At 69.5% G+C, this 54,062-nt stretch carries 57 protein-coding genes, 2 tRNA genes and 1 pseudogene (1 of these 60 running past the window's edge); 21 read left to right on the top strand and 39 right to left on the bottom strand.

Annotated features, from left to right (window positions below; translation table 11 throughout):
- The 13 genes from ACTIF1_RS18830 to gpW all read right to left on the bottom strand — a co-directional run.
- Positions 1-1,861, bottom strand: partial view of a hypothetical protein gene (locus ACTIF1_RS18830; protein WP_439597995.1) — the 5' portion only. 113 nt of this gene lie to the left of the window's left edge; the window shows 1,861 of its 1,974 coding nt (coding positions 1-1,861); the start codon lies at positions 1,859-1,861; the stop codon falls past the left edge of the window.
- 102 nt (positions 1,862-1,963) lie between these two features.
- A complete protein-coding gene (locus ACTIF1_RS18825; RefSeq protein ID WP_439597994.1) occupies positions 1,964-2,275 on the bottom strand; it encodes a phage tail assembly protein in 312 nt (103 codons plus the stop codon).
- 1 nt (position 2,276) lies between these two features.
- Positions 2,277-2,645: a phage tail tube protein gene (locus ACTIF1_RS18820; protein ID WP_439597993.1), complete on the bottom strand. Its 369-nt coding sequence runs from the start codon at positions 2,643-2,645 to the stop codon at positions 2,277-2,279.
- A 1-nt stretch (position 2,646) separates the two neighbouring features.
- Positions 2,647-4,128 carry a phage tail sheath subtilisin-like domain-containing protein gene (locus ACTIF1_RS18815; protein WP_439597992.1) on the bottom strand — a complete coding sequence of 494 codons (1,482 nt, stop codon included), beginning with the start codon at positions 4,126-4,128 and terminating at the stop codon, positions 2,647-2,649.
- Complete coding sequence (locus tag ACTIF1_RS18810) at positions 4,128-4,304, bottom strand: DUF2635 domain-containing protein (RefSeq protein WP_439597991.1); 177 nt, start codon at positions 4,302-4,304, stop codon at positions 4,128-4,130. The genes ACTIF1_RS18815 and ACTIF1_RS18810 overlap by 1 nt, the downstream gene beginning before the upstream one ends.
- 10 nt (positions 4,305-4,314) lie before the next feature.
- Positions 4,315-4,845 carry a hypothetical protein gene (locus ACTIF1_RS18805; RefSeq protein WP_439597990.1) on the bottom strand — a complete coding sequence of 177 codons (531 nt, stop codon included), beginning with the start codon at positions 4,843-4,845 and terminating at the stop codon, positions 4,315-4,317.
- Entirely contained in the window at positions 4,842-5,171 is a 330-nt protein-coding gene (locus tag ACTIF1_RS18800; RefSeq protein ID WP_439597989.1) for a head-tail joining protein, read from the bottom strand. The genes ACTIF1_RS18805 and ACTIF1_RS18800 overlap by 4 nt, the downstream gene beginning before the upstream one ends.
- Before the next feature lie 7 nt (positions 5,172-5,178).
- Positions 5,179-6,210, bottom strand: coding sequence for a major capsid protein (locus ACTIF1_RS18795; RefSeq protein WP_439597988.1), 1,032 nt, complete (start codon positions 6,208-6,210; stop codon positions 5,179-5,181).
- Between the two features lie 39 nt (positions 6,211-6,249).
- A complete protein-coding gene (locus ACTIF1_RS18790) occupies positions 6,250-6,636 on the bottom strand; it encodes a head decoration protein (RefSeq protein ID WP_439597987.1) in 387 nt (128 codons plus the stop codon).
- A gap of 12 nt (positions 6,637-6,648) precedes the next feature.
- A complete protein-coding gene (locus ACTIF1_RS18785; RefSeq protein ID WP_439597986.1) occupies positions 6,649-7,305 on the bottom strand; it encodes a hypothetical protein in 657 nt (218 codons plus the stop codon).
- A gap of 33 nt (positions 7,306-7,338) precedes the next feature.
- Entirely contained in the window at positions 7,339-8,220 is an 882-nt protein-coding gene (locus tag ACTIF1_RS18780) for a S49 family peptidase (RefSeq protein WP_439597985.1), read from the bottom strand.
- 73 nt (positions 8,221-8,293) lie between these two features.
- Positions 8,294-9,907 carry a phage portal protein gene (locus ACTIF1_RS18775; protein ID WP_439597984.1) on the bottom strand — a complete coding sequence of 538 codons (1,614 nt, stop codon included), beginning with the start codon at positions 9,905-9,907 and terminating at the stop codon, positions 8,294-8,296.
- Complete coding sequence (gene gpW / locus ACTIF1_RS18770) at positions 9,904-10,164, bottom strand: gpW family head-tail joining protein (protein ID WP_439597983.1); 261 nt, start codon at positions 10,162-10,164, stop codon at positions 9,904-9,906. Before gpW ends, ACTIF1_RS18775 begins: the two co-directional genes overlap by 4 nt.
- 260 nt (positions 10,165-10,424) lie before the next feature.
- Here gpW and ACTIF1_RS18765 point away from each other — a divergent pair, with 260 nt between their 5' ends.
- Both ACTIF1_RS18765 and ACTIF1_RS18760 read left to right on the top strand, forming a co-directional pair.
- Positions 10,425-16,907: an AAA family ATPase gene (locus tag ACTIF1_RS18765; protein ID WP_439597982.1), complete on the top strand. Its 6,483-nt coding sequence runs from the start codon at positions 10,425-10,427 to the stop codon at positions 16,905-16,907.
- Positions 16,873-17,652 carry a hypothetical protein gene (locus ACTIF1_RS18760; RefSeq protein WP_439597981.1) on the top strand — a complete coding sequence of 260 codons (780 nt, stop codon included), beginning with the start codon at positions 16,873-16,875 and terminating at the stop codon, positions 17,650-17,652. The genes ACTIF1_RS18765 and ACTIF1_RS18760 overlap by 35 nt, the downstream gene beginning before the upstream one ends.
- A gap of 313 nt (positions 17,653-17,965) precedes the next feature.
- Here the strand turns inward: ACTIF1_RS18760 and ACTIF1_RS18755 are convergent, their stop codons facing one another.
- Together ACTIF1_RS18755 and ACTIF1_RS18750 are read right to left on the bottom strand one after the other, a co-directional pair.
- Positions 17,966-19,942 carry a phage terminase large subunit family protein gene (locus ACTIF1_RS18755; RefSeq protein WP_439597980.1) on the bottom strand — a complete coding sequence of 659 codons (1,977 nt, stop codon included), beginning with the start codon at positions 19,940-19,942 and terminating at the stop codon, positions 17,966-17,968.
- A 52-nt stretch (positions 19,943-19,994) separates the two neighbouring features.
- Positions 19,995-20,687 (bottom strand): hypothetical protein, encoded by a 693-nt coding sequence (locus ACTIF1_RS18750; RefSeq protein ID WP_439597979.1) that lies wholly within the window; start codon positions 20,685-20,687, stop codon positions 19,995-19,997.
- 219 nt (positions 20,688-20,906) lie between these two features.
- Between ACTIF1_RS18750 and ACTIF1_RS18745 the strand changes: the two genes are divergently transcribed.
- Positions 20,907-21,227 carry a hypothetical protein gene (locus ACTIF1_RS18745; RefSeq protein WP_439597978.1) on the top strand — a complete coding sequence of 107 codons (321 nt, stop codon included), beginning with the start codon at positions 20,907-20,909 and terminating at the stop codon, positions 21,225-21,227.
- A gap of 4 nt (positions 21,228-21,231) precedes the next feature.
- Here the strand turns inward: ACTIF1_RS18745 and ACTIF1_RS18740 are convergent, their stop codons facing one another.
- The 5 genes from ACTIF1_RS18740 to ACTIF1_RS18720 form a co-directional block, all read right to left on the bottom strand.
- Positions 21,232-21,855 carry a hypothetical protein gene (locus ACTIF1_RS18740; protein ID WP_439597977.1) on the bottom strand — a complete coding sequence of 208 codons (624 nt, stop codon included), beginning with the start codon at positions 21,853-21,855 and terminating at the stop codon, positions 21,232-21,234.
- A gap of 6 nt (positions 21,856-21,861) precedes the next feature.
- Positions 21,862-22,209, bottom strand: coding sequence for a hypothetical protein (locus ACTIF1_RS18735; RefSeq protein ID WP_439597976.1), 348 nt, complete (start codon positions 22,207-22,209; stop codon positions 21,862-21,864).
- On the bottom strand, positions 22,209-22,955 hold the full coding sequence (locus ACTIF1_RS18730; RefSeq protein ID WP_439597975.1) for a recombinase family protein: 747 nt from the start codon (positions 22,953-22,955) through the stop codon (positions 22,209-22,211). The genes ACTIF1_RS18735 and ACTIF1_RS18730 overlap by 1 nt, the downstream gene beginning before the upstream one ends.
- Positions 22,956-23,173: 218 nt before the next feature.
- Positions 23,174-23,689 carry a hypothetical protein gene (locus tag ACTIF1_RS18725; RefSeq protein WP_439597974.1) on the bottom strand — a complete coding sequence of 172 codons (516 nt, stop codon included), beginning with the start codon at positions 23,687-23,689 and terminating at the stop codon, positions 23,174-23,176.
- A 146-nt stretch (positions 23,690-23,835) separates the two neighbouring features.
- Positions 23,836-24,222 carry a hypothetical protein gene (locus ACTIF1_RS18720; protein WP_439597973.1) on the bottom strand — a complete coding sequence of 129 codons (387 nt, stop codon included), beginning with the start codon at positions 24,220-24,222 and terminating at the stop codon, positions 23,836-23,838.
- Positions 24,223-24,330: 108 nt separating this feature from the next.
- Here ACTIF1_RS18720 and ACTIF1_RS18715 point away from each other — a divergent pair, with 108 nt between their 5' ends.
- Both ACTIF1_RS18715 and ACTIF1_RS18710 read left to right on the top strand, forming a co-directional pair.
- Positions 24,331-25,191: an MltR family transcriptional regulator gene (locus ACTIF1_RS18715; protein ID WP_439597972.1), complete on the top strand. Its 861-nt coding sequence runs from the start codon at positions 24,331-24,333 to the stop codon at positions 25,189-25,191.
- Entirely contained in the window at positions 25,163-26,305 is a 1,143-nt protein-coding gene (locus ACTIF1_RS18710) for a DUF4917 family protein (RefSeq protein WP_439597971.1), read from the top strand. The genes ACTIF1_RS18715 and ACTIF1_RS18710 overlap by 29 nt, the downstream gene beginning before the upstream one ends.
- A 26-nt stretch (positions 26,306-26,331) precedes the next feature.
- Here the strand turns inward: ACTIF1_RS18710 and ACTIF1_RS18705 are convergent, their stop codons facing one another.
- From ACTIF1_RS18705 to ACTIF1_RS18685, 5 genes are all read right to left on the bottom strand, one after another.
- Positions 26,332-26,883 carry a DUF6362 family protein gene (locus tag ACTIF1_RS18705; RefSeq protein ID WP_439597970.1) on the bottom strand — a complete coding sequence of 184 codons (552 nt, stop codon included), beginning with the start codon at positions 26,881-26,883 and terminating at the stop codon, positions 26,332-26,334.
- A gap of 685 nt (positions 26,884-27,568) precedes the next feature.
- Positions 27,569-30,139: a DUF927 domain-containing protein gene (locus ACTIF1_RS18700; RefSeq protein ID WP_439597969.1), complete on the bottom strand. Its 2,571-nt coding sequence runs from the start codon at positions 30,137-30,139 to the stop codon at positions 27,569-27,571.
- The gene (locus ACTIF1_RS18695) at positions 30,132-30,473 is read right to left on the bottom strand and encodes a hypothetical protein (protein ID WP_439597968.1); all 342 of its coding nucleotides are present in this window, start codon (positions 30,471-30,473) and stop codon (positions 30,132-30,134) included. Before ACTIF1_RS18695 ends, ACTIF1_RS18700 begins: the two co-directional genes overlap by 8 nt.
- Positions 30,470-31,030 (bottom strand): hypothetical protein, encoded by a 561-nt coding sequence (locus ACTIF1_RS18690; RefSeq protein WP_439597967.1) that lies wholly within the window; start codon positions 31,028-31,030, stop codon positions 30,470-30,472. The genes ACTIF1_RS18695 and ACTIF1_RS18690 overlap by 4 nt, the downstream gene beginning before the upstream one ends.
- Positions 31,027-31,302: a transcriptional regulator gene (locus tag ACTIF1_RS18685; protein WP_439597966.1), complete on the bottom strand. Its 276-nt coding sequence runs from the start codon at positions 31,300-31,302 to the stop codon at positions 31,027-31,029. The genes ACTIF1_RS18690 and ACTIF1_RS18685 overlap by 4 nt, the downstream gene beginning before the upstream one ends.
- Positions 31,303-31,395: 93 nt before the next feature.
- Here ACTIF1_RS18685 and ACTIF1_RS18680 point away from each other — a divergent pair, with 93 nt between their 5' ends.
- The 8 genes from ACTIF1_RS18680 to ACTIF1_RS18645 all read left to right on the top strand — a co-directional run bounded on the left by ACTIF1_RS18680 (position 31,396) and on the right by ACTIF1_RS18645 (position 34,211).
- Entirely contained in the window at positions 31,396-31,716 is a 321-nt protein-coding gene (locus ACTIF1_RS18680; protein ID WP_439597965.1) for a helix-turn-helix domain-containing protein, read from the top strand.
- Between the two features lie 254 nt (positions 31,717-31,970).
- Positions 31,971-32,282 carry a hypothetical protein gene (locus ACTIF1_RS18675; protein WP_439597964.1) on the top strand — a complete coding sequence of 104 codons (312 nt, stop codon included), beginning with the start codon at positions 31,971-31,973 and terminating at the stop codon, positions 32,280-32,282.
- Positions 32,270-32,692 (top strand): hypothetical protein, encoded by a 423-nt coding sequence (locus ACTIF1_RS18670; RefSeq protein ID WP_439597963.1) that lies wholly within the window; start codon positions 32,270-32,272, stop codon positions 32,690-32,692. The genes ACTIF1_RS18675 and ACTIF1_RS18670 overlap by 13 nt, the downstream gene beginning before the upstream one ends.
- Positions 32,689-32,976: a hypothetical protein gene (locus ACTIF1_RS18665; RefSeq protein ID WP_439597962.1), complete on the top strand. Its 288-nt coding sequence runs from the start codon at positions 32,689-32,691 to the stop codon at positions 32,974-32,976. The genes ACTIF1_RS18670 and ACTIF1_RS18665 overlap by 4 nt, the downstream gene beginning before the upstream one ends.
- Positions 32,960-33,292 carry a hypothetical protein gene (locus ACTIF1_RS18660; RefSeq protein WP_439597961.1) on the top strand — a complete coding sequence of 111 codons (333 nt, stop codon included), beginning with the start codon at positions 32,960-32,962 and terminating at the stop codon, positions 33,290-33,292. The genes ACTIF1_RS18665 and ACTIF1_RS18660 overlap by 17 nt, the downstream gene beginning before the upstream one ends.
- The gene (locus ACTIF1_RS18655; protein ID WP_439597960.1) at positions 33,285-33,566 is read left to right on the top strand and encodes a hypothetical protein; all 282 of its coding nucleotides are present in this window, start codon (positions 33,285-33,287) and stop codon (positions 33,564-33,566) included. Before ACTIF1_RS18660 ends, ACTIF1_RS18655 begins: the two co-directional genes overlap by 8 nt.
- Positions 33,563-33,898: a hypothetical protein gene (locus ACTIF1_RS18650; protein WP_439597959.1), complete on the top strand. Its 336-nt coding sequence runs from the start codon at positions 33,563-33,565 to the stop codon at positions 33,896-33,898. Before ACTIF1_RS18655 ends, ACTIF1_RS18650 begins: the two co-directional genes overlap by 4 nt.
- On the top strand, positions 33,810-34,211 hold the full coding sequence (locus ACTIF1_RS18645; RefSeq protein ID WP_439597958.1) for a helix-turn-helix transcriptional regulator: 402 nt from the start codon (positions 33,810-33,812) through the stop codon (positions 34,209-34,211). Before ACTIF1_RS18650 ends, ACTIF1_RS18645 begins: the two co-directional genes overlap by 89 nt.
- Here the strand turns inward: ACTIF1_RS18645 and ACTIF1_RS18640 are convergent.
- Both ACTIF1_RS18640 and ACTIF1_RS18635 read right to left on the bottom strand, forming a co-directional pair.
- Positions 34,138-35,442, bottom strand: a complete 1,305-nt coding sequence (locus tag ACTIF1_RS18640) for a tyrosine-type recombinase/integrase (protein ID WP_439597957.1) — start codon at positions 35,440-35,442, stop codon at positions 34,138-34,140. The genes ACTIF1_RS18645 and ACTIF1_RS18640 overlap by 74 nt on opposite strands.
- Positions 35,443-35,619: 177 nt before the next feature.
- Positions 35,620-35,709: transfer RNA gene (locus ACTIF1_RS18635), tRNA-Ser, on the bottom strand.
- 152 nt (positions 35,710-35,861) lie between these two features.
- Between ACTIF1_RS18635 and ACTIF1_RS18630 the strand changes: the two genes are divergently transcribed.
- A complete protein-coding gene (locus tag ACTIF1_RS18630; protein WP_439597956.1) occupies positions 35,862-36,185 on the top strand; it encodes a hypothetical protein in 324 nt (107 codons plus the stop codon).
- 65 nt (positions 36,186-36,250) lie between these two features.
- Positions 36,251-36,499 carry a DUF3126 family protein gene (locus ACTIF1_RS18625; RefSeq protein ID WP_439597955.1) on the top strand — a complete coding sequence of 83 codons (249 nt, stop codon included), beginning with the start codon at positions 36,251-36,253 and terminating at the stop codon, positions 36,497-36,499.
- Positions 36,500-36,513: 14 nt separating this feature from the next.
- Here the strand turns inward: ACTIF1_RS18625 and ACTIF1_RS18620 are convergent, their stop codons facing one another.
- The 3 genes from ACTIF1_RS18620 to ACTIF1_RS18610 are packed head-to-tail and all read right to left on the bottom strand — an operon-like array spanning position 36,514 to position 40,040.
- Positions 36,514-36,882, bottom strand: a complete 369-nt coding sequence (locus ACTIF1_RS18620; RefSeq protein WP_439597954.1) for a hypothetical protein — start codon at positions 36,880-36,882, stop codon at positions 36,514-36,516.
- A 52-nt stretch (positions 36,883-36,934) separates the two neighbouring features.
- The gene (locus ACTIF1_RS18615; protein WP_439597953.1) at positions 36,935-39,004 is read right to left on the bottom strand and encodes a protein-disulfide reductase DsbD family protein; all 2,070 of its coding nucleotides are present in this window, start codon (positions 39,002-39,004) and stop codon (positions 36,935-36,937) included.
- Positions 39,005-39,050: 46 nt separating this feature from the next.
- Entirely contained in the window at positions 39,051-40,040 is a 990-nt protein-coding gene (locus ACTIF1_RS18610; protein WP_439597952.1) for an alpha/beta fold hydrolase, read from the bottom strand.
- 422 nt (positions 40,041-40,462) lie between these two features.
- Here ACTIF1_RS18610 and ACTIF1_RS18605 point away from each other — a divergent pair.
- Both ACTIF1_RS18605 and ACTIF1_RS18600 read left to right on the top strand, forming a co-directional pair.
- Positions 40,463-40,539: transfer RNA gene (locus ACTIF1_RS18605), tRNA-Pro, on the top strand.
- A 227-nt stretch (positions 40,540-40,766) separates the two neighbouring features.
- Positions 40,767-41,546, top strand: coding sequence for a TorF family putative porin (locus ACTIF1_RS18600; protein WP_439597951.1), 780 nt, complete (start codon positions 40,767-40,769; stop codon positions 41,544-41,546).
- Positions 41,547-41,609: 63 nt separating this feature from the next.
- Here ACTIF1_RS18600 and ACTIF1_RS18595 read toward each other — a convergent pair whose 3' ends face one another.
- Positions 41,610-41,804: a DUF2842 domain-containing protein gene (locus ACTIF1_RS18595; RefSeq protein ID WP_439597950.1), complete on the bottom strand. Its 195-nt coding sequence runs from the start codon at positions 41,802-41,804 to the stop codon at positions 41,610-41,612.
- 209 nt (positions 41,805-42,013) lie between these two features.
- Between ACTIF1_RS18595 and ACTIF1_RS18590 the strand changes: the two genes are divergently transcribed.
- Both ACTIF1_RS18590 and ACTIF1_RS18585 read left to right on the top strand, forming a co-directional pair.
- Positions 42,014-42,529: an adenine phosphoribosyltransferase gene (locus tag ACTIF1_RS18590; RefSeq protein WP_439598022.1), complete on the top strand. Its 516-nt coding sequence runs from the start codon at positions 42,014-42,016 to the stop codon at positions 42,527-42,529.
- Positions 42,530-42,611: 82 nt separating this feature from the next.
- Complete coding sequence (locus ACTIF1_RS18585) at positions 42,612-43,637, top strand: hypothetical protein (protein ID WP_439597949.1); 1,026 nt, start codon at positions 42,612-42,614, stop codon at positions 43,635-43,637.
- 3 nt (positions 43,638-43,640) lie between these two features.
- Here ACTIF1_RS18585 and ACTIF1_RS18580 read toward each other — a convergent pair whose 3' ends face one another.
- Positions 43,641-44,645, bottom strand: a complete 1,005-nt coding sequence (locus ACTIF1_RS18580) for an AbrB family transcriptional regulator (RefSeq protein ID WP_439597948.1) — start codon at positions 44,643-44,645, stop codon at positions 43,641-43,643.
- Positions 44,646-44,879: 234 nt separating this feature from the next.
- Here ACTIF1_RS18580 and ACTIF1_RS18575 point away from each other — a divergent pair, with 234 nt between their 5' ends.
- Positions 44,880-45,140 carry a hypothetical protein gene (locus ACTIF1_RS18575; RefSeq protein ID WP_439597947.1) on the top strand — a complete coding sequence of 87 codons (261 nt, stop codon included), beginning with the start codon at positions 44,880-44,882 and terminating at the stop codon, positions 45,138-45,140.
- 99 nt (positions 45,141-45,239) lie between these two features.
- On the opposite strand, the gene ACTIF1_RS18570 is transcribed toward ACTIF1_RS18575, so the two are convergent.
- The 7 genes from ACTIF1_RS18570 to ACTIF1_RS18540 form a co-directional block, all read right to left on the bottom strand.
- Positions 45,240-46,523 (bottom strand): DUF1217 domain-containing protein, encoded by a 1,284-nt coding sequence (locus ACTIF1_RS18570; RefSeq protein ID WP_439597946.1) that lies wholly within the window; start codon positions 46,521-46,523, stop codon positions 45,240-45,242.
- A 1-nt stretch (position 46,524) separates the two neighbouring features.
- Positions 46,525-46,923 carry a flagellar biosynthesis regulator FlaF gene (locus tag ACTIF1_RS18565; protein ID WP_439597945.1) on the bottom strand — a complete coding sequence of 133 codons (399 nt, stop codon included), beginning with the start codon at positions 46,921-46,923 and terminating at the stop codon, positions 46,525-46,527.
- A gap of 65 nt (positions 46,924-46,988) precedes the next feature.
- Complete coding sequence (locus tag ACTIF1_RS18560; protein WP_439597944.1) at positions 46,989-48,179, bottom strand: flagellin N-terminal helical domain-containing protein; 1,191 nt, start codon at positions 48,177-48,179, stop codon at positions 46,989-46,991.
- A 192-nt stretch (positions 48,180-48,371) separates the two neighbouring features.
- Positions 48,372-48,848, bottom strand: coding sequence for a flagellar biosynthesis repressor FlbT (locus tag ACTIF1_RS18555; RefSeq protein ID WP_439597943.1), 477 nt, complete (start codon positions 48,846-48,848; stop codon positions 48,372-48,374).
- A 228-nt stretch (positions 48,849-49,076) separates the two neighbouring features.
- The gene (locus ACTIF1_RS18550) at positions 49,077-50,117 is read right to left on the bottom strand and encodes a flagellin (RefSeq protein ID WP_439597942.1); all 1,041 of its coding nucleotides are present in this window, start codon (positions 50,115-50,117) and stop codon (positions 49,077-49,079) included.
- Positions 50,118-50,184: 67 nt separating this feature from the next.
- A complete protein-coding gene (locus ACTIF1_RS18545; protein WP_439597941.1) occupies positions 50,185-51,714 on the bottom strand; it encodes a flagellar hook-associated protein FlgK in 1,530 nt (509 codons plus the stop codon).
- 59 nt (positions 51,715-51,773) lie between these two features.
- Positions 51,774-53,141 (bottom strand): flagellar hook protein FlgE, encoded by a 1,368-nt coding sequence (locus ACTIF1_RS18540; RefSeq protein WP_439597940.1) that lies wholly within the window; start codon positions 53,139-53,141, stop codon positions 51,774-51,776.
- Positions 53,142-53,394: 253 nt separating this feature from the next.
- Between ACTIF1_RS18540 and ACTIF1_RS18535 the strand changes: the two are divergent.
- Positions 53,395-54,062, top strand: a pseudogene (locus tag ACTIF1_RS18535) (hypothetical protein); the annotation flags it as partial.

Genomic DNA, 54,062 nt, shown 5'->3' with positions numbered 1-54,062 from the left:
AGCGGCTGGCGCCGGCGACGCCGGGCTCGGCACCCGGCGCGCCGGCCGGCGCAGCGCCACCCGGCGGCGGAGCTGCCGCTGCACGCCCGAGCCCCATGGCGACGCCTCGATCGACGACGCCGGCATCCAGCCCGCGGCCATTCTCCTGCACCGCCATGGCCATCACCAGGGACCGGAGCACCGCAGGGTTGTTCATATCCAGGCGCGCATCCGGCGCGAGGCCTGTGGCGCGCGAGACGGCGGCGATATAGGCGGCCGTGTTGTTCTCCCCCGGCGGCGCCCAGCGGGAGACCATGCGCGCCAGGGTGTCGTCGCCGCGCCGCGCGTTCAGCTGCATCTGACGGATCGACTGGGCGATGCCGGCCTCCATGGAGGGGTAGACGCCGAAGCGGCCGTCGGAGGTCAGGCCCGGATTCTCCGCCAGCTGCGCCGGATGCCACATCAGGTTCAGCGGGTTATTGTTGCGCAGCCCGCGCGGCAGGCTGCGGTCGCCCGGTCCGCCGCGATCGCCTGGCAGATCCTGCGCCCGGCGCTGCATCGGGCCCGAGGGAAAGCCTGCGCGGAGATTCGCGCGCAGCACATCCGCCAGCAGCCCCATCGAGCCATCCCGCTGCTGCGCATAGGCCGGGTCGAGTTCGCGCCGCAGCGCCTCCGGGTCCCGTCGCAGGCGATCCAGCTCCTCCGCCTCGCCGCCAAGCACTGGGCTCGGCCGCATGATGAAGGCGCCGGCGGCAAGGCCCCCGGCGCCCGCGCCCAGCAAGCGCATCATCCAGGGGGCGAGGCGAAAGGCTGCGAGCTGGGTCAGCGATGCACCGATGCGCAGCAGCGGGCTCAGCAGCTTGGCGATCAGGGCAATGCCCAGCAGCGTCGCCGCATTCTCCATGCCGCCCATCCAGCCGATAACGGTCGAGAAGCCGCTGCCGACCGCATCCAGCCGCTCCCCCAGCCGCGTCAGCCCGCCGCCATCGACCCAGGCGGTGAAGCGCCCGGCGAGATCCGCGACGATCGCGCCCAGCTGCGGGCCCTGGGTGATCAGCCAGTTCGACAGCCGGTCGAGCAGCGGCACCAGCACCGGCGCGAGCCGGGCCGCCAGGGTGTTCACCAGCCCCTGGCCTGCCAGGTTCAGCCGGGTCTGCGCCATCTCGAACTGGCGGGCCGCCTCAGCGCCCTCCTCGGAGATGGCGCCGGCGCGCCGAGCCTCGCGCTCATAATCGCGCATGCCGGCGGCGCCCTGACGGAGGTAGGGCAGCAGCCCGGCCGGCAGCCGCAGCGCGCCGAGGACGCGCGCCTGCAGCCGCGGATCGGCAATGCGGGCGATGCCGTCGGCGACCTCCGGCAGAACCTCGGATGCCGTGCGAGCCTGGCCGCTGGCGTCGCGCATATTGATGCCGAGCAGCCGGAAATATTGGACGGCGGTGTCGTCCCGCCCGCCCACGGCATCTGACAGGGCATCGCCCAGGCCCTCGAGGCCCTGGCTGATATCCTCGGCCGAAGACCCCGCCAGCTGCGCGGCGCCGCGCATGGCAAAGAGCGCCGAGGCGGCAGTCTGAACCCGGTAGGCGGTGCGGCCGAGCTGGGCGCCGAGCGTGGCCCAACCGCCCGCCAGGCGCAGCACGCCGGCCACGGTGCCGGCGGCGGTCAGGGCGGAGAGCGAGGGCACGATCAGCGCCATGTTGCGCGCCGCGGCACCGGCGACCCGCGAGAGGCGCTCCATCCCCGTGGTGGTTCGGCTGGCGCTGCTGAGGCGGCCGATGCCGGAGACAAGCCGCAGCGCGCCGCTGTTCATGCGGGCGAGCGGCGCCGAGAGCCGGTCGATCGCGGAGATGGTGACGCTCAGCGCGCCGGCGGCAGCCACGGCCATGTCAGGTCCTGGATCTCAGAGCGGCGGCCTGGCGGCCCCACCAGAGCAGCTCGGCCGGTGTCATCGCGAAGGCGGCCCGCGGCCCAAAGCCGCAGGCCAGCGTCACGCCGGCGGCGGCGCGTCCCCAGCCTTCGGCGGGTCGGAGGGCAAAAAACGGGCAAAATACCGGCTCGCCACCTCCAGCACCTTCGGCGAGAGCTTTGCGACCAGCTGCGGCGCGACGCCGGCGCTGCGCTGGATCAGATGCGAGGCCTGGGCGATCTCGTTGCCCTGCTTCTGCGCCGCCATGATCATCTCGATGGTCAGCGGCTGCAGCGTGATCTCGGTGACCGTCGCGCCGTTGTATTCGACGGCCGGAAAGCGGATCACCCGCGGCGGGATCTCCTCGATCACGTCCTCGTCCAGATCATCCATCTCAGCTCTCCTGCACATCCGGACCCTCGAAGCGCACCTCGAAGGTCGCATCGTCGGCATTCACCTCGACGACATTCACGCACCACATGCCGTTGCCGGTGACGCGCTTGCCGCTGATCAGCTCGAGCGAGACGGAGACGCTCTCCATCGCCTCGAAATCCGCCACGCGGGTGCCGACGTTGTCGCGGATCTTGGCCTTGATATAGGGCGCCACCGGCTTGACGCTGAAGCCGTGCACGCCGTTCTGGCCGGTCAGCGTCTCCTTGACGGAGCGGGCGGCTTGCCAGCCGACACTGTCGACGACGTCGTATTCGACGCCGTCGATGTAGAGGTAGGAGGTGCCCGCCAGGGCCCCTGGCTGCAGCGCCATGTCAGATCACCCCTTCGGATTTGCGGAACTGCACCAGGCCGGCGAATTGGCGGAACTGGTCGATCGGGATGATCGGCAGCAGGCCATCGACGCGGCACCGGTTGGAGGCATTGCGCTCGACCACCAGCTCGGCGGCGAAGGCCTCGTAGTCCTGCACCAGCCCCTCCGCCTCCATGCGCCGATACTCGGCGAGGATGCCGTCGCGGATGACGGAGGCGGTGACGATATTGGCGCCCGGCCGGAAGCGCGTGCCGGCGGAGGCCAGCTTGAAGCGCCCAAAAGTGCTGGTGACGTAGTTGCGCAGGCGCCGGATCGCCGCGGCCAGCAGATAAAGCGTCTCGGGGTAGAGGTAGCTGTCGTCGGGCGCGCCCTGCGGGTTCAGCCGATAGGTGGTGACCAGCGTGTCGGTGGTGACCCGCCCATCGGCCGCCACGGTGAAGGCGCAGAGGCCGTTGTTCAGCAGGATGTTGCGATCGCCGATGCCCCAGCGCTTCTCGCGCGGCGGCGCCATGACATCCAGCGGCAGGCCATGCAGCGGCAGGCCGGGATCGGCGCGGAGGCTGGTGGCGCAGGCGCCGGCCAGGTTGGCCGCCCAGATCCAGGACGGGGAGGGCGAGCCATCGGCCGGCAGGCAGACCATGTGGGGGTCGTTGCGGCCGCCGCCGAAGGTGGTGCTGGCGCTGAGCGTGCCGCGGAAGCCGGCAAAGGCGCCGCCATAGAGCATCCGGTCCCAGGACCAACGGGCGGCCAGGTGGTCGCGCAGCGCGTTCAGGCTCGCCGTGTCCGTGTAGGGCATGACGTGGAACTCGAAATCCTCGGCGCCGAGATTGGCCAGCGCCGGCCCCAGATCCGGCGCCGTGGTGCCGCCGGACATGCCGGAGACGCTCACCACCAGGCCCGCGGGCGGCACCTCGCCGCCGGCGGGGCCGAGCAGGTTGCGGCCGAGCACGATGTCATTGCCGGCCAGGCCCCTGTTGCGGGCGGTGACGGTGACGACGCCGGAGACGCTCGCAGCCGTCACGGGCAGGCTGGTGTCCGCATTGATGGCGGCGGCATAGGCGGCGCCGGCGGCGGTCGTCGTCATGGTGCTGGAAAGGCCCACGGTGACGCGGCGGTCGCCGATATAGGCGTAGTCCGTGCCGCTGGCCGTGGGGGCGGTGCCGACCGTGAAGGTGCCCGTCGCGGCGAGGCCGGCGGCGGCATCCGCCAGCGGCAGGACATGCACCTCGCCGCTGCGGTCGCGCCGGCGATAGGCCTCCGCCATCAGCGCCAGCATGGAGCCGCGGCCGGCGCGGCCGCGCAGCCAGTCGAGGCTGTCGAGCAGCGCCGGGACATTCGGCGGCAGGTCGCCGGTGGCCAGCTGCTGGCCGATGACCAGGCTGCGCAGCGCGCCGGCGGTGCCGGAATTGGCGCGCGAATTGTCCAGCTCGGCGAAGAACAGGGTCGAGCGGTTGCTCGCGGGGATCTCGCGGAAGCCCACCATCAGCTGTCACTCCCCTCGGCCGCCGGCGCGGCCGGCGGCAGGGTCTCGATGACGTCGCCGTCGCGCAGGCGGCGCATCCAGTAGGCGTCGCGTGGCACTTCGCGGCCCTCGGCCGGCAGGTGGTCGCGCAGAACCGGGTCCGGGACCTTCAGGTCCTCGGCGGGAATCACGTACATGCGGGGGCTCCTACGCCCGGCGGGGCGCGATGGGGCGGAAGGCGAGGGAGCTGTCCTCGCAGTCCACGGTGGGGTGCGGCGTCTCGAAGACCTCGGTCCAGGCCATGTCGAAGGCGATCAGGGCCGAGCCCAGCGCCACCTCGCTGCTCCTGGTGTCGATGCCGAGCGTGGTCTTCACGCCGTCGATGCGTTCGATCCTGCGGTCGGGCGGCAGCAGCAGCTCGCCGGCGGTCAGCACCGCCTGGCTGACGGCGCCGGCCATCTCCTCGAGCTCGGCTTCCAGTTCCAGGCTGGCGCGGGATCGGGTGTCGAGCCGCAGTTCGACGGCCAGGATGAAGGAGACGTCGTAGAATGACCGGTGGGGCGTGCCGCCGGTGCGCTTCTTTTCCTCCTGCCAACCATAGACCAGCGCGGCCGGCAGATGCTCCTCCGAAAGGGGCCAGGTGCGGGCGCGGAAGACGCGCTTTCGAAGGGCGGGAACGCGCTCGGCCAGCAGGTTAGCGACCGTGGTCCGGACAAGGGCGCGATGTTCCAGGGTCATTCGACGCGGCCCAGCTGCAGCAGGATCCAGCCCGCGGCATCTGGCAGCGCCGCGCCGGTGACGTCGTAGGTGACGTCGCGGATCAAAACGCGATCCAGCGGCTTCGGCGCATAGCCGGGTGGCAGATCCTCCGCGCGGATGGCGAGCGTCGAGCGTGCCACCAGAACGGGCGGCCCGTCGCCCGGGCCCGGCACCTCGACCATGCAGGTGTCGAAGATGCCTGGCACCGCAAAGTCCGGCTCGAAGCGCGGGCCGTAGAGGATCGGCTCGACCTCGCGGAAGGCGCCCATCACCGCCGCATCCAGCCGTGCGAAATCCACCGCCATGGTGGCGTCAGGCGCCCTTGCGCGCGCGCTGCAGCATCCCCGGCCGCGTGCAGATGTGCAGCGGGTAGGAATAGGCCTCGACCGTGAACTCGGCGTTCCGGTCACGGTCGATGATCGGCTGGATGTAGATCGGCTTGCCGGGGGTGTTCACCCAGTCGAAGCTCTCGCCGGGCGCCAGCGCCCGCTCGAAGACGCCCGGCGCGCCGACCGGGAAGAACTTCGCCTTGTCGGCCGGCACGGCGATGGTCGTGTTGTCGTCGGTGCCGCGGTAGTTCATCCAGTCGATGCCGCCGAAGGGCATGGATTGGAAGGCGGTGCCGCCGCGCAGCTCCACCGCGGCGTTCCAGTTGACGTAGGTCTGCACCACGTCGGGATGCGCCACCAGCTCGTCCCAGAAGTCGTCGCCGACGATGGCCTGCACACGGGTGCTCGGCGTCCAGGCGCCCTGCGCCGCGCGCATCATCTGCCGCACCACCTTCGCGCATTTCTTGCGCAGCGTGCCGGCGGTTTGCGTGCCGGTCAGGTCGAAGCCGAGCTCCGCCGGCTGCGCCACGCCGAATTCGGTGAACCAGTTGAACAGCGTGGAGCCGTCCGCATCGAGCAGGATACCCTGCACTGCGCCGAGGCGATGCAGCTCCCAGGTCACCTCCATGTTCATGGTCAGGCCGGTGGGGCCGGAGAGGCGGCGCGCCACCTCCGTCTGCAGCTGCATCAGCACCGTCTCCTGGCCGAATTCGCGCACGTTCTGCAGCTCGGCGGACCGGATGGTGTCGGCATGGGCCAGGCGCGGCACCTCGAAGTAGCGCATCTTGCGCTTCTCGGTCGTGCGCTGCTTGAGGGGCGCGCCGCGATCGGAGGTGGGGATGATGATCAGCTGGCCGTTGCGCTCCTCCACGGCCAGGGCCGTGGTGCGGATCGGCTTGTCCTCGAAGACGCCGAGGCTGCCGAGGCCGGTCGGCGCATAGGGGTAGCGGTCGACATAGGAGGTCAGTTCCAGCGCCGTGAAGGCGTCCGTCCGGAACAGGTTCATGATGGTCATGGTGATGGGGTTCCCAGGCCAGGGCGCGCGGCGCGTGGCTCAGCGGCCGATGATGAAGGCGGCGGCCAGGTCGGCGAGGCCGGCGGTGATGCCGGCGGCGTCGACCGTATCGGCCCAGACCAGCTCGGAGGCGTTCACCTCGGCCAGGCGGGCGATGACGGTGCATTTGCGGGACGCGCCGGCCGGGATCAGCACTGGGTTGAACAGGATGGCGCGGGCCGCTTCGCTGCCGTCGGAGCCGGCATTGTCGTAGGGGACGTAGGAGCTGTCGGCGGTCAGCCGCGCCAGCACCAGGCCGCCCTGCAGCACCAGCTCGCTGCCGCCGCCGTTGTTGATCGTCACCACCTCGCGCGAGAGGTGGCCATTGGCCTCGGAGATCAGGAAGGCGCCGGCGTAGAAGCCTTCATTCAGGACGGGGCTGGGCATCGGGATCCTCGCTTACTTCCGGGCGATGCCGGCGCGCTGCGCGGCCGCATCCCAGGAGCTGGTGATGGCCTGGCGGCCGGAGGGGGCGGGCGCGGTGCCGGTGGGGCGCGGCGCGCCGAGCGTGGCCATGCGCTCGGCCAGGGAGCCGCCGGCGGCGGTGCCGGCGCTCTCGCGCGGCAGGGTCTTCAGAACGGAGATGGCGGCCTTGGCGGACATGCCGGTGTCGAAGGCCAGGCTGCAGGCGGCGGCGACGCGACCGGCGGCGTGCTTCGAGGTGAAGATGGCGCGGCAGCGGGCCCGCTCGGCCTTGGTGGCGGCGCGGGCGGCCTGGCGGGCTGCGGCGGAGGCCTTGGGCTTATCCTCCTCCTCCTCGTCATCCTCGGCCTTGTCGTCGTCCTCCTCGTCCTCGGCGGCGCGGTCCTTGTCGTCGTCGCCCTCGTCATCCTCGGCGGCGCGGTCCTTGTCCTCGTCGTCGTCATCCTCCGCGGCGTCGCGGCGATCCTCGTCCTTGTCGTCGTCGCGCTCATCCTCCTCGGTCCGATTGCCGGAGGCGGTGACGGCGTCGGCGCCGATCAGATGGGCGAAGGGCAGCGCCTCCGCGGCGGCGCGCTTGCGGGGTTTTGTGGCGCGCGCGGGCGGCGCGCCCGCGGGCTTGCGGGAACGGGACATCGAAACCTCGTCGGGGTGGAGGGGTGGGCGGCGCTACAGGCTGCGGAACAGCGCGCCGAAGGCTTGGTCGGGTGACTGCACGGCATCCGCCAGGCCGGCCGCGACGCCGGCGGCGCCGAGGAAGGTCTCGGCCTTGGTGCCGCGGATGGCGGAGGCCTTCAGGCGACGGTTGCGGGCGACGGTCTCGACGAAGAGCTCGCCCATCGTGTCGATATCCGCCTGCATGCGGGCACGCGCCGCTGCCTCGAGCTTCTCGTAGGGGTTGCCCTCGGCCTTGTGCTCGCCGTAGCGGATCATCGTCACGGTAATACCGGACTGCGACAGCGCCTCCGAGAAATCCACATGCATGCCGATGACGCCGATGCTGCCGGTGCCGCCGGTGCGAGGCACGGTGATGCGGTCGCAGGCACAGGCGAGGGCATAGGCGGCGGAGTAGGCGTTCTCGTCGAGAATGGCCCAGAGCGGCTTTTCGCCGCGCAGGCTGTGGATGGTGTCGGCCAGGTCAAAGCAGCCGGCGACCTCGCCGCCCGGGCTGTCGATCAGGAAGGCGATGGCCTGAACCTCTGCATCGCGCAGTGCGGCCAGCAGGTTCAGGCGAATGCCGTCATAGCCGGTCATGCCGGAATAGGGGCGCAGCGTGCCGAGCTTCTGGACGAGGGTGCCGCTGACCTCGATCAGCGCGACGCCGCCGACGATGCGGTAGCCCTTGGCGTCATCCTGGCGCGGGCCGCGCTGCACGGCGGCCTCGTCCTCGTCGAAGGCCTGCGGGCGCAGGGCGACTAGTTGGCCGGCGCTGAATAGGCGGGCGATGCCGAGCCGATCCGCCAGCGCCGCCATCACCACCTCGGCCTTCGCCGGATGTATGGCGATGGGCGTGTTGAAGAGGCGCTGCGACAGGTGGGGGAAGCGGGTCACGGGCGCTCCGGAAACAAGAAGGGCAGCCGCTGGGCTGCCCTTGGGGTGCAGGCGATGGTCGGTCAGGGAGGTGCTACGGCTTCTCCGCCGGGCGGTTCGGCGAACCGGCCGCCCAGGTGGGCAGCGGAATGCCGCGCTCCTGCATCATGCGGATCTCGAGCGCCCGCTGATCCAGGTTCTCCTCGAAGTCGCGGCCTTGCTCGGCCGCCTCGTCCTCGAGGGTGCCCAGCCCAGCCTCCATGCCCAGCACCGCGCCCTGCCGCTCCGCCACCGGGTCCACCCAGCCGCGCCCCGGGCCGATCCAGCGGCAGCGGGCATAGGCCGTGCGCATCTCGGCGAAGGGCGGCGCATTGCGTGGCAGGGGAGCCAGGCCGCGCTCCAACACCTCCTCCAGGAAGGCGCCGTAGATCGGGTTGGCAAAGCCCATCGCGAACCAGTCCCGCCGGCGGATCGCCGTCTTCCACGCCTCCAGCATCGCCGCCCGGGCGCTACTGTAGTTCGTCTTGCTGTAGTCCCAGGTCAGTTGCTCGGCCGACAGGCCCGTGGCGGCCGCGAGGGCGCGCAGCACGGCCGACTGGAAGGCCTCGAAGCCGCTATTCGGGCGCGTGGCGCTCTGGCTCTTCAGCGTCTCGCCTGGCGCCAGGTGCGGCACTTTCACGCCGCCGATCATCAGCGGGTTCGCCGCATGGTGCTCGCCGCGCAGCTGCTGGTAGGCGCCGATCATCTCGTCGCCGGCGGTGGCCAGCGCGAGGTCCTCGCGATCGAGCGGGGATTCGATGACGGTGGCGAAGACCGTCTGCAGCAGCGCCTGCTGCAGCTCCGCCTGGTCGTAGCGGGAGAGCATGCGCATCCGCGCCAGGATCGGCGTCAGGATGCCGGTGCCGCGGTGCTGGCCGGCTCGTTCCCTGTCGAAGTCGTGGACGATGATGGGGCGGCCCCAGTTCGTCTCGCGCGGGAAGTAGTCCCAGCGCATGGACTGCACGGCGCCGAAGACATCGCCCTGATGCGCCTGGCGGATGTGGTAGCCGACCGCGGCCGCCGCGGCGCCATCCAGCTGCACCCCGCCGCGCAGGGTCAGCGTGTCCATCTGGGCGTAGGGGTTGGAGAGGCGGTCGGGGTCGATCAGCTGGACGGAGGTGCTGAAGCGCGCGCCGCCGGCGCCGATGCGCTCCGGCGTCCAGAGCAGGCAGGCGAGGCTGTCGCCGTCGATCACCTTGTGGCGCAGCGCAACCCAGAACATCTGGGTCAGCGTCTGCTGGCGCTCGGCATCGCAGTGCCGGCCGAGGTCGTCGGCGAACATGCGCCACTCCGCCTCGACCACGCGGCCGAAGTCATCGGCCCAGCTGGCGTCGAAGCCGGGGGAGAAGCGTTCTAGCGCGCGGTAGTCGGGCTTCGCCACCAGGCGGAACTGGCTGCCGATGGCGCTGTCGAGGATGCGCGTGACGCCGCCGGTGGCCCAGCCGTCATTGCGGATGAGGTCGCGCGAGCGGGCGACCATGCGGTCGCGGTCGTAGTTGATCTCCCCGTCGGGGGAGCGGAGCCAGGGTTGCCAGGTGGCGCTTTCCTGGCTGAACAGGTTCGCCGCGTCATAGGCGAAGGCGCCGCCGATGCCGCCCGGCACGCCGCCGGCCTGGGCGCGCAGGCGACGGGCGCGCAGGACTTGGCCGGCGGAGCGGGCGCGTTTCATCGGAACACCACGTCGAGCGCCCGGCGTGGTTCGCCCAGGGCGGTGTTGATCTGTCGGATCAGGCCGCGGATGCGGGCCTCATCGGCGGCGGTGAAGGTGGCGGTGCGCGAGGAGAGGCCGCCGGCGGCGTAGCCAACCGAGACGGTCTTTTCGCCCATGGCTAGGTCGAGGAGGGCTTGCTGGAGCTTGGCACGGGTGGCCGTGAGGTCCTCGCGCGTCATGCCCGCAAAGATCCCGGTGGTGATGGTTGGGGGCATGGGCTCCTGGGGTCGCTCAGGGAAGTGCTGGATCAGCGGCTTTGGTCGGATACCGGCCGCCGGCGGGGGGGGCGACGGAATGTTTTGCCCACCGGGTTAAGCGAACATCGAAGTTACCTCTCACCCAAGCCTTTTGTTCCGACGAGAGCCTGCGGCACCTGTCGGCGGGGTCGGAACGGCCGTAGCTTATCGTTGGTACTGGCTCAGGTAGCGCGCGCCGGGTGCCGCCGCATCGTTGGCGCTAAACGTGGAGGGGCAGATTGGCCGACTACAGAGGCGCACGAGGCTCAAACACAGGCGACGACTTCCATGAGCTGTGGGCGACCCGTCAGGCCATCGGCTTACTGAACGCCGAGGGAGGTCTGGAGGCCGTGGCGCTCGAGGGCACCCTGGAGCCCGGCGCAGCCGACACCTGGGACGGAGTGGACTGCACCCTCTACTTTGGTGGGGTCGGCGCCACTTCGGCCGAGCGCGTGCGGCTGGAGCAGCTGAAGTATTCTGGCTCTAGTCCGGACACGCCCTGGACCGTGGCGAGGCTGACCTACGTGCGCCCGCCGGCAAAGACGGCAGCGAGCGGCAGACAGGTTTCCAGCAAGGTGCCGGCGCAAAGGGGGTCCAAGCCGGGTACCTCACCGGCACGCGTGGCCGGCGACGGCTCCGTTCTCTCCCGGATGGCGAAGGCGTGGCTAGAGATGAGCGCGCTCCGGCCAGGTAAGCCTCCACCGGAGGTCGCGCTCGTCACTAACCAGCCGATCGCCCCTGAGCTAAAGTTGGCGTTCGATCGGTCGGCCGCGGATCCCTCCGCTACCGCGTCCATGCCTCAAGGGAACGACAAGACCGATGAAGCGAAGCTTCTTCAAGCGTCAGGCCTGACAGCCGATCAGTTCCGCGAGTTCGCCGCCTGCATCGACCTGGTCTCCAGCACCGGCTCCCGGTTTGCGCTAGAGGATCGGGTGCTGCGCGCTATGGCGGAGTGGTCCGACGACGATGCGCGAGCCGACACGCTCATGCTACGGCAGTTTGTCCGCCAGCGCATGCTGCCGGAGCACGACCGCTCCCCAATCACGCGGGAGGGCGTTATGCTACAAGCACTCGGGGCGTCCGACCGCCACGCACTGTTCCCTTGCCCACCCGACTTAAAGCCCACGGACAAGATCGTGCGGCGCGCCGCTGTCGACCAGGCAAGCCGCTTCCTCGCCGATAAGCAGTTCGTCTGCGTCCACGGCGAGGGCGGCGTCGGCAAAACCACTGCCCTCCGGCAGATCGAGAACGATCTGCCGGAGGGGTCGCTGATAGTGATTTTCGACTGCTACGGCGGCGGTCGCTACCTTGAGCCGTCCGAGCTCCGACACCACCCAGCGGACGCGTTCACCCAGCTAGCAAACGAGATTGCAGCGCGCCTCCGCCTGCCTTTGCTTCTGCGTCGCCACGGCGCAACGGACTTCCCGCGAATGTTCATGGAGCGGCTCCGTCGGGCCGCGACAGTGCTTGCGGCCCGCAGTTCCGATGCGCTTCTGGTCGTGGCAGTCGATGCAGCGGACAACTCCGTCACGGCAGCCCGCGAGCGACCTTTGCAGGAGCCGTCGTTCGTGCACGACTTTGTCCTGTTGAAGTCGCTCCCTGCGAACGTTCGGTTCATCGTAACCGCCCGCACCGGGCGCCTGGATTTGCTTGGGCTGCCCGATAACTACCTGACGTCGTTCCTTCCGGCTTTCGAACTGGGAGAGACAGCGGAATTTGTGTATCAACGCCGCGGGACGGCCCACAGCCCGGAGTGGATTGACGAGTTTCACGCACTATCCGGCGGCATCCCGAGGGTGCAGGCCTATGCGTTCGAGGGTGGTGCAGAGGACAGAGACGCTCCGCTTGCCCGACTACGCCCCGGCAAGTCGCTTGACGCGGTCTTTGAGGAGCGCTTCCGCGAGGCGATCGCCAAGAACGGCGGCGCTGGAGAGGTTGGCGCTGTCTGTGCAGGCCTAATCGCGCTCGCCCGACCGGTTCCGCTTGCCGCATTGGCAGCTGTGCTCGAGACGAATGAACACCAGGTCCGGGATGTCTGCCGCGACCTCGCACCCGGCGTGCGTCTCGATGGGAACGCCGCGGCACTTGCAGACGAGGACTTCGAGACCTTCGTCCGTGAGCGCGGCAAGCCGGAGCTCGCAGGAGTGCGGAAGCGAGCAGTAATCTGGCTCCTGTCACGAGCTGCAACCGACGCGTACGCAGCAATTCAGCTCGCCCCGGCATTGGCAGCTGCAGAGTACTTCAAGGAGTTGCTCGACTTAGTCGAGCGGGAGCCGGTGCCATCAGCGGTGAGAGACCCGATCCAGAAGCGAGAGGTAGAGGTTCAACGACTGAGCCTAGCTGTTGCTGCGTCGCGAGCCGCAGGGGAGCCGTCCAGGGCTCTGCGCTACTTGCTGATTGGGGCAGAAGGCCACCGAAAGGACGAGGCGCTCCAGAATCTACTCGCTGGTAACCCTGACCTTGCCGCCCGGTTCGCCGCCGACACCGTGGGTCGGCTCCTGCTATCCGATCCCGACTACCGGTGGGGCCACGGCCGCCTCCTGTATCACCGGCTCGTTGTGCACGCCGAGCGCGGTGACGCACTCTCGTACCGAGAGGACCGTCGCGCCATCGCTGCTTGGAACCAGGCGAGGCAGCTGACCCGCCAAGATGTGCCGGAGCGATCGAGGCCGTGGCCAATCGATTCTGAGGCCGTGGCGGCAGACATTGAAGCTGCACTGAAAATGCGCGGTCCTGTCGCCGCCCTGCGGCAGCTTAAGCGTTGGTCGCCGCGCAGCGTGCACGCTGACGTCGCGCTGCAGTTGCCTCCCAGACTTATCGCCGACGGCCGGATGGCCGATCTGGAGGCACTCCTTGCATCAGGCCAACTGGGACCGCTGGCTGGTGCCTTCCTCCGTGTTCCGCTGGCCCTAGCGGGTCGGGACGTGGATGAAGCGGCCCTAGAAGCCGGGCTGCTACGCCTTTCCCGGCTGCTGCAAGGCGGTAAAGACCTCGACAATTACCTGGAGCGGGATGCACGACCCGCGCGCCTCATCGATCTGCTGCTCACGGGCTGCGAGATCCTCACCGCGCGGGCTCCGGCGTGCAGGGCCGTCGACGTAATCCTTACCCGCCTGCTCCAGGCTGACAGGCGACGCATCGATCGCCACCACGCCTCGAACTCGTTGCGGCTCGATGCGGTTTTCCGCGCTTATGCGCTGCTGGAGGCGAGGTCCGGACGTCGTCCCAAGGCATCGGACGTCTTCGAGCCGCGGCGAGAGGTGGCGAAGGAAGGAAAAAGCCGGGCCTCAAGCAACGATTACTCAGAGCGCCACGACCGTGAGATGGTGGACTTGGCTCGGATTATATTCCCCTCTTACGCCGCCGTGTCCTGCGCCCTCGCTGGGCTGGACGTTGGCGACGGTGCCATTGTCGCTCTCCGGATTGCCACGAGATCGCTTGAACAAGAGAGGTGGCGGCTAGATCGCGAGCCCGGCCTTAATGTCACGCGGTCCTTCGTGGCGCGGAATCTTTTGACACTGCTAGCGGCGGGTCACGTACCAGGCACGCTCCGCGAGGTGGCAATGGCGGTCTACGGCGCCTGGACCGGAGGCGAGGCTGTCCCGGACGCAGCCCTAGTGTCGCGGCTTTCGCTGCGGCCAGAGCTCCACGACTCCCTCATCACATCGCTCGTGTCCTCCGCATCGGCGACGCGCGACTTGCGGCTCGGGTCCCAATCCAAATCGGAAAGCCTAGTTGCACATGCGCGTCTCCTCGGGCCCATCAGCCCAGAAGACGCTGGGGCTGTTTTCCAGATGGCCGTGACTGCCGCGGGCGAACTCGACACCGAGATCCGCGGTCAGCTCATCCTCGTCGAAAAGCTGGTCCGGCACGCCTGCAGGGCAGTGCCTGACAGGCGCGCAATGGCCCTACGCCTCGGCGAGGTGGTTGCCGACGCGGCCGTGCGGCTTGAGGGTGACGACCACTTCCCTTGGCCAGAGGCCAGTACGGCTCTGGCGAGGCTGGACCAGCCAATCGCGCTCGCCGCCGCCTCGCGATGGGAGGCGCGGGGTCTTGTCGAGCTTGGAGAAACGTTACCATCGGTGCTTAGGATCGGCTTGGTAGACGGCTGCCTCACGCCGGGCGAGGTCGCAGGGCTTTCCCTGTGCCTAGAGACTGACCACGATCTGGTAGAGGAGAGCCTCCGTGCGTCGCTAGGGCTACCGGCGGTAACTCAGTGGGCGCTCCGCGAGGAGGCCGCCCGGGATATGCTTCTCCGTCCAGGCCGGCCGGATGCCTCGGAAAACATTCGGTCGGCGCCTGAGGGCGAGATTGGGCAGCTGGCCCGGGCCCTCGTCGACCGGGAGCGGTTCAGGCAAGGGCTGGTGCCCCCTCGGAAGGAATCCTGCGTGGCTGAGCCGCGTCAGGGCGACGCGGGGGCCGCTGCGTATGCATGGACCCCTGAGGTGACGACCAACAGCGCGACCCTTGCCGCGGCCATACGCATGATCAGGCAATCAGCGCGAGCTAGAGAGGCACCAGTCTACGTACCTCTTAGGTCAATCCTTTCGGATGCCAGGGCTGTCGTTCCATTACGGTTACGTACGCGCCACCTGGATGCGGTCGCCGCCCTTGGTGAGGAGTACGGGGACGCGGAGCTGGCCAAGGCGCTGATCGAGACCCTAGGCGCCTGGGACAACCCAGCGGTGAACGCTTGGTGCGAAAAGTCGCTGCCAGGCTTGCTTCGGGACTTGCTTCCTGCCCTGGCTCCGGGGCTGCCTTACGGTACGGACGAGATCAACCCGTTGCTCGCCAGGACGGGGATGGACCACGACGACCGGCGCGACTTTTTGCTTGGGGCCGTGCAGGCGCACGTCGAAGCCCTTGGGCCTGAGGCACTAATTGGGCACGTCGGGCTCATCGCAGATCTACTTCCGGCGCCATCCGTTGCTTCCCTGCTCGAGTGGTACGTCGACCGTCTCGCTTCGCGGATCCGGCACGTCGACCTGGAGCGTGTGTCGCCACAAGGGATTCCCGAGGACTCAGGCGGCGCCATAGGCCGCTTTCTAATGGCAAAGTTGGGATGCCCCGACATCCGCATCCGGTGGCGGGCCGCACATGCGGTGCTTCGCATTTCCCGTACCGGCGACCTTCGATCCGTCAACGGCTTCGTGCGGGCGTTCGGACGGCTCGAGGAGTTCGAGTTTTCCGGCCCGCCGCCCGCATACTATCCGCTAGCGGCTAGGCTATGGGCCACCGTCACGCTCGACCGCGTCGCCGCCGAGCGTCCCGACAAGGTAGTTGCAGCCGCTTCGGCTCTAATGGCTATGGCGCTTGACGACCAATTTCCTCACCTTCTTCTTCGCGCTTTTGCAAGAGACGCTTGCTTGAAGCTGGTGGCTGCCTGCTCATTGCCCATATCTCCGCAGGAGGCCGTCGAGCTTGCCGCGGTGAACAGGTCGGCGCTGCCCGCCGTCAAAGCGGAGAACCGATATTCACGCGAGGACGCGTACCGCGTGCGATCGCGTGAAGGCCGCCGTTTCGGCTTTGACGGAATGGACACGGTCAAGAACTGGTACGCACCCTTTTGGTACGCATTTGCCGAGCCCGTTGGCGCCCAATTCCTCGACATTGCCGAACGTTGGATTGTGGATGTCTGGGGTTGGCCCGAAGAGAGTGTGCGCTCCGCACCTCTGCTGCCGTGGAGGCTGCGGCAAGATCGTGAATACTCGGCCTACAGGCACAGGCAGGGATCCCGGCCCATCATTGAAGACCTACGCACCCATCTCGAGTGGCACGCTATGTGGTGTGCTGCAGGCGAGCTGGTGAAGTCAGTGCCACTGGCGGAAGGCGAGCCGGATGACTTTCACGCCCTCGACTATAAGGTTCTGCGGGAGCAGTTGGCGGAGCCTCCCCTGTGGGCAGCAGAACTGCGTGTGCCTGTGCCGCTGCACTCACGACATTGGACGCTTGCCTCAGAACCACTTGCAGAGTGGGTTGCTGCGGTCCGTGAGTCGGATCACCAGGTGGTTATGATCCCGCCTGAGCGCGAGGGCTACGTCACGGTAGCTGGCCACGAGGAGACGACTGGCCCCGATCGCTACCAAGAAGGCGTTGTCGCCAGCGCACTTGTTGACCCTTCGACAGCCCCCGCGCTGCTGAGGGCGCTGCAGACTATCGACGATTCTTGGGATTACAAACTGCCTCTGGAGGGGGAGGGTGAGTTCGAGTTCGGCGATCCGCCTTATCAGCTTCTAGGGTGGCTCGTCCGCCCTGATCGGGGCGACGGTATCGACGAGCACGATCCGTTCCGTGGCCAGGCACGTTACGTCATGATGGCGCCCGGCGCGCGCGTCTTCAATGCAAGCGGCCTCATACGGGACGCTTCCGGGGCAGCACGATGGTCGCGCCCCGGTGCGACCAAGCCCATGTTTGTCTTTGAAGCGTGGGGAGAAAAAGTCCGGGATGACGAACAGTATGAGTCCGATATCTGCTCGGCAGGCTGGAGGCTGCTGGCGCATGGTGAGCAGCTTCAAGAGTTCCTACAGCACGAGAGACTGGATCTGATTATCGAGGTGGAGGTAAGGCGCCGTGGCCGCAGAACCCGACGATACGCTGGCGAGGAAGACGTCGACCCGCCGCAGGAACGGTTTGACAGGCTCTACCGGCTCGCCGCCGACGGAACCCTCGATATCGCAGAAGGACATTTTGGATCTTGGTCGAGCGCTCGTCTGCAATCTTGACCTCGATGATCGGAGCGCGACGCTGGAGCGCTGGATGGCTCACCATCTGGCCGAAATCATCGCTGAGGCGGAAGCCGCGAGCGGCGACGCGAAGGCGGGAGCGAAGGAGCGCGCAGCGGACCTAATCCTGCGTCTATGGGAACGCCGCCATGATCTGCACGAGGCGGCTGATCCGCTTGGTTCTTGCCGAGAGGCTATCGACCTGCTCGCTGGCCTGCGGGCAGACCGTAGCCCCTGGTTTCCCCACCGCGGCCGAGGAGGACTCGAAGGATTGCTAGCGGACCTCTTCGACAGCATGGCGAGGGTCGTTGTCGGTGGCATTCTCCTGACGCGGGCCGGAGCGGTGCGCGAGGTGGCGCCCGCCGAGGAGGCCGCCCTGTCGCCCGAGGAACTTGACCTGCGCGAGCAACTCGCCTGGTGGGCGGCGGCCATTACGCCTGAGACACCCAGTAATCTAGCATCCCTGATCCGCCTCAAGTTTGTCGGCTCCGCGAGCCCCTCTGGCCATGACAGAGGGCAGGAAGCGTCGGTGGGCCTCGACAGCGTTGATCCGCTCTCAGAATGCGCAGCCGACGAATCGCCGCGGACAGGGGACGACCCGCAGCAGGAGATTTTTGGCGATCCTGAGGATATCCCGCCGGAGGCATGGCGACCGGAGGAGCAGGTCACTGAGGCGCTGGAGCGTCTCCAAACCGAGTTCGGACGCCTTGTCGACGCCTGGAAAGCGGGGGCCGGGCGGGACTGAAGTTCCCTCCTGCTGTGAGCGCGGCCCTTGACGCGCTCACAGCAGCAGGGAGGCAGCGCGCATGGCCTGTGAAGTGGTGAAAACGCGGCCGCCTGGCCACGCGATGTAGCCATCGTGCAGGCGCGACGCCGTCGTACTGACGAAGCTATTCCTCAACCTAGCCGATCACTGCGAAAGCTTCGGGCGCTGAGCCGCCACTTGTGTGATGCTTGCGAGCGTGTACGCATTGATTTCAAGATTCAACGCGGCGGCCAGAGCACGAAGGCCGCATCTGGTCGGATGCGGGCGATCGTTCCTTCAGTCGAACCACGATTTAGCTTAACCATCGCCCAGAACGCGGTTTGATCTGGAGGATAGGTGCAGGTTGTGTCTGGACGGCCTGCTCAACCCTCGGTTCGCGATACGCTACCGCCACCAGATCCGCCCGCCGGTTCAGCTGCAGCCCGAAGTGCAGCAGCCCGCACAGCGCGCCATAGGCATAGACCCGGCAGTCCAGCGCCTCGTTCCGCCGTCCCGGGATCGGCTCCCACACCCGGTACCGGCTTACCCCGGACTTCAACGTGATCAGCCGCTCCGCCGTCAACTGCTGGTACCAGCCGAGATCCCGCGTCGCCGGCACATGCATGAAGCCCGGTCCGGGCTCCTCCAACGCCAGGCGGTTGCGGATCACGTCCTTCGCGCTGTTCACGCCCAGGATGATCGGTCGGTAGCTCGCCTTGTGCGCCGGCGTCGGCCGCTTGGTCGGCCAGACCGGGTTGCGCGCCCCCTTCTGCGCGCTCTCTCCCTTGATGCCCCAGATCTTCCGGCCCAGCCGCGCCTTGCAGAAGGCGTAGACCTTCTGGGTGTGGTGGCCGCCGGTGTCGATGCAGGCAGCCTCAATCGCGAAGGGACGGCCGTCATCGCGGTGGAAGCGCTGCAGCAGATAGGCGTCGACCTGGTCCCACAGCGCATGGCTGCCGGGGTCGCCCTCGAAGACCTCATAGGCGATGGACCAGGATTCCTCGTGGTGGCCCCAGCCCACCAGCTCCAGCACCACGCAATCCTGCTGCACGTCGAGGCCGGCGGTCAGCACCGCCACACCCTCCGGCACCACCCCGGGCCAGTTCTTCGCGCGGCGGATCAGCGCATCCAGCGCCAGCGCCTTGCCGGTGTGCTGGCGGTAGGGCCTGGCCGCCTGGGTGTTCCACCAGACCTGCAGCTTCTCTTCATCGCCCTGCGCCGCCAGCCACTTCGCCGCAACGTCAGCCGGCTTGTCGCGCTGCCAGGGCGAGTAGAGCTTCGAGGCCTGGAACCCCGCATGCTTGTTCGGCACCGCCCAGGTGCCGCAGTGCCGGCAGGTGGCACGGTAGACGGCGTGGCGCCGGCCGGCCCACCACTGCCATGTGGCCTCCACCGCGGCCTCCGTGCCGCCCTGCTTTGGCAGGGCGCGCCAGCGGGCCTCGTAGGCGTCCAGGGGCGCCTGGCGCTCGCCGCAGCAGGTGAAGGGCCGCGTCTGGTGCCACCGGGCCGTGGCGAGCGCCCGCAGGCGGTCGCCCTCGCTCCAGCCGGTACCGCAGGCCTCGCAGTAGATCCGCGCCGTCTCTGGCCGGTGAACGCCCCCCGGCTTGTCCCAATGGACGTGACGGAAGAAGTCCAGGAACTGCCGATGAGCGCAATGCGGGCAGGCCAGGGAGGCGCGGCGCTGGTCGCTGGCGGCCTCCGCCGCCTCAATGCGGCTGCTGCCCTCGACGGTCGGCGAACAGGCGCGCAGCGACAGCCAGTTCAGGTCGAAGCTGGCGAGGCGCTCCTCAGCGATGTCGATCGGCTCGCCCTCGCGGGTGACGACGTATTTGTCGACCTCGTCGCAGAGCAGCACCCGGATGGGGCGGCGCGCCAAGTTGTCGGGCGAGCCGGCGCCGGCAAGCGCCAGGAAGCCGCCGGGGAAGCTCTTGAAGAGAAGCGTCTCCTCGGCGTTTCGGGTCTTCGACGAGCCGACCAGATCGCGCAGCACCGGCGTGGCGCGCACCATGGGCGTAATGCGCTCCTTCGAGAACTGCTCGGCCGCGGCCTCCTTCGGCTGCAGCAGCAATATGGGGCACGGGTCGAGATGGGCGAAGTAGCCGAAGACGTTCTCCAGCAGCGCAGTCTTCATCAGCTGGGTGCAGACCATGGCGCTGATGGTGTGCACGCCCGGTTCCGTCACCGCGAGCATCGGTCCGCGCGCCACCTCGACGGTCGCGGTGCGCCAGCGGCCGGAGCGAGAGCCGGCACCCTTGGCGAGGTGCCGGTAGCGGTCGGCCCATTCGGGCACGGAGATCCGCGGCGGCGGGGTCAGGCCGCGGCGCCAGGCACGGGCGAGGCGGTCAGTCGGGCTCGCCGGGTGCGGTGAAATCGGCTTCGGGCTCGCCGAGCTCCTCGAGCTGCTCGTGGACATAGCGGGTCAGGGCCTCGGAGACGCGATCCGCCTCGAGGTTGAGGTCGGCGGCCAGCAGCGGCCCGACCCGGGCCGGCCAGTTCAGCCAGGCATCGCGCGCCGCACGTGCGCAGTTGAAGAGGACCTGCTCGGCGAGCTCGATGTCGATGACGGCGCCCGCGGCCTTGCGGGCCGCGACCATGCCCTTGAGCGCGGCGGCGGCGGCTTTGACCTTCTCGGACTGCGCCAGGTCGGGGGCGTCGCCGGCGAGGACGCGGCGGGCGAAGGCGTCGAGGTCGAGGGATTCGTCCTCGGCATCGGGCTCGGCGCGCCGGCGGCGGCGCCGCAGTGCGCCGCCCTGCGGCTGCGGCTCGAGCGCCTCGGCGGGTGCGGACAGTGCGGACAGGGGTGCGGACACTGCGGACACGGTGTCCGCACCCCTGTCCGCACCTGCCGCGGGGTGCCGATTGCCGTGCCGCCAGCCGGTTCCGACGAGGTCAGGATTTAGCTTCCCGTTCGACAGCGCATGGAGTTTACCCTGTTCGACGGCGCGCCGCACCAGCCGGTCACTGCACCCTTCGCGCCGCGCGAACTCGCGGATGGAGATGCCGTCTTCCGGGGGTGCGGACAGGGGTGCGGACACCTTTTTTCACCCATAGCTGGGGATGCGTCGGGGTGCGAAGCATCCCGTGCGGGGGGTGGGGGGCAGGAAGGACCCAGACCGGGGGGGGGGGGGTAGGCTGCACTCCCCTCTGTTGTCGGCAGAGGTGAGGCGCCCCCCGCAAGGCAATTGACGGAGCGGTCGAAGACGCTTCCTCTCTCGTGGAAGGTCTCGGCCAGCGCCACGCCTGGGAGAAATGGCATGCCCACGCTCGAAGAGCGATTCGATGCTGCGATGATGAACATCTACAAGCGGGCGCGCTCGGAGGCGAAGTACAACGCCACCATATTCCTCGGCATGCTGCTCGATAAGCGTGGCCTTCGGACCGCGAAGCAGCTCATCAATGAACCCAACGTGTCGGACGGCTACACGGCCCTATGGGAGAGGGGGCGGTTAGACCTCACGGTCGAAGCCATGGTGATCGATCACCCGGAGTGGCACTCACTCTTCGAAGAAGAGGAGCTAGCGAAGGCGCGCAAGAGGCTCGAGCAGTACGGGTACAAAGGCGCGAAGGCCGGATAGAGGCTCAGCGCCGTGCCGTGGCCATGGCCTTCGCGAGCGCCTGCCGGAAGGCCGGCGTCATGGTGGCCTGGGCGACCTTGATCGCGCGATCTCGGAAGCCGAAGCGCGGCTTGTAGCGGGCCTGGCCGATGAACAGCGCGAGCGGTTGCAGGGCGCCGCTGGCCAGGCGCCGAAAGAAGCCGCCGGCGCCGGACGCCGTCTTGCCGACGAAGACGTCCTTGCGGCGCTGCAGCGCGGCGAGGCCGCGGCGCGGGATATTGCCGAACGCATTCCGCGCGATCGCCTTCGGCATGATAAGCGCCCGGCCCTTGCCGGTGCCGCCCTGCTTCGACGGCTCGGGCTTTCGCGTGCCGCCCGTCTCCTGCAGCTGCAGGTACTCGGCCTGGCGATCCTTCACGAAGACACGCGCGACCAGGTTGCTCTTCTTCGCCGGCGTCGCCGCGATGCTGTTGCGGGTGAAAGGTGTTGGCCGGTCGAAGACGCTGGGTAGCGCGCGGCGATTCGCCACCGCGGCGGCCTGCGCCATGTCGGTCAGCGCGCGCGCCGTCGCGAATGGCACCTGGCTGCGCGCCAGGTCATCCAGTCGGCGCGTCAGGGGTCGAAAGTCCGCACGCACCTTCGCGTCCATGTAGCGCTACTGCACGGTCAACGTGGTGTAGCCCTTGCGGCCCTTCTTGCCGGGGATGATCTGGCCGATCATGGTCTTGGTGATCACCACATTCTCGGTCGCCGGCGTGCCGGCATGGGTGCTGCGCGTCAGCACGCGATTGCCGGCGATGACGCTCTCATGCGGGCCCATGGCGTGCAGCAGCGTGCCCTTCAGCGCCTCGTTTTCCGCGGTCAGCCGATCGATCTCCGCCTTGTTCACCGCATAGGTGCCGGCGTCGGCGATGACCTTGCGGTCGAGGATCTGCGGCCGCGTCACCGGCGGCGCGGCGGCGGCGGCCTTGCTGCGGGCGGGCGACTTCCTGGCGGTCGGCATCAGCTCTGGTTCCCTTGATTCAGCAGGCGCTTCACCTGCGATGCGTGCCAGACCTCCCCACCCGAGGGAGGCCGAACGCCGCGGGCGGTAAGCGCTGCAGCGATATCTCGGAGCGATGTGGCACCCGCCTTTCTGGCGGCTTCGATGTAGGGCCATACGTCGCGGTGATACGCTGCAGCGCGTTCGGTCTGCGCCGCTCGGCCGGCGCGGGATGTGGCAGTGTCGAAGCCGCGGACGATGCGCGGCCCCCCGAGCTTTGCGCCGCGTGCTTTCGCCGCGGCGAGCGCCGCCTTGGTGCGCTGGCTGATCAGCCCGGCCTCGAGCTCGGCGACCGCGGCGAGCAGGGTCAGCAGAAACTTGCCGGTCGGACCTGGCGGGATCTGCGGCAGGTCGCAGAAGGCGACGCCCGCATCGCCGACGCCCTCGACGACGGAGAGCAGGAAGCGCGCGTTGCGCGCCAGGCGGTCGAGCTTCGCGATGACCAGCACAGCGCGTCGGGCGCGACAGGCGGCAAGGGCGGCGGCGAGCTGCGGCCGATCCACCCGCTTGCCGCTTTCCACTTCCTCGAACTCCGCGACCAGGCGGCCGAGGGGATTGGAAGCGACGAAGGTGGCCACCGCGGCCTTCTGAGCGTCCAGCCCCAGGCCGCTGCGGCCCTGCTGGTCGGTCGAGACGCGATAGTAGGCGATGAAGAGCGGTCCGCCGGCCGGGCCCTGTACGGGCGCCCTGAGCCGGGGACGGGGCATTCTACGGGTGTTCCATCCGCAAACGTCCGTTGACTAGGTTGGTACAGATGCGCGGGCCAGCCTGCTGGCGTCACAGCCGACGCCGTTATGCGACGGGGACGAAGGCTCAGCCTATGGCGGGGAGAGCGAGAGCGTAATTCCGGCTCGCCGGTGCCCTGTGATAGCCGTCGAAGAAGCCAGGCGGATGCAGCACCATGACAAAGTCGCAGACCAGTATCTCAACACCTGAGCCCCTGGACGACGCGGCGCTGGAGGGGGTGGTTGGCGGCCAGGCCGGCGACCCGTCGACGGTTCCGACCGGCGGCGAGGATGGCTACCTGTTCGGCGGAAGCGGCGGCGCCGGCGGGAGCGGCGGCTTCGGCGTAGCGGGCGGCGAGGGTGGCGAGGCGGGCACCGGCGGCAATGGCGGCAATGGCGGCGTTGGCGGGCTGTGGTTCGGCACCGGCGGCGCGGGTGGCACCGGCGGTGGCATGGGTGGAGATGGTGGCGACGGCGGGAATGGCGGTGCGGGCGGCCTGTTGTTCGGCAGCGGCGGGGCCGGCGGCCTGAGTGGCGCAGATGGCGGCGATGGCGGGGGCGGCGGCACTGGCGGCCATGGTGGTGATGGTGGCCTGCCCATCGTCTCCGGTGGAAGCGCCGGCACGGGTGGTGCGGGTGGCCAGTTCGGGGGCTCGGGTGGCCACGGCGGGACGGGCGGCGAAGGTGGCGCCGGTGACGGGGGCGGTGCGGGGCACACGCCGGGAGTCTGACGAGCCAGGCCGAAGAAAGCCCGCGGCCCCCGGGCACCCAGAACGACGAAGCCCCCGGACGGACGTCCGAGGGCTGGTCGGCGCGTGATGGGCAGTGTGGCGCTTCCGCTACCGTAGAAGCCGCCAGGTGATCAAGCGGAAAATGACATGACGTTCATGTTCCCGCCGATCGCCACCAGATCCCGCAGCAACGCGGCGGTGGCCTGTTGTGCCCAGCAGGATGCATCCGGCACCAGAAGATGCGGCGCCCACTGGGTGAGGGACCGGCCGCGCGCGCCGAGGCCAGCCAATGTGCTGGCGCGCGACGCGCAGATGACGGGGTGCAGGCGCGCCTGCTCCGCCTCCAGCATGTCGAGCGCGGCTTCGGCCCGTTCCTCCGCCGCGACATCATTGCCGATGGCCAGCAGGCGGGCGAACCAAATAAGGCGAAGACTTGAACGACAAGCCACGCTAGGATCATTCTTTGTAATGAAGCCGTGCGTCGACGCTCGAGCGAGCTCATGCGGCGGCTTCTCCATTGATTGAGCCAAGGCTTAGCCCGACCCGAACCTAACTCAAAAAGCGGGCGCTGCACGCTTCGGCAAAAAGCTACAATTCAAAGAAATTACTTATGCATATCAGCTCCAGTGCAAAGCGCGGCTGCTGCAGGGAAGCCCTTTGCTTTCAGGCAGGCTCTATTGGTGGAAACCCCGATGAATGTAGGCGTGTCAGCGGACAAGGAAGATTCATCGAACTCTGGCGATCTACTTGAGCTAGTGGCCAAGGCGCTTTATGAGCACAAGATCAAGGAAGCTCGCGCAGCGGTAGCTGACCTCGAACTCCCTCTACAGGATATAGAGCTAACCCTGATCGAGGTGCGGGATTGTGCCGACGACAGATGTGCTGCCATCACCATTTTTGCGCTGATGGAAGACATCATGATGTTGCTTCTTACACGCAATATGAATTCGAAGCTAAAGGGCGGGCTTGGCAAGATCTTCGAGCCGTCCGGAATTTTGGGCACAGCTAGTTCGCGGATCACCATGGCTGCGGCGTTAGGATGGATATCGAAAGAAACTCAGGCGCAACTCGACCTTCTGAGAAAAATCCGCAATGAGTTTGCTCACAGCGTCACAACGCGGCGCCTGACGGACAGTCCAGTTAGTGGCTGGATTTCATCGATGCATGCATCGGAGTCTATGTTTGAATCTGGCGCAGCAGCTGCGAGAAAAGTGAGGCCGCAATATACCGTGCGCCCGATCAAGTCCTATTCTACAAGACAAAAACTAGTCGCCCGGGGCGCTACTCTATTGCGCCAGCTTGTTTTCGAACTCACGGCTTTGCCCCATGCTCACCGGCATGGCGTGGCGGCAGAACATATCTTCGGAGACATGGACGAGATGCCAAAGGCCGCAGCAGATCTGCTACGAAGCATCACCCGAATCATGCTCCCTATTCTGATTGATAATTTCGACCACGATGAATTTGAACGAGCGCGCGCCGGGTAGGTCGCCTTGGCAAAAATTCGTGGGGATGTTTGAGCATATTGCGGCCATACAAAATAAAAACAGGGACAAAATGACAAAAATAGTCAGCTTTAGTGAGGCCCTCGCGAAAATATCTGATGCTAAGCATCGCCACGTCTTGCTGGGGAACGGGTTTAGTATAGCCCTGAGGCCAGATATTTTCTCGTATGGATCCCTGTATGATAACGCTGATTTTTCTGCAACACCTCACGTGCCGAGACTATTTGAGGCACTCCGAACGCGGGATTTCGAAGTTGTGATCCGGTATCTCCAGGATGCCGCGCGCGTTGTTGAGGTGTATCGGCCACACCTTAAGAAACTCGCTGCCAATCTCCGCCGTGACGCCGCATCCATAAAAGATGCGCTCGTTTCAGCGATTGCTAAACGTCACCCAGATCGGCCGTACGATATCAAGCCGGAGCAATATGCAGCGTGCCGAGCTTTCTTGGATGGATTCGGTCATATATTCACATTGAACTACGACGTTCTTTTGTATTGGACTTTGATGCAAAATGAGGTCGATGAGCGGAGTCTTCGTCCTGACGACGGTTTTCGGCACCCTGAAGACGATCCTGATGAACCCTACGTGTCCTGGCAGCAAGCAAATAGCCCGACCGTTCATTATCTGCATGGAGCACTGCATCTGTTCGACAAAGGTACAGATATAATTAAATACACCTGGTCAAAAACTGACATTCCGATCGTTGACCAAATTCGTGTAGCGCTTGACGAGGATCGATACCCACTATTTGTTGCAGAAGGTACCAGCGCAAGTAAGCGGACGCGAATTTTGCACAATGCTTACCTACACAAGGCGCTGCGTAGCTTTGAAAGTTGCTGTAAGCCCGCAGGAAATGCGCTTGTCATATTTGGTCATTCACTGGCCCAGAACGATATCCATATTCTTCGACTCATAGCCAGCGGAGGCATGCGGCATATTTTGGTGGGCCTTTATGGCGACCCCAGCTCAGTTCCGAATCAGACCGCCATCCGGCAGGCAAACGCCTTGGTTCAACTGCGACAAACGAGGCGCGGCAGCGGATACCCTCTGTCAGTCACGTTTTATGATGCCGCTTCGGTCCACCTTTGGGGCTGAGATAGACCTACCGACAATTTCTTGTTTTAAGAGGAGGTGCGGCAGCGTGACGTTGCCAGGCTCCCCGGCCCCTCCCGCTCCTCCCGCCACACCCGCGCCCACTCCGCCCCGCCGCATTGCTGCGCGTACAGCGCCATCACGATCCAGCTGATGCCCTCCGCGTGCCAGCGCTGCACCGCCCGGTAGTCCCAGCCGAACATCGTTCCGATCGACCGCCAGCTGTGCCGGTGCCGCCCCGTGATCGGGCTGGTCAGCGCCCGCAGCAGCAGGATCCGCCGATGGTTGATCCGGTCCTCCGGCACCAGCTTCATCCAGCCGAAGGCCTCGTCCATGCGCGTCACCTTCCGCGCGCTCGGCACCGGCGCCTTGATGGTGATGGGGCCGTAGCCATAGGCCTCGGCCGCATTCACCAGGACCTCGGGCCAGTTGCTGCGATAGCCGGCGGGCAGGCAGCCCTTGGAGGGTAGGGCCAGCAGCGTCGCCCCGGCCTCCTCCAGCCGATACTGCACCACCTCGGCATCATAAATCGGCTCCTGCGGCCGGGCGGCCGCCAGGTGCTGGACGCGAGTCATGTTCATGGGGCGCCTCCAAGCGCGCGCGGGCGCCGGCGGAAGGTCCGCGGCGCCGGATGTCAGAACGAGTGGGCGTGCCTGGGCTGGGGCGCCGCTCGATGGCGGGGCGGCGGCGTATGTCGCCGGCGTGGCGACGGCGCGCAGGGAGCCCAGGTTATCCGAAGACCTACCCCAGAACCTGCCACGTGATCCACGGGCTTTCGGGGTCTCCTCGGGTTCGAAGAGGTGATGCAGGGGGCCTCAAGGCGGCGGGCCCCCGCCCGGCGCCGGCAGGAGAAATATCACAGAGAGCGGAGGCGTGAGTAGGTATTTGCTCCGCCTGACTGCCTGCGCTGGCATGGCAGTTGGAGCACGCGCGGGGCCGGTACTGTCAGCGCGTGCGCGGTGCCGTGGCCGGCCACCACTGCGCCGTCAGGGAGGCACCGCCTCATCTCGGTGGGTATTGCCGCCGCGGCTTGGGATTACCCGAAACCACCCCAAAATGGCGGTAAGGACGGTAAGAACGGTAAGACCATTGAAAAGGCGGGATATTTTCGCCTTACCGTCACTCGGCGCGGTCGGTAAGAACGGTAAGATTTCAGGCCTTCTCCGCGACCGTCTTACCGTTCTTACCGTCTTCCCAAAGGTCCGGTAAGAAAAAACACGAAACAAAATCAACGGTCTTACCGTCTTACCGCCCTTACCGCACATTTCAGCCCTGCCGGTGCTCTTCCGGCTCATAGGCGCCGGCCTCGGTCTCCATGCTGAAGATGCCGGCGCTGATCCGGTAGACCGGTACCGTGTTGCCCACCTCCGGGATATGCTGGTTGTCGATTAAGCGGCCGTCACTGCGGCGCACCAGCACTCCGTGAGCCGCAAGCACCTTGAGCACCCGGCGCGGGTCGAAGCCCTTGCAGACCTCTGATGCCCACTGGCCGCTCTCGATCAGGAACTCGGGTCCGGTCTTACCCGCCTGGGTGCGCCAGCCGACCCGGTTCTGGATGATGGGGCCCTCGGCGCGGGTGTAGTCGGGCTTCAGCGGAACGAAGCGGCTCTCGCCGTGGGCGAGAAGGTAGGATCGAACCTGGGCGATCGCCTGGATGTCGTCGCCGGATGCAACGCTGCCCCGCTCGCCTAGCCAAGCTCGGAAGCAAGCCGCTGCGGCAGCCATCGCCTCTCCCTTCGGCCACGGCAGAACGCCCCACTCAGCCCCGAGCTCGCCGGCGATGCCCAACAGGGCGAAGCGCTCCGCCACATTGGTCACCTGGCTCGAAGCGCCGGTCGGCACATGCTTCTTGGTGAAGCCGGACCGCGCCGCCTTGGCTCGTTCGATCAGGCGCTCCGGCGCGCTGACACGGGCCCGCACGAGATGCGACAGAAAGCTGCGGGCCGCCGTGCCGTAGTAGGTGCGCGCGGCCGCCTCGATCTGCTTGGCGAAGTCTTCCGGAGCCGCGGCGCCGTGCAGGTTCTGGAACGCCCCCATGCCGGCGCCGGCGTCGGAGGGCAGGTTCACCAATCGGACCTCCAGCCCGCCCATCATTCGCTTCCCGGCCTCGCCCATCTTGGCCGCTAGGGTCATCTCACCGGTCGACAGAAACTGCGTCCGCCAGGTGCGGGCCCGCCGGGCGCTGCCGCTCTTCTCCGCCCGCTGCTTCCCGCTGCCATTGGCCAGCATGTAGACCGTGTCCGCTACCTCATTGGCCAGCGCCTGGCCGATCTCGTCCAGGATCAGCACGGTGTCGGAAGTGTCGGCCGCGGCCCCCTCAAGGCCATTGCCGGTCGCTTTCCAGTTGCGAACCTGGGCGCCACGCTCTCCGCGGCCCCAGACGCTGCCGGCCGCATAGGCGATCGTGGATTTGCCCTTGCGAGGCTCGCCAACCAGATGGAATCCGCCGCTCTCGCCGCCCAGGATGTCCAGCAGCGGCGTGGCCAGCGAGATGCAGATGCCGAGCGCCAGGCGGCTGTTGCCGACGGCCAGCCGGCCAATGTTGTCCTGCCATTCCTGCAGCGTGCCGGCGGCGCGAAAGGCATTGTCGCTGCCAGCGTGCTCGGTCTGGAGGATCACGGTGCTCGCGGCAGGACCATAGGCCTCGCCGCCTGGCAGGATGAAGACATGTTTCCCATTGGCCACATGCCAGCCGGTGCGATCGACACAGACCCGGCGCCGGTTGCTGCGCACCCCGCCGATGAACTTCTTCAGCAGATTGCGCGCGCGGCTGCTGGGGTCGCAGTGCAGGCCGGCATTCTCCAGCTCCTCCGCGATCCGGCTGCCATCGGCATGGATCAACCGCTTCGGCACGCTCCACTGATGCTCCCGCTCGTCCCGATCTCGCCAGCGGATGACCAGGCCCCAATCCATGCCTGTCCCGTCATTGGCCTCGCCCACCACCTCGAAGGGGGCGGTGATGAAGATGCGCTCCTGCGGCAGATCCTCATCGAGCGCGGCGGCCTGGTCGTAGAAGAGCCCCGCTTCCCGGAAGACGAAGTTGGGTGGGAGCTGGGGCGGGTCGGCGTCCTGCGCTTCCGCCAGCAGCTCGGCCAGCAGCTCCGGTGAGCCGCCGGCCGGCAGCGGGTCCGCCAAGTCCCAGCCCTCCGGCCAGTCGCGCGGCACCTCGACGATCCGGAAGCTTTTCGCCTTCGCGACGCGGAGAGGCGGCCGGGCGAGAGCTGCCGCCTCGTTCATGTAGGCAAGGCCGGGTTTGTCTCGGTCCGGCCAGCCGACGATGTCCCGGCCGATGAGCACCGACCAGTCGGACTTCGACGCCGCCTTGCTGCCGCCCTGGCTCGCGATCACCACATGGTCCGGGAACAGCTTCGCCGCCGCGTCGGCGGTCTTCTCGCCCTCGACCAGCAGCACCGGTGCCTTCGGCCGGGCGGCCAGGGCCGGCAGCCCGTAGAGCGGGCGCGGCGCCGGCGGCGCCTTCATGTGCCAGCCGGTGCGGTCCTGCCGTGCGCCCTTGCTGTCGATCCACATTCGGCGACCATGGCAGAAGGGGGTGACGTCCTTCTTCACCTTGCTGCCGTCACGCCGTTCGAAGCGCGCGACGACAAAAAGCAACGCCCCTTCGGCGTCGCGGTAGTGCCAGCACGCAACCGCCTTCCCGAAGCCGGGGTGAAAGAGATCCGCAGCCTCCGGCGGATCCACGGACAGCGGCGTTGCGGTGGGCTCCCACACTTCCTTGGTGTCGGGGGGCGGCGCGGGATGGTGCGCCACCCCGTTCATCTTCAGCGGTGCGAAGGGGTCCGCGCTGCCCCGTTTCGGCGTTCCCGTGTGTTCAGACATGGTGGTCCCCCAAGTCGAGCCCGAGCATCTCGGCGATGCTGCGCGCGGCTTCTGCCTGGCTGAGGTTGTGGATGGCGGCGGCGAGGCTGATGACGTCACCGCCGTAGATGCCGGCCGCGAAGTCGGCCCATTTGCCGGTGGTCAGGTGGACGCTGCAGGAGCGTCCGGGCGTGCCGCTCAGATCGCCGCAGCGCCATTGCTTGCCCTGCTGCTTGCCGCCCGGCAGCCAGCGCAGACAGAGCGTTTCCAGGTGCGGTAGCGCCGCCCGATTGATCGCCGCGAAGTCGAGCCGGCCGCCACCGCTTCGGGTCTGCCTCCGCCTGCGGGCCTTCATGCGCGGCTTGCCCGGGGCTGGCGCCCGCCGCCGCGCCCGCCCAGCGGGCCGCGCGCGGCGGGCGCCCCCTCGCCCTTCACCGCGGGGGCGGCGGGCGAGTGGCTGGCGGCTTTCGCCGCGACGGAAATGCGCGCCAACCTGGCCGAGAGTCGTGCGGCGACGCCGCCGATCTCGCTCGCCTCGGTCTGGCTCAGACGGCCATCGGCCAGCGCATCGCAGAGAGCGGCCGGCACCTCGCCGGCCGCGCGCGCGAAGGCGGCGACCTCCGTTGCCAGTGTCGCGCTGTCCACGGCCTGCTCGGGCACCAGGCGATGACCCGTGAGACGCGCCTGCTCGACCGCGACGATGGGATCGCCCGTGATGCGCTCGAGCTGCGTCACGACGTCGAGCGGCGGGAAGGTGCCGAGGTCGTTCAGGTCGTAGTAGCGCGCGAGCTGGGAGGGCGAGACGCGGACGCAGGCCGAGGCCGCGACCAGCCCGCCCACCGCGGCGATCAGCCGGCGGAAGGCCGTCTTAAGAGCGCGGAGATCTTCCTCCGCCAACATGCCCGCGCTCATCGGCTGGAACCGGGCAGGGGGACAACGCTTCCCGCTGCGCCGTCCCGGCCAGGTGGGCAGGATGCCAGCTGAAAGGCACGGGCCATGTCCGGGCGCAGCTCGGCGGCTGTGACCTCGCCGTTGGTGGCGGCGACGATATCGGCCACGTGCTGCGCCTTGGGTTTCAGTGTCCCGTCGGCCCATCGGAGAACGGTGGTATGCGCGACCCCCAGCCGGGCGGCCAGACTGGTCGCGGTGACTCCCTTCAGGGAGAGGTAGGTGCGAAGGTCCATGGCCGAAATGTGCGAGTGTCGCACATAAAGGTCAAGGCGAATTGTGCCAAAGACGCCGCAGACAGGCGGTTACGTCCGTGCGCCTCTCGCACCATGACAAGCAATCGCCCTTACCTCTTGGCCTGGCGCAAAAAGCTCAACTGGACGCAATCCCGTCTTGCGAACGAATTGAGAACGGATCACACTACGATTGGCCGCTATGAAAAGGGTCAATTGAGGGTGGATGACGCAACTTTTGCCAGGATTGCAGAGGTTTACGGCATAACCCCCGCGGAGCTTGCCGCCCCTCCCGAGGAGGCCGAGCGCGCGCGCGAAATGCACCGGATCATGACCGCGATCCGTGATCTGGATGAGGGGGCGCTGCGAGCCCTGGCGGATATGGCGGAGAGGCTGCCGAAGGCCCGCAAGGCATGATTGTGCCAAATCGGCACATTTTAGCTTGATCTGATGGTGCGATAATCGCACATTCTCCCCACGCCGCATCCCGCGGCGCTGGAGGTGGATCCGTGCCCTTTCTCGCGCCTCACGCACATCCTCATCCCCGAGGACCTGCGCCAACCGGCTGCAGTCCTGACTCCACATCGCCCCCGGCAGTCGATCCTTTCCTGACGCGACTGGCTGGCCGCGGCCGGCTGTCTCCTCTGGCCGCACGCCACCTGCAGCGCGCCTTGGCACGCGATGAGGTGACCTCGGACGCTTTGCTCCAGGTGGCCGACATGGCCGAGGAGGCGTCCAACTCCTATCTGCTGCTGCCGTGGTTCCGCCGTGACTTCCGGCAACTGGCGGAAGTCATGCGGGAGATCGCTCCTGCCTTCGCGGGCCAGCCGCTTCCGCGGCCGCAGGATCCAGCGCTCCCGCCCGCCACGCTCGAAAAGGCCGCGGGCGTCCTGGCCGCCTTCGGGGGGATCCAGACGCTGGGCGTCGAGAGGATGCTGCGCGTCATGGCGCTGCGGATGCAGCGCGGGGTGTGGCCGGCATGATCGGGCAAACTCTTCTGGCCGCGCTGCATCGTGCGCGCGAGATCGCGCTGCACCAGCCGGAGCACCTGGCGGCCGCGCTCGACACCATTGCGGATCGCGTCAACCGCCTGCTCGACCTGACGGGCGAGGCGGCTGCGCCACTGCGGCAGGTGGGGCAGCGCATGGTGGCCGCCCTGCAGCAGGCGCAGGACTGCGCCGGTGATCGCATGGAGATCCTCGCGGAGCTGACCGAGGAAGCTCTCCTCGCCTGCCGCCTCGAGCTCGTCCTGCCCTGCCGGGACACGCGAAGCCCTGTGTTTCCGCCGGCGCGCATCCAGCAGGCGACCGTGCCCCGGCACTGGCTGCCGCAGCTGGCCGCGCAGGCGGAGCAGCGCCGCCCGTTCACCGTCGTGCGGGGAGGGCGCGCATGAGCAAGCTGCGCGAGATCCACGTCATGGTCGCCGGCAACGGCGGCCACGACCACAGCAAGGCCTGCGCCTCGATCCGCGGTGTCCTGGAATTCGGGGGCTACCACGTGGTGCAGCGGGCCGACGAGGCCAGCCCCGAGCGCCGGACCTGGCAGCGCATCATCCGCAAGGCGCGGCGTGCCGCGGCGAAGGGCCGCGCGCCGCTGGCCATCATCGTGCCGCGTGTCGAAGGCGCTTCGCCGGCGTCGCGGCCGGCTGGTGGAGGCGTCGGTGCCCATCGCCGCTGAGGAGCGCAGCCGCTACCCCAAGAACTGGCCGGAGATCTCTCTGCGCATCCGCCGTGACCGAGCTGGCTGGCGCTGCGAGACCGTCCAGGACGGTGCCCGCTGCGAGGCGCAGCAGGGCCAGCCGCACCCCATCACCGGCAGCATGGTGGTGCTGACGGTCGGCCACCTGAATCACCAGCCGGAGCAGAGCGGCGACGAGAACCTCCGCGCCATGTGCCAGCGCTGTCATCTGGCCTGGGACCGGGAGCATCACCTGCTCCGCCGGAGGAAGAAGCGCGGCAGGCCCGACCTGCTGGAGGCGGTGCGCCATGGATGAACGCTCGACGCCCGAAGCAGCCACGCCGAGCGCCTGCGAATGGGCCCTGGCCATCGCCTTCGCACATCAGCACGACGCCAGCTTTCCGCGCCGGCCGCGCTCCACCCACCAGCAGCTGGCCGCCTATGCCGGCAGCCGGGGCCTCGTCGAGGCACGGCAGATGCTGCCCGGCCTGCTGCGCCTGCCGCGGCATCTGCGCGAAGCCCTAGCCGCGGCGCTGCTCGCCGACGGCCATCCTCTCCACCCTCTCGATGCCGAAGGATCCCCGCGGTGAATGTGACCGATCTGTTTGTCCTACTGCAGCCACTGAACAAAGAGCCGGTGCTGGACTGCACCGGCGACCATCTCACCTGCGCGCCTTGCACCCTGAAGAGCGTGCTGATGCAGGCCAGGGACGAGGTGACGCTCGCGCTGATCGTTGCCGTCGACCGGGCGGCCGGCCAGGTTACGCCGAGCTCCGCCGACTTCGCCCTGTTCTGCGCCCGGATGCTCGAGAACCTGGTCGCGCTGCACCCCCATGGCGTGGCCCTGGCCAGGGCCGCGCTGCTGCTGGCTGAGGCGAAGGCGCCGCTGCGTGCGGCCGATCGGAGGCACCTCGATGGCTAAGCGAATGATCGAACATGCGGCGGCGGCCGAGGCTCCGCCGGAAGCGCCGCTCCTCCCGCCCGTCGATCCCTGGATCGGGATCTCGCGCGTCGAGGCTGAGGTCGGCCTGGGCCGGTCCACCATCTACCGGCGCATGGATGCCGGCACCTTTCCCCTGCCACGCAGCCTGGGAGGGGGCGTGGTGCGGTGGGTCCTCTCCGAGATCCAGGCATGGAAGGCCGCGCGGCCGCCGGTGACGCCTATGCTGCGCGGCGAGGGCGCTCGGGAGGGCTCGCCGCGGGGGCGGCCTCGGAAGACGCATCACGGCGCTTGAGCGGGCGCCGCGGCCCCTCCGTCAGCGCGCTGGCGGAGGGCAGGCCATCCAGCAGCAGGTTGGCCCATTCTTCCGCCAGTTCGCGCCGGCGCTCCAGATGACGAGCGCGATTATAGGCCGCTTCCACCTTGTCCTTCGGCGTATGCGCCAGCATCAGATCGATGACCGCGCGATCGGCGCGGTGGCGCTCGTTCATGATGGTGGAGAAGGCCGCGCGCCATCCATGCGGGACGTGCTGGCCGTGATAGCCGGCACGGTTCAGCAGATAGCCGATGGCGTTGTTGCTGATCGCGCGGCGCGTCGTGCGCGCGGTAGGGAATAGCAGGCCGCTGGGTCCGATGAAGCGGCGCAGGCTTCGCACCACGTCGACCGCCTGAGGCGCCAGCGGAACCAAATGGTCGCCGGCGCTCTTCACCTTCATGCGGGCGGCCGGCACGTGCCACATGGGCGCCGGGCCCTCCAGGTCCTCGATCTCCTGCAGATAGGCGCCCAGCAATTCGTCGCCGGGCCGCACCACCGTCAGGGCGAGGAAACGCAGCGCGAGCTTGGTCACCGGCTGCGACGGCGTTGCCTCGGCATCGCGCAGCATCTGCCGCAGGCGGTCCACGTCGGTGATCGCAGGCTGGCGTCCGCGCTGAACCGGTTTCAGCAGGCGCTGAACCTGGGCAGCCGGATCCGAACTGGTCCATCCATGAGCGACGGCATGCTGAAACACGGCGCTGATCCGCTGCCGGATCCGATGGGCCGTCTCGATGGCGCCGCGGCGCTCCACATCGCGCAGCACCACCAGCACCAGCGGCGGCGTGATCTCGCTGAGGGGCAGGCGGCCGAGGGACGGGAACACCGATGTCTCGAGGCTGCTCAGGACATCGGCGGCATGTGTCGCGGTCCAGCGCGCCTTTTGTTCTTCGTGCCAAGCGCGGGCGATGACCTCGAAGGTGGTGCCGAGGGAAGCCAGGGCAGCAAGTCGCTGGACCCGCTTTTCCACGCTCGGGTCCCGGCCCGCCCGAAGCTGCTCCCGGGCCACGTCGCGGGCCTTGCGCGCCTCGGCCAGGGAGATCTCCGGATACTGTCCGATCGACAGCTTCTTTTCCTTGCCGGCGATCTCGTACCGGTAGTTCCAGAGCCGGCTGCCGCTGGGCATCACAACCAGCACCAGCCCCTGTCCGTCCCGTACCTTGTACGGCTTGTCGCGCGGCGTGAGAGCGCGGATTTCCCGGTCCGTCAGCATGCCATCCCTCCGTGGCCCGGTTTTTCCGATCCGTGGCCCGGTCAGTGGCCCGAAATTTCACGGGCTTGGCCGGGAACGAACAGGAAACTGCGGAGGGAAAACTAAGGCCAAAAGCGCCCGATAGGCAACAATTCTGGTGGTTTGGCGTGACGATCAGGGATGTCTAGGAAAAGGGTCTGGCGGACGGGGTGGGATTCGAACCCACGATACGCTTTCACGTATACACACTTTCCAGGCGTGCGCCATCGACCACTCGGCCACCCGTCCCGCGCAAGGCGGGCTATCTACCAGACCCCCCGCCCGCCGCAACCCCATCCCCCGCCGGCAGGGCGCATTTTGCGCGCGCGGCCGCCGCCGCGGTTGCCAGCCGGCCCCCGGGAGGCCCATAGCCGGGCCCGACAGGGCAAGGAATGTGCGGCATGGACAAGGATGAACTCACCCGCTGGGCGCTGGCCAGTGGCTGGCAGATGATCGCCGGCCACCCCAGCCTCACCAAGCCCCGCGCGCCGAAGGAGGCGATCGTGCGCCTGGTGCTGAAGGCGACCGTGGCGCATGTCGAGGTGAAGAAGCCGGCCGGGAAGTGGGAAAAGATGACCGGCGCCGCCTATGGCGCCATCCAGCCGGACCCCGAGACCGGCCTGCCCATCGGCCTCGGCCTGGACAGCATCACCGGCTTCACCATGCTGATGCAGGACAACCGCGACCGCCAGGTCTTCGCGAAGATGACCGGCGGCGCGCCCTGACGCCTCGACCTGCGCCCCTTCGCGGTGCATAGGGGGCGCCCCTTTCCGACTGGAGTTCCCCACGGATGAAGCCATCCGACATCGCACGCGTGCAGGCTTATCTGCGTCGCCTGCTGGCCACGGACCGTATCACCCTGCTCGCCCCCGCCAGGCCCGGCCTCTCGGTCGAGGTCTCGGTGCAGGATGAGGTGATCGGCACGGTGCATCGCGACGACGAGGAGGGGGAGGTGTCCTACTCCGTGATGCTGACGGTGCTGGAGGAAGACCTGCCCCCCGCCTCCGCCCCCACCGCCCCGGCCCGCGGCCGCCGCTGAAGCCGGCGTCTGACTCAGCGCAGGCCCGGTGAACGGCGTGGCTCCGGCTGCGCCGGGCCGGATTGCCAGGGGCCGCTGGGCGGAAGGTTCGGCAACAGCAAGCTGGGCGGCAGCAGGCTGGGTGCCAGCAGGTCCGGCAGGGCCGGCGTCGCGGCAGGCGGCACCAGACCCGGCCCGCAGGCCGGGCGCAGGATGCCGCAATCCCAGCCGATCCGGTCCGGCCGGCCAGTCATGCTGCCGCCGGGGATGAAGCGGCAGGTGCACAGCTTGCCGGCGATGCAGGCTGCGATCCCCTCCCGCGCCTCGGTGCAGGCCGGCGATTCCTCCGCCCGCAGCGGCGGGGAGGCCAGAAGGGCGAGCAGGAGCAGCAGGATCGGGCGCATGGCGGCCATCCTGCGCCGCGCCGGGTGAACCGGGTCTTGACGCGTGCCGGCCTCAGCCGCCGCGCAGCGCCTCCAGCACCAGCGTCTCGGTCAGGATCTGCGGCAGCACCACCGGCGCCGCGGCGCCCGGGGCCCAGAACAGGTAGAGCGGCACGCCCTCGCGCCCCTGTTCGCGCAGCATGGCGCCGATCGCGGGGTCGCCGCGCGTCCAATCCGCCTTGAGATAGGCCACGTTCCGCGCCGCGAAGGCATCCTGCACAGCCGCCGCGCGCAGGGCCACGCGGTCATTCACCTGGCAGGTGATGCACCAGGCCGCCGTCGCATTGACGAAGACCGGCCGCCCGGCGGCGCGCAGCTCCGCCAGGCGGGCGGCGGACCAGGGCTCGGCCTGGGCATCGGCCACCGCCGCCACGGCCGGCGCGGCGGAAAGGCGCGGCAGCAGGGCGAGGGCCACCAGCACGGCCAGGCCCGCGGCCGTCACCCCGGCGATGCGGCCGCGGCCGGCGCCGGCGCGCTGCGCCAGGCCGAGCCCCCAGAACCCGGCGGCCAGCACCACCGCGCCGGCCAGGCCCAGCAGCACCCCATCCGGCCCCGCCTGCAGTGCCAGCACCCAGACCAGCCAGGCGGCGGTCGCATACATGGGGAAGGCCAGCGCCTGGCGCAGCCGCTCCATCCAGGCGCCCGGCCGCGGCAGGGCACGGGCCAGGGCGGGCGCCAGGCCGAGCAAGGCATAGGGCGCCGCAAGTCCCAGCCCGAGCGCGAGGAACACCGCCATGGTCGCCGCCGGCGGCATCACCAGCGCCGCGCCGAGGGCCGCCGCCATGAAGGGCGCCGTGCAGGGGGTTGCCAGCAGCACGGCCAGCCCGCCCGTGGCGAAGGCGCCCAGCGCCCCGCCCCGCCCCGCCAGGCCCTGCCCGGCCCCCACCGCGCGGCCCATGACGAAGACGCCCGAAAGGTTCAGCCCCACCGCCAGTACCAGCCAGGCCATGGCGGCGACGAAGGCGGGTTCGGTGAACTGGAAGCCCCAGCCCACCGCCATGCCGGCCGCGCGCAGCGCCACCAGCAGCCCGCCGATGGCGCCGAAGCTCACCAGCACCCCGGCGGTATAGGCGGCGGCATGCCAGCGGATCTCGCCCCGCGCCGCGCCGCCGAGGCGCGCCAGCGCCATGGCCTTCATGGCCAGCACCGGGAACACGCAAGGCATCAGGTTCAGGATCAGCCCGCCCGCCAGCGCCAGCAGCAGCGCCTGCCACAGCGGCAGGGCGGTGGCCGCTTCGGCCGGGCCGGCCAGCGGCGCCGAGATCTCGAAGGCGGCGCGCTGGCCGCCGCCGTCGTGCAGCACCAGCGTGCCTTCCAGCGCCGCCGGCACCGCATCGGGCTGAAGGGTCAGGCCGAGCGTCAGGCGGCCGTCGCGCAGCGTCATCGGCTGCGGCGCCGTATTGTCCAGCAGCCCCGGCTCGGCCGGAAAGAAGAAGGCACTCTGCAGCGCCGTGGGGGTCAGGCCCGTGCCCTCCAGCGTCAGGCTCGCCCGGCCAGCGCCGCCCCCGGCGCGCACCGGCCAGGGCAGCGGCCGCGGCAGGGCGGCGGCCGCAGCCTCGAAGAGCGGGGCGGCGAGGGGGGAGGGGGCCGCGGCCTCGGCCACCGGCAGGGTCAGGCTGAAGGTGCCCTCTTCCGGGATGCAGACATCGGCACAGACCAGCCAATTGGCCTCGGCGCGGAGCGTCAGCACCTCGCCAGGGGCGAGGCTGGCCGGCAGCGTCACCGGCACCGGCAGCAGCACCTCTCCGGTATAGCCATAATTGACCAGCGGACCGTAGGGGATGCGCTCCGGCGCCGGCCAGGCGATCGGCCCGGCGCTGGCGCCCTCCGGCAGGTCCAGCGTCAGCTCCGGCGCCGCGCCGGCATCGCCGGCATTGCGCCAGTAGCTGTGCCAGCCGGGCGCGAGCCGCAGCCGCAGCCCCAGCTGCAGGACCTGTCCGGGCGCCACCGCCGCGCTATCGGCCAGCAGCGTCGCGGTGGCACGGGGCGAGCGGATGGCGGCGCTTTCCATCGCCGGGGCCGGCATGGGCAGGGCCAGCCCCAGCAGGAGCGGCCCGAGCAGGAAGGAAAGGCGGCGCGGCATGGGGCGGATATAGCATGGCCACCGCGGATTGCGCCCCCTGGGCGTGTCAGCCGTGCGCCGGCCCCTGTGCCGCGGCCGCCGCGACCTCGCGGATCGCCTCGGCCACCAGCTCCGGCTGCTGCCAGGGAATTTCGTGATCCGAGCCGGCGGTCACGCGCAGGGCGCCGCGCGGCAGGCTGGCGGCCAGGTCACGCTGCGCCGCCAGCGCCCGGGCATGTGCCTCCGCCTCCGTCAGCCCCTTCGGCACGGCCACCGCGCCGTGGGTGGAGGCCAGCACGATGCAGGGCTGCGGCGGCGGGGGCATGGCCTCCACCGCCCGCGTATCGGTGGCGAAGCTGGCCAGCTCGGCCCGGGTCGCACTGAGATCCTGGTGCGACTGCGAAAGCCGCGTCCAGGCTGCCGCCATGGTCTCCGGCGCCACGCTGGCGGGCAAGGGCGAGAGGCCTTGCCGCAGCCGCCACAGGCGCCACAGCCCGAGGCGGGCGGCCGGCAGCTTCCACCACAGGCTGCGGGCGAAGCCGGACTCCACCACGCTGGCGGCCAGCGGCGCCGGGATGGTTTCCACCAGCACCAGCCCGGCCACGTCCCCAGGGTGCCGCGCCGCATGCAGGCGGGCGATATGGCCGGAATAGGAATGCGCCACCAGCAGCCAGGGCGGCGCCAGATGCAGCGCGGCGAGCAGGGCGCGCTGATCGGCCAGGTTCGCCTCGACATCGCGCGGCCCCTCGGCCGGGGTGCTCCACAGATGGCCGGCGCGGTCGAAGGTCACCACCAGCCAATCCGGCCCCAGCGCCCGCACCACGGCGGGCCAGGCCAGGCTGCCATTGGTCAGCCCGCCATCCATGACCACCACCGGCTGGTCGATGCTGCGGCGGCGGCCCTGCAGCGCGGCGTGCACCAGCGTCTCGCCCAGTTGCACGAAGCTGCCCTGGCGGGCCAGGCGCCGCCGGTCCCGTGCGGCGGCCCAGCCTTCCCAGGCGGCACCCAGCAGGCAGAGCCCCCCGAGGGCGGCAAGCCCGGCCACCAGCGCGCTCACGCGGCGCCGCCGAGGGTCCGGCGCGGGCCCGCGGGCCTCGGCGTCGGGTTGCCCGGGGGATGGGCCATGGCAGCGTCTCCAGGGTGGCAGTCGGGGGCGCGCAGCCTGCGACGGGGGCGCGCATGACGCAACGGGGCAAATTACATTACTGAAGATACCATTTCTTCATGCCCATCCGGCCCACTTTCGAGATCATCGGCGGATGACCGCATGATCTCCTGCAAGTTGCATAATTCGCCGCAATGTCGCTCTGGGTCATCTTGAGGGCTCCTGGAAGGCGGCTGGCGGCGCCCTGGCCAGCGCCGGCGGGTGCCTTTCCGCCGCCATTCGCGAAAAATCGGCGATCGCCTCCGGCTGCCGGCGACCCCCCGCTTGCCGGGCGGCGGGGGCTTCGCTATACCCCGCGCCTCGCCGTGACCCGCCGGAGTGTAGCTCAGCCTGGTAGAGCACTGTGTTCGGGACGCAGGGGCCGGAGGTTCGAATCCTCTCACTCCGACCAATTGGAAGCGGCGCAACCCCCTGGGAAACCAGGGGGTTTTTTCTTGCGCGCAGCCTGGCGGGGCGTTGCCGGGCCGAAGCCGGGTGTCCGGGCGGATCCTTGTGCGATGCAAAGTTGCAACAGGGGACGGCGAATATACGAAACGCCGCTGAAAGCCCTTTCTCGGGGGCGGCAGCCTGCTACTGCTTATAAATCACGCAGCCGCTAGCCAACCGCGAGGATTGCCCATGATTCGATCTCTGAAGCTTGCCACGGCTGCCCTGATTGGTGGCATGGTGCTTTCTTCGGGTGCAGTTCAGGCCCAGCAGACCATCGAGTCCGCCGGCCTGACCATCCTCACCACCCCCCTGATCGGCTCCGACTATATGTTCCGCGGCCTCAGCCAGACCCGGAACCGCCCGACCGCCCAGGTGACGGTGGATGTCGAGCATACCTCCGGCCTCTATGTCGGCGCCTTCGTCAGCAACGTCGCCTTCGCCGGCACCAATGCGCGGCAGGAGGTCGACCTCTCCGGCGGCTATCGCTTCGAGCTGGCCGGCGTGAAGCTGGATCTCGGCGCCACCTACTATGCCTATCCGGGCTACGACGCGCCGACCGGCGGCTTCGAGCTGAACTATTACGAGTTCCTGCTGCGCGCGAGCTACGAGATCGCGCCGGTGAAGTTCGTCGGCCTCGCCGCCTATTCGCCGGACTTCACCGGCGAATCCGGCACCGGCATCTATCTCGAAGGCGGCTTCGACATGACGCTGGACTACGGCTTCACCATCGGCGGCCGCGTTGGCTACCAGTGGGTGGAGCGCAATTTCGCCCGCCCCGGCCGCAGCGAGGGCGCCTTCGGCGCCGAGGACTATGCCAACTACTCCGTCTTCGTCTCGCGCGAGATCATCGGCGGCGTCATCGGCACGCTCTCCGGCGTCTTCACCACGCTCGATCAGCGCGCCGACTGCTTCGGCGGCTCCAAGATCTGCGACAACCGCGTGACCTTCACCCTCAGCCGCCCCTTCTGAACCGCGGCACAGGTCTTCGGGCGGCGTCCCCATCGGGGGCGCCGCCTTTTTCATGCGCGCGCCTCAGCCCCGCCCGCGCGCGGCCCAGAACATCAGCCACTTCGCCGGCCAGGCCCAGGCGATGCCGGCCACCGTGAAATAGGCGAATTGCACCAGCCAGTGCAGGCCCAGCACATGGTCGGCCAGCGCCACCACCGCCATCACATACAGGACGAAGCCGAGAAGGCCGCCGATCAGGGCGAGGGGAGTGCGGGACATGCCGCGCATGTGGCCCAGGCCCGGCGCCCCGCCAAGCCCCCGGCCGGCGCCCCAAAGGTTGCGGCGCCCGCCCGCCCCGGCGTAGCTTCCGCCCGCGCACGCCAGTGCGGCCCGGCCCAGGGGGCGGCCGGCGCGCGGCGTCGCGGCAGGAGCATCCGACCCGCCTCATGGCTGACACCCAGACCGCCCGACTCGCCGTCGATCCCGGCATCGACCTCAAGGACCATATCCGCGGCATCCCGGATTTCCCGAAGCCGGGCATCCTGTTCTACGACATCTCGACCCTGCTGCGGCACGCCGCCGCCTGGCGCACCGCCATGGGCCGCCTGGCCGATCTCATCCGCCCGCACAAGCCGGATGTGCTGGCCGGCATCGAAAGCCGCGGCTTCCTGGTGGCGGCGCCGCTGGCGCTGGAGCTCGGCCTGGGCTTCGTCATGCTGCGCAAGCCGCGCAAGCTGCCGGGCCTCACCATCGGCCTGAACTACGCGCTGGAATACGGCACCGACCGCATCGAGATGCAGGCCGATGCGGTGGAGAAGGGACAGCGCGTGGTGGTGCTGGACGACCTGCTGGCCACCGGCGGCACGCTGGCCGCCGGCATTTCGCTGCTGCGCCAGGCCGGCGCGGAAGTGCCCTGCGCCGCCACGCTGATCGAGCTGAGCTTCCTGGGCGGCCGCTCGCGCATCGACGTGCCCTTCGAATCCCTGGTCACCTACGACAGTTGAGCATCGCCCGGGGCGTGGCGCCTCTGCCACGATTCCGCCCCATTCGGGCGGCTAGGTGACACCCGACATGGAGGCCGGAGGGATGGGACAGAACAACCCGACCCGGCGAGACGCCGTCCGCCTGCTGGCGGCATCGGCCCTCGCGGCCTTGGCATGTCCAACGCGCAGCCCCCTGGCGCAGGTACCGGAAGCCGCCACGCTGCTGGCGCCGGGGCCGGAGGAGGGCACCGCCGCCCGGCTCGCCGGCCGCGCCGCCGCGGCGCTGGCCCGCGGCCTGGTGCAGGCCGCCGCCCTGCGGGTTTCCGTCCTCGGCGGGCCGGATGGCATCACCGCGGCCAATCGCTTCGCCTCCTCCTCGGTCCGTGACGGGCAGATGCTGCTGCTTCTGCCGGGGCTCGCCGCCCAGGCGCAGCTGGTGGGAGACAGCCGCGCCCGCTTCGAGCCGCGCCACTGGCCCGCCATCTGCGGCAGCCTGCAGCCCAGCCTGCTGGCGCTGCGCCGCCCCGCCACGCCGGCTGGCCCGCTGCGCATCGCGATCCCCGCCGCCGCCGCGCCCGAAGCCGGGGCGCTGCTGGCGCTGGAACTGCTCGGCCAGGCCGCCGTGCCGGTCTTCTGCCCGGCTGCGGATGCGACGCAGCGCCAGGCGATGACGGAAGCGGCGGTGGCCCAGGGCGCGGCGGATGGGGTGGTGCTCTCGGGCACGGCGGCGGAGCGCCGCGCGGCGGAGCTCGGCCTGGCGCCGCGCTTCGCCTTCGATGCCGCCGGCCATGCCCGCGACGCCGCGCTGCCCGGCGTGCCGGCGCTGGGTGAAGTGCTGCCCGACCCCGCCCGCGCCGATCTGCTGGAGGCGGCGCGCGCCTGCGGTGCGGCCTTGCGGGCGCGCGCCATCCTGGTGCTGCCCGCCCTGACCTCGGCCAATGTCGTGGCGCTGTGGCGCGGCGCGGCGCAGACCTGGCCGGAGGAGGCGCCGGATGCGCCGGAAGCCGGCACGCGGCGCATCGGCCCGGCCGAGGCCACGGCGCTGCTGACCACCCTGTGCCCGGCGCCCGATGTGGCGCTGGCCTATCGGCTGTGGCTGCTGCGCCGGCTGGGCTTCCAGGCGGCCTGAACCCTACCGGTCCAGCCCCAGCCGCTCCGCCAGCTTCCAGACCGGCCCCACCAGCAGGTTGCAGGCCACCGTGCGGACCAGGTGGAAGCCGAGCACCAGCGGCACGGCCAGGTCCAGCGCCTTGGCCGTGATGGTCATCTCCGGCATCCCGCCCGGCGCCATGCCGAGCACCACCGCCGCCGGCGGCAGGCCGGAGACCAGGCCGAGCCCGATGCCGAGCGCCGCCATCAGCGCCGAGAGCAGGATGGTCGAGCCCACCGAGGCCAGGGCCAGGCGGCGGGAGGTCAGCAGGAAGCGCTTGCTCATCCGCTGGCCGAGCCCTGCCCCCATGCCGACCTGCGCCGCATCGATCATCCAGAGCGGCACGCCGGAGGGCAGCATCTCGAAGGCCGAGAGCACGATGACCAGCGCGCAGGGGCCGAGCATCCAGGGATTGGCCAGCTTCAGCATCCGGATCCCCAGCGCCACCGCCAGGCCGGCGGCCATCAGCACGGCCAGCCCCGCCAGCTCCACCGGCGGGCGTTCGGCGAAGAAGGCGCCGGCCCCGCCGCGCGGCGCCAGCCAGGTGATCAGCGGCGGGAAGATCACCACCACCACCATCACGCGGATGGTCTGCGCCAGCGTCACCGCCGGCACGGAAACCCCGGCCCGCTGCGCCAGCACCGCCATGACGATGACGCCGCCGGGCACGGCGGAGAAGTAGCCGGTGCGCGGATCCGTGCCCGCCATGCGGGCGAAGAATCGCGCCACCAGCGCGCCGACGACGATGCTGATGACCGCCGCCGCCAGCAGCCAGGGCAGCGCCGTGGCCAGGGCCGCCAGTACCGGCGTGGTGAAGGTCTGCCCCAGGCCGAGGCCCAGCATCAGCAGCGCCACCGGCCGCACCGGGGCGGCGACGGCGGCGCGATCGTGCCAGGCCAGGGCGCCGGTCGCGGCCATGGCGCCCAGCATCCAGGGCAGCGGGACATGCAGCAGCCAGGCGAGTGCCCCGCCCGCCGTCGCGACCACCGCCGTGAGCAGATAGGCCGCAAGGCGCGGGGGATCCGATGGGGGAGAAGAGGGGGTGGAGGGGGAGGGGCTTTGCGTCACGGGACCGAATCTTGTGCGGCACAGCATCCGCCGCCGGGCCGCACCGGTCAAACCCGCGACGGGACATTTTCCGACGAAGCGGGATTCACGCTTCCTCAAGGAATATCCCGTTAGATGAGGCGTTGTCTTATATCTAGGCAGGAGTCTCTCGCCATGCTGAGTGCCACCCTTCCGGTCGCCGCCGTGAGGCCCGCCGCCGACCCGCCGCGGAATCCGCCCCCCGCAAGCCCGCCGCCGCAGGCGCCCGCCCCCTCCACCCAGCTCCGCATCGAGACGGCGCTGCAGCTGGTGGTGGTGGAATTCCGCGCGCCGGATGGAGAGGTGCGGCAATCCATCCCGACGCCGAAGGAGATCGATGCCTATCGCAACCCGCCGCTGCCCGCGCCGGATCCGGAACTCGACGTCAGCCGCTGAAGGCGATGCGCGCGCGGCCAGTAGGGCCGCGAAGCGCCGCGCGGCACCACCCCGGCCGGGCCGGGTCTGTCCTTCCACGGGTTTCCCTGGCGGGACGCGTCAGGCCTTGAGCGAGAGGCCGCCGATCAGGCTGTTGAGCGAGCCGCCGCCGCTGAACAGGGCGAGCACCGGGTTCGAGGCGGATTGCGCGGGCGCCGAGAGCGCCAGGTAGCGCTGCGCCAGCTTCGCCACTTCCTTCGGATCCTGCAGCGATTCCAGTTTCACGCGCGCCGTCAGCAGCGCCTTCTGCTGGTCGAAGTCCAGCACCCCGAAACTCTCCGGCAGGCCCAGCGCGCCGCGCACGACGGTGGTCATCGCCTTGTCCGTCATCAGCTCCGTGATCGAGGTGATCTTGGAGGCATTGCGCACGAAGTACAGCGCCTCCCGCAGCCCGGCATTGCCATCGCCCATCGCCTTCTCGTAGCGATTGGTCATCGTCCCCGACACGACGCGATCCAGCAGCGCCGCATCGGCGAAGGGCCGGCGCGTCTCGAGCGCCGCGGCCGCCGCTTCCTCCGCCGCCGTGGGCGGGCCCGAGGTGGCGAGCGCGCGCAGCTGCGCGGTGCCGAGCGCGGCGCGCTGCGCATCGCCAAGCGCCCGCGCCTGGCCGGCGGAGAGGGCGGCCAGCTGTTCCGTGCCGAGCGCCGCGAGCTGGCTGGTCGCGAGCGCCGCCATCTGCGTGGTGGCCAGCGCGCGCAGCTGCGCCACGCCGAGCTGCGCGAAATCCGCCGCATCGATGGCGGCCAGCTGCGCCGTGCCCAGCGCGGCCACCTGGGAGGGCCGCAGCGCCGCGACCTGGCCCGCATCCAGCGCGCGCAGATCCGCCAGGTCCAGCGCCGCGATCTCGCTGCTGCCGATGGCAGCGACCTGCGTCGCATCCAGCGCGCGCATCTGCGCGGTGGTCAGCGCGCGCACCTGCTCCGAGCTCAGCCCCGCCATGCGGGCGAGCGACAATTCGCCGATCGCGGTGGTGCTCAGCGCCGCGATCTCGGTCGCCGTCTGGGTGGAGGCCTCGCGCTGCGCGAAGGCGCGGGCCATCTCGCGCCAGCGGCGGTCGGTCAGCTTGTTGGCCAGGCTGCCCTCGGCGGCCGGGTCCTCGGTCAGGATCTTGCGCAGGATGCCGCGCTTGTTGATCTCGCCCTCCAGCTGGAAGGCCTCCAGCATCACGCCCAGCGTGCGGCGGTCCTGCAGCAGGGATTCCACGTCCTGGTGCTGGTTCGCGGCCTCGCGGAAGCGGGTCATCGCCGCCTCGTTGTCGCGGCGGGCGGTGAAGCGGGATTGCAGATTGCCCCCCTCGCGCTGCGCGACAGCGAATGCGGTCAGCGCGCCGAGGCCGGGCAGCATGTCAGGCGACCCGACTGGTGAAGGCCAGGACGGGGGCGCTGGGCAAGGCGGGCTGCGCGGCGCCGCGCTGCGCCTCCAGCGCCTCGATCATGTCGCGGTGCAGCGCCATCAGCGGCTCCAGGCTGCCGCCATCGTCCAGCCGCAGGTCGGTTTCCTTCTGCGCCCAGAGGCCGAGCGAGATCAGCCGGCCGCGCAGCTCCGCCGGCAGCTTGTTGCCGGGCGAGCCGAGGTCGTTGATCAGGATCGACCACATGCGGTGCGTCTTCTCCAGCGCCACGGCGCGGCCGCGCAGATTGGTGGCGGCGGCCAGCAGCCCGTTGACGTAGCGGAAGGCGCGCAATTCGATTTCGCGGGGGGAGGCGACGGCGTTCTGGGTGGCGGCGTAACGCGAGACGCTCATGGATCCTCCGGCGCGGAAAAGGGTGCGGGCGCCCAGGCCTTACGGCCCGGGCGCCCGCGTCAGGCTTATCGGAACAGCGACAGCAGCGACTGGCTCTGCTCATTGGCGATGGAGAGCGACTGCGTGGCCAGCTGCTGCTTGGTCTGCAGGCTGGTCAGCCGCGCGCTTTCCTCCGCCAGGTCGGCATCGACGAGCGCGCCGAGGCCTTCCTTGATCGAGTCGTTCAGCTGCGTGGTGAAGGTCGTCAGGCCATCGACCTGGCGGATATTGGCGCCGAGATTGGCCAGCCGCGTACCCATCAGGTCGATCGCACCCTCGACGAGGGCAATCGCCTCGTCCTGGCCGGTGCCGGCCGCCGGGGCGGCTTCCACCGTGGCGCCGGTGATGTCGGTCGTCACATCCTGCGAATTGCCGCGGATGTAGAGCTCGCCATCCGCATTCAGGCCGGCATCGAGGCCCGCTTCCTTCATGCGCGTGATCAGCGCGGTCACGCGGGTCAGCGGGCTGTCCGTCGCCTCGAACTGCACGTCATACACACGGGTATCCGGGTCCGGCGTGGTGCCCAGCGCGGCGGTGCCGTCGCTGAACTCGAACACCAGCTCCACGTCTTCCAGCGCCGTGGTCGGGTCCTCATCCAGGTCGCGCTGCACGGTGACGGTCAGGATCTCGCCATTCGCCGGCGCCAGCGTGTCGTCGAAGGTGACGGTGCGGGCGGCGGAGGTGACCGACAGGCCGGTCAGGTCGAGGCCGGCCGAGGTGCTGTCGGTGCCGACCACCGCGGTGACGGAGCCCTGGATGTCGCGGACGATGTCGACCGAGGTATTGGTCACGCCTTCCACGGTCAGGCCGTTCACCAGCAGGTTCACGCCGTTGAAGGTGGCGGAATTGGCGAAGGCGTCGATGTTCTGCAGCGCATTGGTGATCTGGTTGTTGATCTGCTCCGCATCCAGGCCCTGCTGCTGGCCCTGGGTCATGGTCTGCTTCAGGCGGCCCAGCTCGTCGGAGATCTGCGTCGCGGCGTCGCGCGCCACGGCCAGCGCGGACTTGCCGAACTTCAGGCTGTCCTTCACCGCCGTCATGCCGTTCAGGTCGGCGCGCATGTTCTGCGCGATGGCGAAGACGGCGGGGTCGTCATCCGCCTTGCTGATGCGCAGGTTGGTCTCGATCCGCTGCTGGGTCTTGCCCATGTCCTTGCCGATATTGTTCAGCGAGCGGATGGCCGCCATGGCGGCGGCATTGGTGTTGACGGAGGACATCGTCCCCATCTCCTTCGAAAGGCGTTCCGCGTGCGGGGCGACATTTTGCCTCCCGTCCACGGGACCGGCGAAGCGGCGCCGCGGTGGCGCCCTCTCCCTCGGTTGCAGGCCCGACGCTTGTCCGGCCTTCCTCCGTATCCTGCCGCCTGGGTGTGAATCCGGCGTAAAGCCGGGCCCCTGGCGGCAGAAAAACTAGTCGAGATGCGGCCGGATCGCCGCCGCGGCGCCGGCGGCCGCGACCTGGCCCGGCAGCGCGACCGGCAGGCCGGTCTGCACATCCAGGCCCAGCACCGTCGCCTCGTGCCGCATCACATGGCGCACCAGGCGCAGCGCCTGGTACCATTCATCCTGCTCGGCCAGCGCCAGCGAACGCTCCAGCAGCTGGCGCGCCATGTCGGAGGTCGTCGCCTCCTGGAACTCGGCCACCAGGCGGTGCGCATCGGCCATCGCCGCCTCGCGCTCCTCCTCCGGCCCGACATAGGCGCATTGCAGCGCGAAATAGATCCGGCGCGAGGGCGTATTCGCCATCTCCGGCGACATCACCTGCTTGCCGAACAGGAAGCGCGCCTTCGCCACCAGCTCGACCCGCGTCCGGCTGCGGAAGCGCAGCGAGGCGCCGTTCACCACCATCAACTCGCCGGCCCGCATCTCGAGCACCAACGTGGACATGCCACTCTCCCAAGTCTGTCGGCGTGGCGGCGGGGTAGCGGGCCCGCCAGGCCGGGGTGCCGGCGAATGCCGACCGTCGCGAATCTTTCGCCACCACGCGGCCTGCGCCACGGGCTCGTTCCTACGAGGCTGCGTGGTCCGGCCCCGTCCCATCCTGGTCCGCACCACGCAACCGCATCATGCGGCATCGGCATTAATCAGGGTTGAAGGGCGCGTTGCGCCCGGCGATCAGCGCAGCAGCTGCGCCAGGGAGAGGCGGGAGAGCATGCCGGTGGCCTCGTAGCTCGCCTCCAGCCGCGATTTCAGCTGGCTGAGTTCGGCCGAGGCCTGGGCCAGGTCCACCTCCTCCACCGAACCCAGCTGGGTGCGCAGCGCCACCATCGTATCCTGGTGGCGGTCGCGGGTGGTGCCGATGCGCAGCTCCGCCGCCCCCAGCATGGCCTGTTCGGTGGCCAGGCTGCTGGCGGCCTCGCCGATGGCGCTGGCGACGCCGTCCATCAGGTCGGACCAGCCGCCGCCCTCCGCCGCCTGGGCCGGGGTGGTCGCCGCCAGCACCGCCAGGTTGCGCAGCAATTCGCGGCCCCAGCTGGCCGTCACCTCCCCGTCATGGTCGCGATTGGCGAAGACGCCGATCGCCACCCGCTCGCCATCCGCCAGCTGCACCGCGCGCGTCGCCTCGGTCAGCCCGGCGCCTTCGAGGAAGGCGGAGAAGGGCGTGGTCGCGGCATCGGTCGCCGCCGTCACCGTATCCGCCAGCACCGTCGCGGCATTGGTCGCATCCAGCGTGGCGACGGAGGTGGCGATGGCGGTGGCCATCGGGCTGGTGACGATATCGGCCGCATCCGGCACCGGCGGCGCATCCACATCCGAACCGGAGAAGAGGTATTCCCCGCCATGCCGCGTGTTCAGCAGCGCCGCCACCTCCTCCAGCGCCGCGGTCGCGGTGCGGGCCAGGTTCTCCGCGCTGGTCGAGGACATGGTCTTCGACCGCAGCGCCTGCGCGCCCACCGTGGCCGCGATGTCGTGCAGCCGGCTCAGCACGGTCTGCGCCGCGCCGGCGCGCGCCAGGGCGCGGTCCGCCGCATTGGAATAGGCCTCGCGCCGCGCCACCTCGGCGCGCAGGTCGATGGCGCGCCGCGCCTCCGGCTTCAGGTCGCCGAAGACCTCCGCCTTCTGCCCGGTGGAGACCTGGCGCGAGGCGGTATCGAGCCGCGCCCGCAGCGCCGCCTGGTCCACCGCGAGATTGCCGATGCTGCCGATGATCGACATGGCTGGTCGCTCCGTTCAAACAATAAGCTAGGGCCGTTTCGCCGTCTTCGCTGTCGGTGAAGCGGCTCTAGCGGACCGCGCTGAACAGCGCGTCCCACATCGACTGGATGGTGGAAATCACCCGCGCATTGACGCCATAGGCGGTCTGCAGCTGCACCATCGCCGCCACCTCGGCATCCACATCGACGCCGGAGCGTTCGGCGAAGCGGCCGGCCAGCAGCTCCTCCAGGCTGCTGGCGCGACCGCCGGCCTCGGTGGCGGCGGCGCGGGCGCCGGATTGCTCGGCCACCAGCGCCGCGCCGTAATCGGCCAGCGTGCGCAGGCCCGAGAGCGGGGAGGAAAGGGTGCCATCCGGGCCAAGCCCGGTGGTGGCGAAGCCGGGCTGCGCCACGCCGGCCGATTGCTCCGCGCCGAAGCTGAAATCCAGCACGCGGTCCAGCAGCGTCTCGAAGCCGGAAGGGCCGCCCACGGGGTTGGGCGTGAAGGCGCTGGGGCCGGCCGGGTCGCCCGCCACCGCATGGGTGCCGTCGCGCAGCAGGGTGGGATCGGCGGCCACCAGCGGGTTCACCCGGATGGTGCCGGCGAAGCCGATCATGGCGCTGCCGGCATAGGCCACCGTCGGGTCCGGCACGGTGGCGGCGGCATCGGTGAACAGGCGCAGGCCCTGCCCCTCCAGCCGATAGGCCAGCTGCGCCGCGGCCAGGTCGGCCTCCGCCTGCATCCGCGGCAGGGTCGCGTCGCGCAACTCCGCCGCCGCGCCCATGCGCCCGCCGGCCAGTTGCCGCGTCACGTCGCGGTTGTTCAGCATCACCCCCGGCAGGGTGCCGGCGCCGCCATGGAAGGCGCCGGTGCCGACCGTCGCATCGGCCAGGGAGAAGGGGGTGCTGCCCTCGACCAGCGGCAGCACCACGCCGCCACGCGCCACCAGCGTCACCCCGCCGGTCTCGGAGCGGATGACGGAGAGGTCGATCGACTGGGCCAGCTGGCCGATCGCCAGGTCCCGCTCATCCTCCAGCGCCGCGATGCTGCGGCCGGCGGCCAGTTCGCCACGGATCTCGGTGTTCAGCCGGGCGACGTCGGACAGGCCGGCATTCACCGCCGCCACCTCCGCCCGCAGCGCGTCCTGCGCGCCCTGCCGCGCCGTGCCGATGGCATCCGAGATGCCGTTCAGCCGCGCGGCCAGGTTCTCCGCCTCCGTCACCACGGCATTGCGCCGCACCGGGTCGGCCGGCGCCTCGCGCAGCTCGATGAAGCTGGATTGCAGGCTGGTGATCAGCCCGCCCAGGCTGTCGCCATTCTCGGGCGAGCCATGCGCCGCCTCGATGCCGCCCAGCAGGCGCTCGCGCAGCCCGGCGGCGGCCGCATCGCCGCCGGCGCGCTGCTGCGCCGCCTGCACCGCGAGGTCGACGTCGCGCGCCACGACGCGCGCCCGCACGCCCTGGCCGTTGCCGGCGACGGTGAGGGAATCGCCCTCCAGCGTCTTGCGCGTATGGCCCAGCGTGCCGGCATTGGCGATGTCGTCCGCCGCGCGCGCCATCTGGCGGTCCAGCAGCCGGAGGCCGCTGGTGGCGACGGACAAGGCGAGGTCGAGACCCATGGCGCGCTACCCTGCCCTTCTGCTCACCGCTTCATGTTGCCTCACCGCTTCATGTTGCCTCACCGCTTCATGTTGATCGTGTCCTGCAGCATCTCATCCGCCGCGGTCACGATGCGGGTGTTCGAGGTATAGGCGCGCTGCGCCAGGATCAGCTTGGAGAATTCCGCCGCGATATCGACGTTGGAGCGTTCGATGGAGCCGGTGACCAGCTTGCCCACGCCATTCGTCGCCGCATCCGTCACCCGCGCCTCGCCGCTCTCGACCGTGCGCATGAAGGCCTGGCCGTCCAGGCGCTGCAGCTTGTCCGGGTCGTTGAAGGCGACCACCGGCACGCGCGCCACGATGCGCGTCTGGCCATTGTCGTAGTTCACCGCGACATCGCCATTCTCGCGCACCGTCACGCCGGAGAAGGAGCCCAGCGGCACGCCGTCCTGGCTCAGGTCGCGCACCGAATACTCGGTGCCGGAATAGCTGGTCAGGCCGGTCGGGATGCCGTAGCCGCCGAGGCCGAGCTCGATGGTCTGGTTGCCGAAGCCGTAGTCCACCGTGAAGCCGAGGAAGGCGGGATCGCCCGCCACCAGCGGCGCCGGGGTGGTGCCCGTGGTGGCGCTCAGCGGCGTGATGGCGGAGATGGTGCCGGCGGGCGCATCCACCGCCGGCGGGCCGGCGGCGATCTGGCCGCCGAAGTCGATATCCGCGAAATAGCCGTCCACCGGGTTCAGCGTATCGCCATCCGGCGTAATGCGCAGCCGCCAGGTGTCCACATCCAGCCGCCACCAGTCCAGCGTCACCTGCTGCTGGTTGCCGAGGTCGTCGAAGATCTGGATGACGCTGCTGACCGGATCCTCCGCCGGCGCCCAGGGGGCGGCGCCCGGCACGGTGGTGACGGTGGCGACATTCGCCGGCAGGTTCGCCGCCAGGTCGATGGTCGAGGTGGGCTGCGGGTTGTAGACCAGCTCGCTGATCCGGATCGGGCCCAGCGTGGTGCGGTCCGGCTCCCCGTTCTGCTGGATCTCCCAGCCTTCCAGGTAGTAGCCGGCGCCGTTCACCATGTAGCCGTCGCGATCCATGGCGAAATCGCCGGCGCGGGTGAAGAACTGGCGGTCGTCGAAGACCACGCTGTCGCCCTGGCCGCCGCGCGCCTGGGCGACGGAGAAGAAGCCCTGGCCGGCGATCGCCATGGCCAGCGGATTCTCCACCTGCTCCACCGTGCCCTGGACGGTATTGGTATAGTCCGGGCGCGCCTCCACCGAACCCGGCATGTGCAGCCGCAGGTTGCTGCGCGTCAGCCAGCTGGTGAAGTTGGTGTCGACCCGCTTGAAGCCGACGGTCTGGCTATTGGCGACATTGTCCGAGACATGACCCAGCGCCCTGGACTGGGCGGAAAGGCCGCTGATCGCGGTGGTCATGGAGCCGAGCAGCGACATGGTCTGGATCTCCCGAATATCCGGCGTGGCGGTGTTCGGGGGTCCTCACGCAACCGGCGTGCCAGCCCCCGGGTGGCGGTTGCGCCCCCCGCGCCCGGCGGGTCCTGCCGGGGCAGGGCATTTCCTGCCGGGGGAGGGGCGCGGCCTGCCGGGCGCGGCGGCCGCAACCGCCGCCTCGGGGCTGGCATGGGCCTTGCCCTGGCCGGGCGGAGCGGCGTGCCAGGCGCGCCCCATCGGAGCCGAGCCCGCGACCATGGACCCCTTGCCCGCCCTCAGGCCCGCCGCCCCTGCCGCGTCCCAGCCTGGCCCCGCATCGGGTTCGGCCCCCGGCGCGCCATCGGGCGCCCCGGATGGCTTCGCCAACCTGCTGCTGCGCGCCGTGGCGGCCGGCGAAGGCGAGGCCGCCCCGGCGCCGGGGGCCCCGGCGCTGCCGGTCGCTGAGCCGGGCGCGGAGCTGGTGGAGGCGACGCGGCCCGAGGGCGCCGCCGCGCCGGCGGATTCGCTCCTGCTCGCCGCCCAGCTCCTGACCGGCCCGCTGGCCGCCCCGCTGGCCGCCCCCCTGGCCGCCCTCGCGCCCGAAGCCCCGGCCGGGCCGATGCCCGTCGAGGCCGCGCCCGCCGAGGATGCGCCGCCGGAGCCGGGGGCGCCGCCGGAGGCGCTGGCGAGCGGCCTGGCCCCGGCCCTGCCCCACACGCCGGCCCCCGGGCCGGCCGATGCTGGCCTGCCGCCGGTCCTTTCCCCCGCGCCCGCCCCCGCACCCTCCGCGGAGCAGACCCCGCCCGGCGGCGCGCCGAGCCCCGCGCCGCCGCTCCCGGCCACGGGATCGCTCGCCGCGCCCGGCGCCAACCCGCCCGGCCCCGGCTCGCCGACGCCCTCCGCCGAGCAGGCCGCCACGACCCCGCAGCCGGCGCCCGGCCCGGC

Source organism: Falsiroseomonas sp. (assembly GCF_051860665.1).
In the GTDB taxonomy this organism is placed as follows: domain Bacteria; phylum Pseudomonadota; class Alphaproteobacteria; order Acetobacterales; family Acetobacteraceae; genus Falsiroseomonas.
Note: the sequence above shows the minus strand (reverse complement) of the source record. Positions and strands in the feature narration are given on the sequence as shown.

Excerpts from the sequence above, each read along its gene's own strand:
- ACTIF1_RS18570 (WP_439597946.1), bottom strand. The coding sequence starts at position 46,523 with ATGCTGCCCGGCCTCGGCGCGCTGACCGCATTCGCTGTCGCGCAGCGC.
- ACTIF1_RS18815 (WP_439597992.1), bottom strand. The coding sequence starts at position 4,128 with ATGGTGGGCTTCCGCGAGATCCCCGCGAGCAACCGCTCGACCCTGTTC.
- ACTIF1_RS18735 (WP_439597976.1), bottom strand. The coding sequence starts at position 22,209 with ATGCCGACCGCCAGGAAGTCGCCCGCCCGCAGCAAGGCCGCCGCCGCC.
- ACTIF1_RS18810 (WP_439597991.1), bottom strand. The coding sequence starts at position 4,304 with ATGTACGTGATTCCCGCCGAGGACCTGAAGGTCCCGGACCCGGTTCTG.
- ACTIF1_RS18620 (WP_439597954.1), bottom strand. The coding sequence starts at position 36,882 with ATGCGCCCGATCCTGCTGCTCCTGCTCGCCCTTCTGGCCTCCCCGCCG.
- ACTIF1_RS18705 (WP_439597970.1), bottom strand. The coding sequence starts at position 26,883 with ATGAACATGACTCGCGTCCAGCACCTGGCGGCCGCCCGGCCGCAGGAG.
- ACTIF1_RS18720 (WP_439597973.1), bottom strand. The coding sequence starts at position 24,222 with ATGGAGAAGCCGCCGCATGAGCTCGCTCGAGCGTCGACGCACGGCTTC.
- gpW (WP_439597983.1), bottom strand. The coding sequence starts at position 10,164 with ATGCCCCCAACCATCACCACCGGGATCTTTGCGGGCATGACGCGCGAG.
- ACTIF1_RS18790 (WP_439597987.1), bottom strand. The coding sequence starts at position 6,636 with ATGCCCAGCCCCGTCCTGAATGAAGGCTTCTACGCCGGCGCCTTCCTG.
- ACTIF1_RS18730 (WP_439597975.1), bottom strand. The coding sequence starts at position 22,955 with ATGCCCCGTCCCCGGCTCAGGGCGCCCGTACAGGGCCCGGCCGGCGGA.
- ACTIF1_RS18775 (WP_439597984.1), bottom strand. The coding sequence starts at position 9,907 with ATGAAACGCGCCCGCTCCGCCGGCCAAGTCCTGCGCGCCCGTCGCCTG.
- ACTIF1_RS18575 (WP_439597947.1), top strand. The coding sequence starts at position 44,880 with ATGCTGAGTGCCACCCTTCCGGTCGCCGCCGTGAGGCCCGCCGCCGAC.
- ACTIF1_RS18540 (WP_439597940.1), bottom strand. The coding sequence starts at position 53,141 with ATGTCGCTGCTCGGCTCCATGACCACCGCGATCAGCGGCCTTTCCGCC.
- ACTIF1_RS18695 (WP_439597968.1), bottom strand. The coding sequence starts at position 30,473 with ATGAAGGCCCGCAGGCGGAGGCAGACCCGAAGCGGTGGCGGCCGGCTC.
- ACTIF1_RS18545 (WP_439597941.1), bottom strand. The coding sequence starts at position 51,714 with ATGGGTCTCGACCTCGCCTTGTCCGTCGCCACCAGCGGCCTCCGGCTG.
- ACTIF1_RS18690 (WP_439597967.1), bottom strand. The coding sequence starts at position 31,030 with ATGAGCGCGGGCATGTTGGCGGAGGAAGATCTCCGCGCTCTTAAGACG.
- ACTIF1_RS18795 (WP_439597988.1), bottom strand. The coding sequence starts at position 6,210 with ATGACCATCATGAACCTGTTCCGGACGGACGCCTTCACGGCGCTGGAA.
- ACTIF1_RS18640 (WP_439597957.1), bottom strand. The coding sequence starts at position 35,442 with ATGCTGACGGACCGGGAAATCCGCGCTCTCACGCCGCGCGACAAGCCG.
- ACTIF1_RS18645 (WP_439597958.1), top strand. The coding sequence starts at position 33,810 with ATGGCGTGGCCCTGGCCAGGGCCGCGCTGCTGCTGGCTGAGGCGAAGG.
- ACTIF1_RS18805 (WP_439597990.1), bottom strand. The coding sequence starts at position 4,845 with ATGACCCTGGAACATCGCGCCCTTGTCCGGACCACGGTCGCTAACCTG.
- ACTIF1_RS18550 (WP_439597942.1), bottom strand. The coding sequence starts at position 50,117 with ATGTCGATCATCGGCAGCATCGGCAATCTCGCGGTGGACCAGGCGGCG.
- ACTIF1_RS18665 (WP_439597962.1), top strand. The coding sequence starts at position 32,689 with ATGAGCAAGCTGCGCGAGATCCACGTCATGGTCGCCGGCAACGGCGGC.
- ACTIF1_RS18585 (WP_439597949.1), top strand. The coding sequence starts at position 42,612 with ATGGGACAGAACAACCCGACCCGGCGAGACGCCGTCCGCCTGCTGGCG.
- ACTIF1_RS18630 (WP_439597956.1), top strand. The coding sequence starts at position 35,862 with ATGGACAAGGATGAACTCACCCGCTGGGCGCTGGCCAGTGGCTGGCAG.
- ACTIF1_RS18740 (WP_439597977.1), bottom strand. The coding sequence starts at position 21,855 with ATGGACGCGAAGGTGCGTGCGGACTTTCGACCCCTGACGCGCCGACTG.
- ACTIF1_RS18820 (WP_439597993.1), bottom strand. The coding sequence starts at position 2,645 with ATGGCGCTGCAGCCAGGGGCCCTGGCGGGCACCTCCTACCTCTACATC.
- ACTIF1_RS18615 (WP_439597953.1), bottom strand. The coding sequence starts at position 39,004 with ATGCCGCGCCGCCTTTCCTTCCTGCTCGGGCCGCTCCTGCTGGGGCTG.
- ACTIF1_RS18700 (WP_439597969.1), bottom strand. The coding sequence starts at position 30,139 with ATGTCTGAACACACGGGAACGCCGAAACGGGGCAGCGCGGACCCCTTC.
- ACTIF1_RS18625 (WP_439597955.1), top strand. The coding sequence starts at position 36,251 with ATGAAGCCATCCGACATCGCACGCGTGCAGGCTTATCTGCGTCGCCTG.
- ACTIF1_RS18685 (WP_439597966.1), bottom strand. The coding sequence starts at position 31,302 with ATGGACCTTCGCACCTACCTCTCCCTGAAGGGAGTCACCGCGACCAGT.
- ACTIF1_RS18785 (WP_439597986.1), bottom strand. The coding sequence starts at position 7,305 with ATGTCCCGTTCCCGCAAGCCCGCGGGCGCGCCGCCCGCGCGCGCCACA.
- ACTIF1_RS18710 (WP_439597971.1), top strand. The coding sequence starts at position 25,163 with ATGAATTTGAACGAGCGCGCGCCGGGTAGGTCGCCTTGGCAAAAATTC.
- ACTIF1_RS18680 (WP_439597965.1), top strand. The coding sequence starts at position 31,396 with ATGACAAGCAATCGCCCTTACCTCTTGGCCTGGCGCAAAAAGCTCAAC.
- ACTIF1_RS18600 (WP_439597951.1), top strand. The coding sequence starts at position 40,767 with ATGATTCGATCTCTGAAGCTTGCCACGGCTGCCCTGATTGGTGGCATG.
- ACTIF1_RS18560 (WP_439597944.1), bottom strand. The coding sequence starts at position 48,179 with ATGTCCTCCGTCAACACCAATGCCGCCGCCATGGCGGCCATCCGCTCG.
- ACTIF1_RS18555 (WP_439597943.1), bottom strand. The coding sequence starts at position 48,848 with ATGTCCACGTTGGTGCTCGAGATGCGGGCCGGCGAGTTGATGGTGGTG.
- ACTIF1_RS18655 (WP_439597960.1), top strand. The coding sequence starts at position 33,285 with ATGGATGAACGCTCGACGCCCGAAGCAGCCACGCCGAGCGCCTGCGAA.
- ACTIF1_RS18595 (WP_439597950.1), bottom strand. The coding sequence starts at position 41,804 with ATGTCCCGCACTCCCCTCGCCCTGATCGGCGGCCTTCTCGGCTTCGTC.
- ACTIF1_RS18745 (WP_439597978.1), top strand. The coding sequence starts at position 20,907 with ATGCCCACGCTCGAAGAGCGATTCGATGCTGCGATGATGAACATCTAC.
- ACTIF1_RS18565 (WP_439597945.1), bottom strand. The coding sequence starts at position 46,923 with ATGAGCGTCTCGCGTTACGCCGCCACCCAGAACGCCGTCGCCTCCCCC.
- ACTIF1_RS18800 (WP_439597989.1), bottom strand. The coding sequence starts at position 5,171 with ATGGCGGTGGATTTCGCACGGCTGGATGCGGCGGTGATGGGCGCCTTC.
- ACTIF1_RS18825 (WP_439597994.1), bottom strand. The coding sequence starts at position 2,275 with ATGGATGATCTGGACGAGGACGTGATCGAGGAGATCCCGCCGCGGGTG.